Below are 56,345 nucleotides of genomic sequence, written 5' to 3'. Positions count from 1 at the left end.
GAACCGTCTCAGATCCCCGTACATGACCGACGTGCTGCCCGGGATGAACCTCGTGGCCCTGGGGGGCGGCCTGGTGCTCGTCGGACTCACCGTCGCCGAGTGGACGGCGCAACGGGTGCGGACACGGGCGTCGCCATCAGCATGAACAACGCGTCCCTGCAGATCGGCAGCGCCATCGGTCTGGCCGCTCCGGTCTCGGTGGGCACCAGCCACGCCACCTCGCTGTGGCATGCGGGCATCGATGCTACGACCGCCATCGCGGCCCGTTACGTCCTCAGCTTCGCCGTCGCTGCCGGTGTGAGGGCCTTCGGCGCCGGCTCGGGTTCATCGGCATCCACCCGACCGACCGCTGCCACCATCCGGACGGTGCGCAAGACGTCACGGCAACGCGCGGCCTGACACGTCACCGACCCAGGTGAGCCCGCGGCGGGAAACCGGTCACGGGCTCGATGCGGGGCCTTCGGTTCGGGCGGATCGATCCGCGGAGAGCAGTGCGCCGGACCGGGAATCCCGCGGCTCGTCCAGATACGGTCGGAGGCACGGCCGTCGGATGTCGGCCCCGATGAGCCTGACGGCCGCGCCGCGTCGGCGGCGGAGTCAGCGGAAGGCCGACACCACGAGATCCCGCTGCTCATCGGCATGACGCCGGGCGGAGCCCACTGCGGGAGCCGGGGCCTCCGGCCGGCTGACGCACCCGACGGGCCGATCGGTCAGCCGATGGACGCGCGGCGACAGGAAAGACCAGGCGCCTTGGTTCTCCGGCTCCTCCTGCACCCACCGCACCTCAACCCCGGCGGGGAAGCGCGAGAGCTCCGTGCGGAGTTCCTCAGCGGGGAACGGGTGGAGACGCTCCAGGCGGACGACAGCGGTATCCGCCTGGCCGGAGGTCCGCCGGTGGGCGTCCAGGTCGTAGAAGACCTTCCCCGAGCACACGAGCACGCGCCGGACCCCGGCGGCGTCCACCGTCTCGTCGGGGACGACCGCGCGGAAGGAGCCCGTCGTGAACTCCGCCAGGGTGGAGGTGGCCGCCTTCGACCGCAGCATCGACTTCGGAGTGAAGACGATCAGTGGCCGTCTGCGCTCGTCGAGGGCTTGCTGCCTGAGCAGATGGAAGTAGTTGCTGGGCAGTGTGGGCACAGCGACGGTCATGTTGTCCTGCGCGCACAGCTGGAGGAATCGTTCGATCCTGCCGGAGGAGTGGTCCGGTCCCTGACCCTCCAAGCCGTGCGGCAGCAGGAGTGTCACCCCGGAGCGCTGCCCCCATTTCTGTTCCGCCGACGAGATGTACTCGTCGACGACCGTCTGGGCGCCGTCGGCGAAGTCGCCGAACTGGGCCTCCCACAGCACGAGTGCTTCGGGGCGCGCCAGGGAGTAGCCGTACTCGAAGGCAAGCGCGGCCAGTTCGGACAGCATCGAGTCGTAGGGCGTGAAGTCCGCGGTCTGCCGGCCGAGAGACCTCAGCGGTGTGTGCTCCGTGCCGGTGCGCCGGTCGGTGAGCACGGCATGCCGTTGGCCGAACGTGCCGCGGCGGGAATCCTGCCCGGTCAGCCGCACCGGAACACCGTCCAGCAACAGGGAGCCGATGGCCAGAGTCTCCGCGGCGGCCCAGTCGATCGTCCCCGCGTCCGGCATCGCGGCACGCCTTTGGAGCTGGGGCAGAACGCGCGGGTGCGCGGTGAAGCCCTGCGGCAGCGCGGTCTGCGAGGCGATGACGTAGCGGGCGGTCGCCTCCGTGATCGCGGTCACCACCTCGGGGACGACTTCGTCCTCGGCGACCTGATGGTCAACGGGGTGCACGGAGGCGGGCGCCGGCGTCCGGGTTTCGGCGAAGGCGCGCTCGAGGTGTCCCCGGAAGTCCTGGAGGGCACCCTTCACCTGCCGCTCGTCGATGTCCCCGCGCCGAACCAGCGACTCGGCGTACAGCGTGCGCACCGAAGGCGTGGCGTCGATGCGGTCGTACATCGCGGGCTGCGTGATGGACGGGTCGTCGACCTCGCTGTGTCCGTGGCGCCGGTAGCAGATCAGGTCCACCACGACGTCCTTGTGGAAGGCCTGGCGGTAGTCGAAGGCCAGGCGTGCGACCCGGGCGACGGCTTCGGGGTCGTCTCCGTTGACGTGGAGGATCGGGGCCTGGACCGCCCGAGCCACGTCAGTGGCATAGGCACTCGAGCGCGCGTTGGCGGCCGAGGTCGTGAAGCCCAGCTGGTTGTTGATGACCAGATGGACCGTTCCACCGGTGCGGTAGCCGGGCAGCTGCGACATGTTCAGCGTCTCGGAGACCACACCCTGACCGGCGAACGCGGCATCGCCGTGGATGGCGATCGCCAGGACGTCGGCCGCTTCGTCACCGTCTGTGGCCTTGTCCTGCTTGCCGCGGACGACTCCCTGGGCGACCGGTCCGACGATCTCCAGATGCGAGGGGTTCGCCACTACGGAGACCGAGATCGTGCCGCCGTTCAGAGCACGGTAGGTGCCCTCGGCACCCAGGTGGTATTTCACGTCGCCGGATCCCTGCACCGAGCGAACGTCCACCACGTCCTCGAACTCGTGGAAAATGTCCGTGTAGGACTTACCGACGATGTTGGCCAGCACATTGAGCCGGCCCCGGTGCGCCATTCCGATGACGGCTTCCTTCATTCCCTGCCCGATGGAACGAAGCAACAAGGCGTCGAGGAGTACGATCGCCGACTCGGCGCCTTCGAGTGAATACCTTTTCTGACCCACGTACTTGGTCTGCAGGAACGTCTCGAAAGCCTCAGCCGCCCCCAGCCTGTACAGAATCTGCAACTGTTCGGCCCGGTCACGCCGGGACTCAGGCGATTCGATGCGCTGCTGGATCCAGCATCGTTCGCCGAAGGACTGGATGTGCATGTATTCAGTGCCGACAGTCCTGCAGTACGATTCCCGCAGGACGTGGAGAACGTCCCGGAGTTTCATGGTGACCCGTCCGGCGAATCCGTCGACGACGAACTCCCTTTCCAGATCAGCCTCCCGCAGTCCGAACGCCGTGATGTCGAGTTCGGGGTGCGTGGCCGTCGGGCCGGTGAGCGGGTCGGTGTCGGCGACCAGATGTCCGCGTACGCGGTACGCGTGGATGAGCGCGGCGACCCGGACGGCCTTGACCGCCGCCTCCTCCGCGTCTTCGTGCGCCGTCACGGTCGTACCGGTCGACTGCGCCGGTACGGTTGCCGACGAGGTGAAGAATTGTCTCCATGCCTCGTCGACCGAGTCGGGGTTGTTCAGGTACCGCTCGTACTGTTCGTCCACGAGCCATTCGTTGAGGCCGAATGCGAGCCCATGAAGCACCGGTTCCCCGGTGCGTGATCGCGATGCCACGAGGTGGATCGCCTTCTTCCCTGATCTGGAAAAACCGATGGTCGACACGGCCGGGCCGCCTGGTCGTCCCTCATGGGACCCACGGTTCTCACCTCACGTCGGTGGGAGGCGAGTCAGCCCGTTCGTGTCACACCCGCGAGGCTAGGACATCGCCGGAGCGGAAAGGACTCCCGGATTGGACACAACGGCCTCACATCGGGACATGGCATCAGTGCGGCGGCCTTCAGCTGACACGCTGCGATGTGCGGGGCCGCTGACATCTCATAAAAGCAGGCAGGACGACATACATGACACCCACCGACCCTCTCGACTACTGGAATCCAGAACTCGTCGTCATCCCGTGCGGCAGCCGCAAACTGAACCGACCCGCACGCGCGGCGGACATGTACATCGGCTCGTATCACCGTGCGTGTCGAAAGACCGCCGACGCACTGCGACCCGACCGGATTCTCGTCCTCTCCGCGCACTACGGCCTCCTCGACCTCGACGACATCATCGAGCCGTACGACACACCCCATGGCGCGACCGGCGCCGTGACGGCGGAAGTCCTCCTGGAGCAGGCGGCCCGGCACGACAGCCTGCTCCTCGACCCCGTCGTCGCCCTCGGCGGCGCACGCCACGTCAGCCTTGTCCGATCCCTCTGGCCCCACGTCCGCACACCGCTGGCCGGAACCCGAGGCATGGGTGAACAGATGGCACGACTCGCGGCTCTGCGCGGGGAGGCCGATCTGTTCGTGGAAATGGTCGGAGACTGAGCGAACCGGAACGCACGGCGTTGAGTCGGTGTCCCGAACCGGCGTCAGTGCCGGCGCACCTACCTGACGGCGTCGCCCGCCGGGTCGCGCGCCCCGGCCGCCGCACAGCCGTCACCGCAGGTGGTGAGGGTGTCGCCGAGCACGGTTGCCACACCGGGCCGCGGATCCCGGTCGCCCTCGGGCCGCCGGCGTACGTGCCTGGCGGCGTGCCGCAGGGAATGTACGGCCACCACCACCCAGGCCGGGACGAGCAGCGCGTAGAGAATGACGGCCGCCCAGGTGAACAGGGTCGAGCCGGTCTGCGCCGCGAGAGCACTGGTGGCGGTCACGCAGGCGCCGACCGGGAAGATGAAGGACCACCACGTCGGCGCGAAGGGCAACCCGTGCCGGATCGTCCGTGCGGTCAGCCCTGCGGCGAGCGCCAGCCACAGCATGGCGAAGCCCCACATCACCAAGCCGCCCAGCAGCGCGAACACGGCGCTGCCACGCGGGTACGGCGCGGGCAGCGCACTGGGGGCAGCCACGGCCAGCGCCCCGAGCGCCGTGATCGGCTGGCTCAGGGCTCCGAGGCCGATCCACACCGTCGGCACGACCGTTCCGGTGGGCGCGTCGTGGTGCACCAGACGGCCGTAGATCATGGACAGCACCAGCAGAGACGCGATGAGTCCGAGGCCGAGCATCGCGTAGCAGCTCAGCAGCAGCGCGAGGCGTACCTGTCCGGCCGGTGCGTAGGGAACCAGGAGCGCACCCGTCGCGGCGGAGACCATCGGCGGTACCACCGGCATCAACCAGCCGCCGAACGCCGCGTCGGGCGCGAACCGGTGCCTGGTCACCATCAGGTAGGGCACGGCGCAGGCCGTGACCAGGCCGAGGGCGGTGCCGGCGGACCACAGCACCCAGTCCACGTACAGAGCCGTCTGGAGCCCGATCACTCGTCGGCCGAGCAGCAGGGCCCCGGCGCCCACCGTGAGCAGCGCCATCGGCGGTGCGCCGAAGAACTGGACCGTTACGGGATCAGCGGCGTGCAACCGCGCCGCCCTCTGCCGGAAATAGCCGACAGCCAGCAGCACCAACAGCACAGCGGCGGCCAGCCAGACCACCGTCGCGGCGTTCCGCAGCCATGGCCAACCCCGCGGCAGGGTGACCGCCGCGTCGGCGACGATGCCGGTGCCCATGACGGCCGCGAACCAACTGGGGCCGAGCAGTGGACGTGTCGGCCTCGTTGTCGTCGGCGACGGAGGACGAGCGAACGCAGAGAAGATCATGAATCGAACCCTAGGGCGGGTTTGAGGCGGATCCCCAGCAGATGTCCCGATGTGAGGGCCGCTTGGCACACAGTGGAGGGGGCCCGGTGCGGGCGTGTGACTCTCGTCGTCTCGCGGCGTCCGTACGCGGACCACGGATCCACGGCTCATCGACTCACGGTGCGAGGCACACCGCAGGGGTGGTGGTAGGTCCACCCCTGATTCCGGTGATCAGGCCCAGGGACTGCGGGCGCCGGGACCGGCAGGCTTCAGTTGTCGGCGGGAACGAGCACGAACACGCGGCCGCCGGCTCCGAATCCGCCACACCGAGAGCTCGGGGGATCCTCATGTCCGAAACCGTCGCCCGGCGCCTGACCGGCCTTACCGCCGTCATCGCCGCGGTCGCCCTCATCGTCCAGGTACCGCTTTACTTCCTCTACTCCGGTCCGCCGCCGGACGCCAACGTCCTGTCCCGGCTCCTCATCGGAATCGTCGCGCTCGCCTCCTTGATCGTCTTCGTGACGGGCTTCCGGGAGCTGGTCAAGCGGGTCAGCCCGGCGCATGAATGGGTCGGCTCGATCGCCTTCGCCACGGGCCTCGTGTACGCCACGATCACCCTCGTATCCATGGGTCTCGAGGCGGGCGCGGTCATCGCCGTCGACCATCCGATCGACCCGACCATCGACGTGAGCGGGACCTACATCCTGTACGGCTCCATCTCCCGGCTCATGCTGGCGCTCTTCCTGACCGCGCTCGGCCACGCCGTGATCCGCACCCACCTGCTGCCGCGCTGGACCGGCCGCTCGGCCTACGTCCTGGCCGGCCTCAGCCTGGCCTTCGTGCCGTCACTGTTCTTCGGCAACGACCCCTCCTTCTTCTACGCGGCGAACGGCTGGGGCACGACCGCCCTGATGGGCGCCATCCTCAGCTACTGGCTGCTGGCCCTGGGCATCTGCACGTACCGCAGCGCGGCACGCGTCGTCACCCCGGCGGCAGACGCGGCGGCACTGGGTCACTGAGCGAACAGCGGGCATGCGTCTCCGCCGACGGCCGGACACACCCGGCCGTCGGCGGCTGACCGCCAACCCATCGGGCGGCTGCGGACTCCGGACCGCCCCGCAACCGGTACGAAAGGCAGTCGGCCGCGCGGAGGAGTACAAACGAGAGATGAAGAAAAACACGGAGACACCGCATGGGATGGACGAGTGGGCCGATCGCGTTCAGGGCCTCTCCGGAGCCCCGGACAGCCAGGCCGCCAAACAGATGGTCAGCGACATCTACCGAAGCGCCCAGGACGAGCTGGACGCCCAGCGGGCGCAGGCGGAGTTCGAACGCGAGGAATGATTCCGGGACCAGCCGCGCGCTGGATCCGTGGCTTTGCCGCGCTCGGGGCAACGCCGGACAGCGCTGCCGCCTCCGGGCGTCGCGCAGGGCCCGGCTCGTCACGTCCGCGCGGGCAGCCTCGTAGCGCACCCGACCTGCGCTCTTCGGCCCTCGCCCCACGCCCCTCGTCCCTCGCCTGTCGCCTGTCGCCTGTCGCCTGTCGCCCGAAGATCCACCGCCGACACCGCAATACCGCACCCCTCCCCCTGTGCCAGGACCACCCGGAGATGCTCATGACTGCAGCCGTGGACCCGGATCGCTCGACCTGGGATGTGATCGTCCTCGGTGCCGCCGCGGCGGGCGAGAACGCCGCACAGTACGCGAGCCAGTTCTCGGGGCTTTCCTCGGTGCTCGTCGAGGACCAGCTCGTGGGCGGCGAGTGCTCGTACTGGGCGTGCATGCCCAGCAAAGCCCTTCTGCGTCCCGTGGAGGTGGTCGAGGCGGCCGCCCACCTGCCCGGAGTGTCGGCGCGGCTCGATCCAGCCGGTGCACTTCAACAGCGCGACCGTGTGATCAACGACCTGGACGACACCTCACAGGTGACGTGGGCGCTGAAGACCGGGATCGACGTGGTGCACGGCTACGGGAGGCTCGCCGGCGAACGGACGATCGAGGTCCGCCTCCCCGACGGCGGGACGCGGACCCTGAGGGCCGAACACGCCGTGGTCGTCGACACCGGTTCCTGCCCCGCCCGACCGGACATCCCCGGTCTGCGGGCTGCTCTGCCCTGGGACTCCCGGGACGCGACGAACATGAAGGAGGTGCCGCGGCGCGCGGTCGTCCTGGGCGGCGGCGTGGTCGCCTGTGAGGCGGCCACCTGGCTTCGCGGTCTGGGGGCCGAGGTGAGTGTCGTCCACCGTGGCGAGCAGCTTCTGCCCCGCCACGAACCCTTCGTGGGAAGCCTCGTCGGCCAGGACCTCCGGGAAGCGGGCGTCCGGGTGTGTCCGGGGCGCACCATCTCCCGGGTCGAGCGCACCGACCCCCGCGACACGGGCACGGGCAGGGTCCACGGCGGTGAGGTGAGCGCGACCCTCGACGACGGCACGCTCATCGTGGCCGACGAGATTCTCGTGGCGGCCGGACGTACGCCCAACACCGACGACATCGGCCTGGAGACCGTCGGCGTGTCCCCCGGCGGATACCTCGACGTCGACGACCACCAGGCGGTACGCGGGGTTCCCGGTGACTGGCTCTACGCGATCGGCGACGTGTGCGGGCGCGCACTGCTGACCCACATGGGCAAGTACCAGGCCCGCATCGTCGGGGAAGTCATCGCGGCACGCCACGCGGGCCTCATCGACCTGCCGTCGGCGGCGGCCGGACACGCCTGCGTGCCCCAGGTCGTCTTCACCACCACCGAGGTCAGCAGCGCCGGCCTCACCGAACAGCAGGCACGTGAGCAGGGCCTTGACCCGGAGGTCGTCGAATACGACCTCGCCGCGCTCGCCGGAACCTATGTCCTGCGTCCCGACTACCGCGGCCGCGCCAAGCTGGTCGTCGACCCCGCCCGGGACCTGGTGGTGGGAGCGACCTTCGCCGGTCCGGGCACCGCGGAACTCGTGCACGCGGCGACCACGGCGATCGTGGGACGCATCCCGTTGTCCACCCTCTGGCACGTCGTGCCCAGTTACCCCACCGTCAGCGAGGTGTGGCTGCGCCTGCTGGAGACGCTGCGCGCACAGCGCCACGCGGCCCGCACCGCCTAGCGCACCGCGGGTACCTGAGCCGACCTCCGAACACGCGGGCCGTTCACGCGCCGCGACCGCCGTATGCCCAGCCGACCAGAACGACCCGCGGGGAGCCCCGCACATCACCGAGCCACGCCGGTTGACGCGGTGTCACTACTGGACGCGCGCGGATCAGGTCGAACCGGCCGGCACCGTGCATCTCCGCGCGGACCTGAGCGACGACCTCGCGCCGCCGGGCGGGGCCAGGGACAAACGCGGTCAGGCCGCCGCAGCGGTGACCGTCCCGACCAGGACGTCCTCGACGCGGCGCACCAACAGGGCCTGCACCTGGCCGATATCTCGGGCCGCACCGAGGCACAGGGCAAGGCAAGGATCCACGGCACCCGGCCGGGCGGGCGTACCCCGGAGGGATCCGGCATCGCCACGTCGGCGTGAGTTGCCATCGCGACTTGGCGTACTAGCGTAGCCCGGGGGTGTCCACCCGACAGGAGATGCGCACATGGCGACACTGATCGCGGTGAATGTGGGAATGCCACAGGACGTGCCCTGGAAGGGCCGCACCACGCACACGGGCATCTGGAAGCGGCCGGCCACCGGACCGCTCATGGTCCGGCGGCTCAACATCGAAGGCGACGGACAGGGTGATCTCAACGGGCACGGCGGCCCCAACCGCGCCGTCCTCGTGTACCAGCTGGACTCCTATCGACACTGGCAGCAGCACCTCCAGCGCGACGACTTCACGTACGGCCAGTTCGGCGAGAACTTCACGGTCGACGGTCTGCCGGACGACGAGGTCTGCATCGGCGACCAATACCGCATCGGCACCGCGGTGTTCGAGGTGACGCAGCCTCGCGTCACCTGCTACCGCGTGGGTCTGCGGATGAACGAACCCCGGATGCCCGCCCTGCTCGTCGCCCACGCACGTCCCGGCTTCTACCTGAAGGTCCTCACCGAGGGAACCGTCGAGGCGGGGAACGAGATCTTCAAGATCGCCGCCGGCCCGGAGAGCATGACGGTGGCGGAGATCGACGCGCTCCTCTACAAACCGCACCACCCCCGTCCGCAGCTCGAGCGGGCCCTGCGCATCCCCGGCCTGAGCCCAGGCTGGAAGACCTCCATGCAGTCGCTCCTCGACGGCTACGACAGCACCGGCAAGACCACGGGCAACACCGGCCTCACTGCCGCCGCCGGCAGCGCGCCCCCGGTCTGGCCGGGCTTCCGGACACTCGCCGTCACCGACGTCGTCCCGGAGAGCACCAGCATCTTCTCCCTCCGCCTCGACAGCCCCGACGGCCTTCCGCTCCCTCCGGCTCAGCCGGGCCAGTTCGTCACCGTTCGTATGCGACCGGACCCGCTCGGCCCTCCCGTGATCCGCAGCTACTCACTGTCCGGAAAGCCCGGCGATGCCTACTACCGGATCAGCGTCAAACAGGAACCCCACGGCGTCGGCAGCGGCTACCTGCGTCAGCACGTGGCCGTACACGACACCCTGGAAGTGGCGGCGCCGCGAGGCACCTTCGTCCTGGGCGACTCCCCGGCCCCGCTCGTGCTGATCTCGGCAGGCGTCGGCGCCACCCCCGTACTGGCCATGCTCCACAGCCTGGCCGACAAACACGACCCGCGCCCGGTGTGGTGGATCCACGGAGCGCGCGACGGAACCGAGCATCCCTTCGCCGACGAGGTCCGCACCCTGCTGGCACGACTGCCCGCAAGCCACCGGCACGTCACCTACAGCAGGCCACGCGCCGAGGACCGCCTCGGTGAGGACTACCAGAGCGCCGGCCGGCTCTCCCGCGAGGTACTCGCCGGTCTGGGCCTGCCGCCGGAGGCGGACGCCTACATCTGCGGACCCGTGGCGTTCATGGACGACATGAGCAAGGCGCTGGTGGACTGCGGTACGGACCCCTCGCGCATCCATACGGAGACCTTCGGCTCGGTGTCCGCCATCACCCCCGGCATCGTGCCCACCGACGCTCCGGCACCCCACCTTCCGACCACACCCCCGGGACCAGGAACCGGCCCCACCGTCTCCTTCGCCCGCAGCAGCCTCACCGTCTCCTGGGACCCTGGTTACGACACTCTCCTGGAGTTGGCCGAAGCCTGCGACGTACCCGTCCAGTGGTCCTGCCGCAGCGGCGTGTGCCATACCTGTGAGACCGCCCTCGTGTCCGGCCAGGTCGACTACTCCCCCGAGCCCATCGACGCCCCGGCCGACGGCAACATCCTCATCTGCTGCTCCCAGCCACCCGTCGACGTGATCCTCGACCTGTGACCGGGGCGGCCCTTCGCCGACGTGCCTCCTCATCCGTTTCCGGAACGGCCCTCTTGGAGCGGCGCCATGCCGAACGCGAACTCCGCTGCGACCGGATAGAGAGCCGGGGGCTGCACCGTCGCGCACCTCGGCGACGCGGCCGTCGCGGCACTGACGCCGCTGTACCAGGAGTCGCAGCCGGTGGCCTGGAACGTGTCCTTCGCGGTGACGGACGCCGACGCCGCCGCGCGGAAGGCGACCGATGGAACTGCTGACGCGGGCCCCGAGCGGGCCGAGGCCTTCTACACCACAGTGTCAGTGGGGACCTGGACGGCGCCGACTTCGGCGGCATGGTGACCATGGACGACAAGTTCCCGCCCGACGTGCCGCCGCACCGCACTGGGGCGACGAGGAAGCGGAAGCGACTGCTCCGACCTTACGCGCCGACCAACTCGGCGAGTCAGCCCCGCCGGCGGCGCAACCGGCCCGGCAAATCGGGGCAGTTCATCGGGGCGGATCGACACTCCGTCCCCCGACTCGGTCGGATGGTTCACCCTCGGACAGCGGTTCAGTAGGCCAGGTCCGCCTTGGATATGCGGCCGTGGACGCCTTTGACCATGTCGACCACCTGGGACACGTGGAAGTCGGCGGCCGCGCTGAGGTAGGCGAGGCCGACGGGGCCGGGGATGTCGAACCGGTCCGTGAGAAGCGTGAGCGCGTCGCGTACGGCGTTGCGCAGGGCCTCGTCGAGGTCGTGGTCGAGGCCCAGCACGATGTGCTCGGTGGGCGTCTCCGCGAAGGGGGCGCGCAGGCGGGCCGCCAGCGAGCGGGTGGCCGGGTCGCTGTGGACGGTGAGGCGGAGGGTGGCGCGCAGCGGGGCCTCGAAGGCGGTGAGGGCGACCTCGCCGTCGCCCTGGGAGAAGTGCGGGTCGCCGACGTAGAAGAGCGCCTCGGGGATCTGGACGGGGAGGAAGAGCCGGGTGCCGGTGCCGAGGTGGCGGACGTCGATGTTCCCGCCGTGCGGGCCCGGCGGTACGGAGTGGACAGGGGCTTCGGTGGCCGGTGCGACGCCCATGATGCCGAGGAAGGGGCGCAGGGGGAAGGTGAGTTGGCGGCCGTCGCCGACCGGGATCCGGCCCCGGCCGTCGTCTCCCACGGTCGCCACGATGCTGGCCGGCTCGCCCGGAGGTGTCTGCGGGTACTCACCGGGAAGCGCCCCCTTGCCGTGCCGGTTGCTGATCACCCCGTAGGAGGCGCGGCGGCGCAGGGTCAGTACCTCGACCTCCAGGACGTCGCCGGGCCGTGCGCCGTGCAGCGCCACGGGTCCGGTGACGACGTGCGGGCCGTGTATCTCCGGCAGGTGTTCGCGTGCGGAGGCGGCCAGTTCCACGGCGTCGTGCAGGAGGCCGTTCGCGGCGATGCCGGCCGCGCCGAAGAAGGCGGCCGGGTCGCGGCCCTGGTCCTCGAGGATGCCCTCGTGGCTGGTGGTGTCGAAGGTGACGGTCTCGCCCGAGCGGACGGTCAGCGCCGGTTTGGCGGTCGCGTTGGGGAGCAGGCCCCAGTGCACCCGGGAGGGGTCGGCGGGCAGGTAGTGCTCCCCGTCCAGGGGGCCGAGTCCGGGTTGGAGGAGGTTCACTTCAGGGCCTCTCGCAGGGCCTCGGAGGCGAGGGTGAATCCGAAGCACTGGCGGACGTTGTAGAGCGTGGCGTCCATGCAGTACGCGGGCGAGGTGGTGGCCACCGCGTCCTCCACCATGAGGACGTCGTAGCCGAGGTGCGCGGCGTCCATGAGGGTGGCCAGGACGCACTGGTCGGCATTGACGCCGGCGAACAGCAGGGTGTCGACCCGCAGGTTGCGCAGCACACTGTCCAACTCGGTGTCCTGGAAGCCGCTCATGCGGTACTTGGCGACCTGGATGTCTCCTTCCGCTGTCTCCAGCCCGTCGACGAGCTCGGCAGAGGGGCTGCCGTGCTCCAGCACCCGGCCCGCCCCGCCGGGCAGGGGGGCGCCGATGCCGCCGCCGGTGCCGTCCGGGTCGTAGACGTGCAGGACGCCGGGGGGAAGGTTGGCCCGGTCGGGGCGGTTGCCCCAGTTGAGCCAGACGACCGGGACGCCGGCGGCTCGCAGTGGGGGCAGCAGTCCGGCTATGACCGGGATCGGGGCACGGGCGGGGGTCACGTCCACGCCGATGGAGGCGAGCCAGCCGTCGGGTGAGCAGAAGTCGTTCTGCATGTCGACGACGATCAGCGCGGTGGCGGCGAGGTCGGCGACCACGGTCTGCGGAAGGGCCTCGACGGTGACCGGACGCGGGTCTCGGTGCGGTCGGGCCAGGGTGACGGATCTGCCGTCGGCCCGCCAGGTGTTGCGGGGGTTGGGCCCGATCAGACCGTGGGGCTCAGGCATGTGCGGGACTCCTCGATTCGGTCGTGCGGGCGGCGAGGTCCAGTAGCGCCCGGTCCGTGCCCCGGGCGCCCAGCGCGCACAGTCCGACGGGCAGTGAGCGCACCCGCAGCAGGGGCGCGACGACCGCCGGGAGCCCTGCCAGCGAGGCGAGGCAGGTCAGGCGGAGGGTGGCGGCTCGTACGGCCTCCACCTCCTCGGGCGGCGCGTCGGCGTGGAGGGCGGGACCGCTCGTGGCGGGCAGCAGCAGGGCGCTCCCGGGCGGTGGTACGGCGTCCAGCGCCTTCCGCGCGTCGGCCAGGACCTGCTCGCCGGCCGCCCGTTCGGCCGCGCTCACCCGGCGTCCGTTCTCGAAGCGCGCCGCGACGTCCGGGGCGAGGGCGCCCGGGTGGCGGGTGATCCAGGCGCCGTGCTGCTCCCAGGCCTCGGCGGCCTGGACCGTACGGAAGGCGGCCAACCACTCGGGCAGGTGCTCGGCGGCTCCGGTGGCCGTGCGCACCAGGGGCAGCCCGGTGCGCAGGGAGAGCGCGCGGCAGGCGGCCTCGAAGGAGGCGCGCACCTCGGGCTCGGCGTGCGACGCCAGTTCCTCGTCCACGATGAGCTCGGCGACCGGCACGGGGGCGTCGTCCGGGGGTAGCAGCACCTCGGCCGCCGTCCGCAGCAGGGCGGGGTCGCGGGCCAGGAGGCCGGCGGTGTCGAAGGAGGGGGCCAGCGCCAGCACGCCCCCGGTGGGGGTGGCTCCATGGGTGGGGCGCCAGCCGTACAGGCCGCAGTAGGAGGCGGGTACCCGGATCGAGCCGGCGGTGTCGGTGGCCAGTCCCAGGTCCGCCCAGCCGCGGGCCACGGCGGCGGCCGGGCCGCTGCTGGAGCCGCCGGTGATCCGGCCGGGGGCGGCGGGGTTGACGGGGGTGCCGTAGTGCGCGTTGGTCCCGGCGAGGCTGAAGGCCAGCTCGTCGGTCTGGGCGAGGCCCGTGAGCTCGGCGCCCGCGTCGAGCAACCGCCGTACGGCGTCCGCGTGTGCGGGCTCCGGGCGGGCCTCGGCCAGCCAGGCGGGGTTGCCCGCGCCGACGCGCTGCCCGGCCACTGCGAACAGATCCTTCACCGCGGTGCGGATGTGCGCCAGCGGGCCCTGTCCGGTGGACGCCACCAGCGGCCCACCGTCCTCGTGGCGACCCGCCACGCGCCACACCGCCGGATCGGGGCGGTCGTCCGGCGTCGGCGCGGCTACGGCGCTCACGTGCGCGGCGGCGATCCGCCACCCGGCGTCGGTGTGCTGCCACACCTGGGTCTGCAGTCCGCGCGTCCCGTCCTGGCGCCGGGTCTCGGCGGTCACGACCGCGACCCCGGTCGCCGGCCAGACCACGTGCACCCGTTCGACGACCCGCGCCGGAGCCCCGCCCCGTCCGCGCCGGAAGTCGGCGATGGCCCTGTGGCCCACCAGCACGGTGTCGCCCTCGGCGCGCAGGGTGCCCGGTGCGTCGAGAAACCAGTGGTCCAGGCTGGTCAGGTCGTTGGTGGCCAGTGCCTGTTCGTACGCCCAGAAGGCGGCGAGAAGTTCTGCATCCGGGGAGTCGGTCACGACGTTCCCGCCCGCAGTACGGCCAGGTCCTTCTCGTCGAGCGTGGCGAGCGGCCCGCGTTCGATGAGGTCGGCGAAGCCCTCGTCGGGGGACATGACGGTGAGGGTGTAGAGGCGTTGGGTGGCGGATGTGTTGACGATGCGGTGCTTGGACCCGGCGGGCAGGACGAGGACGTCGCCGGGGGCGAGGTCGCGTTCGTGCTCGTCGCTGGCGGCGCGACCGTGACCGGCGAGCACGACGAACGTCTCGACCGCCTCGGGGTGCCAGTTGAGGGGCTGGGCGCCGCCCGGTTCCCAGACCTCGAAGACGACGGTGGTCGGCGAGCCGTCCCGGGGGCCGGTGAGCACGGCGAGCTTGACGGTGTCGCCCGCTGTGATCTGGTGGGCGGTGATGTCACGCAGCGGAGTGTGCAGCGGGGGGTTGGCCATGGCGGGCTCCCTCAGGAGGTCAAGGGGTGGTCGGGCAGGAAGCGCGCGCATTCGCGCAACGCGGCGGCGGCCGCGGCGATCGACGCGTCGATCAGTTTGCGGCCGAGTTCGGGCGTGGCTCCCGTGGGATCGCCGATGAGGCCGTTGCCGGTGGCGAAGTCGTCGCTGGTCCAGCCGAAGGAGACCGGCTTGCCGAAGCCGATGTGCTCGTAGGAGTTGAGGTGTTCGGGGACGCTGCGGCGGGCGTGGGTCATGTCCACCAGGTCCGGGTGGAGGTGGAGCATGGCGGCGGTTTCCTTGAGTCCGCCGTGCACGCCCATGCCGTACTCCGTGGCCGGGGACGTGCCGCCCTGGTCGGCGGGGAGGGAGGCGTGCAGCAGGAAGGTGCGCAGGCCGTGCCGGGTGCGCAGTTCGCGCAGGGCGACGCCGAGCAGGGCGCTGTTGCCGCCGTGCGCGTTGAGGAAGGCGAGCCGGCGTACGGGGCCTGCGGCCAGGGAGCGGCCGAGATCGTCGAGGACGGACAGCAGGGTGCGGGCGCTGAGCCACAGCGTGCCCGGCGACCAGGCGTGTTCGTCGGACTTGGTGTACGCGAGCCCCGGCAGCAGCGTGATGTCGCAGCTCTCCCCGGCGAGGCGGGCGGCGCCTTCGGCGACGGCTTCGGCCATGTAGTAGTCGGTGGCGACGGGCAGATGGGGCCCGTGCTGCTCGATCGCGCCGACGGGCAGCACGGCGACGGTGTCCTCGCCGAACCGTTCGATCTCCGGGCCGCGGAGGTCGATGAACCGGGTGAAGGTCACGAGGTCTCCTCGGATGCGGCGGGGATCTTGCCGGGGTTGAGCAGGCCGAGCGGATCGGCGGTGCGGGCAGCCTCCCGGACCAGCTCCAGGCGGCGATCGACGTGCCAGTTGTGCGGGCTGTGCACACCGACGCCCAGGGCCTGCAGTGCGGCGATGCCGTCGTACACGGTCTGCTCGTCCTGGTAGCGGGCCATGAGCATGCCGACCGTGCCGGAGCGCATGCCCTCCAGGTGGAGCAGGGTGTCCGGGAAGACCTTCCTGATCTCGGTGGTGTCGCCGAGCAGGACGTCGCCGCCGATCTCCAGGTGGAACCAGCCGTCCTCGGCCTTCATCAGGTGGTAGGTCGGGTGGTTGAAGGACAGCGAGCTGATCAGCGCGGGTCCGTCCGGTGCGGGCCGTACGTCGAGGACGCGGCCGCCGGACGCCTCGACGATGGCGCGTGCCTGGTCGACGGCCTCCTCCTCGACGATCGCGCGCAGGCTCAGGGCCGTGGGGTCCAGTGCCGGGTCCGGTCGGTAGACCCTGACGAGGCCGGCCTCGTCCAGCGAGGCCAGGCGCGGTGCCGGTTCCATCCGTACGAGGGCCGAGAGGGCGGCGGTGGCGGACGCCCAGTCGGCGAAGGCGGCGAACAGCCCCGTCCAGGTGCGGGCCCGCTGGAGCCGTACGGTCGCGCTGGCGATGAAGCCCGTGGTGCCGTAGGCGTGGATGTACGGCAGCGCGTCCGACTCCCGCACGGTGAAGGGCTCGGCGTCCGCCGTGCAGGGCACGACCGTCAGCTCCTGGACGAATCCGTCACTGTTGGTCCTGTGCACGAGCGAGCCGGTGCCGCCGCTGCCGCCGGACAGGAAGCCGCCGAGGGTGGTGCCGAATGTGGACGGGAACATCCACAGCTCCTGGCCCAGCGTGCGGGCGTGAGCTTCGAGGTCGGACATCTTCGCCCCGGCCTCGGCACGGATCCAGCCGTCTCCGGCGTCGAGGACCCGGCCACAGCCGGTGAGGTCGAGCACGGCACCGTCGTACAGCGGGATCGCCTGGCCGTAGTTGCCGGTGCCCTTGCCGCGCGGGGTGAGGGGAACGCGGTGACGGTGGGCCAGGGCCAGGATGCCCGGGAGCTGCTCGTGGGATGTGGGGCGCAGGACGGCCTCGGCGTGCCCGGCGGGGAGTTTCGCGGACAGGATGGGCGACATGTGCGCCCAGTCGCAGGAGGCCTTCTCCCGTGCGGACGGATCGCGGATCACCCCGTCGGAGCCGAGGATTTCGGCGGCCTCGGTGCAGAATTCCTCGATGCCGGGCGTCGGCTGACGCTCCGTCACCTTCGTCGCCGGTCCGTCGTCGACGAGTTCGGTGAGTGCGGTCAGGTTTCCGGTCGTCATCGCTTCAGTCCGATCGAGGTGTCGATGAACTCGTCGGTCGCCACGTCCTTGGCGGTCAGGTCCGGCTTGACCTTGGCGCCGCTCTGCTCGACGAGTGGGGTGAAGGTCTTCAGGGCGGAAGCGACGCGCTTCATGTCGAAGCTCCCGATACTGCCGTCGGACTCGTTGCCGAGGATGCCGAGCTTGACCATCTGCTTCGCGGCGAAAGTGCCGGTGCCTTCGGAGTAGACCCATCCGGTGTTGTACTGCTGCACCAGGTCGCTGATGACCTTGACCGTCGCCGACGGCTCGGCCGCGAAGTCGACGGCCGACTGCTGCAGAACGGGGACGAGCTTCTTCAGGCAGGGGCTGAGCGACTTCACCTCACCGCTGCGCACCGACAGGGCTTCCGGATAGACGTTGAAGCCGACGTCCGCGAGCAGTTGGTACTTGATCGGCTTCTTCCAGGCCGACACCTCGTGCTGGTAGATGTACGGCTCGGCGGTGGCGAAGCCCTGCTGGGCGATGCCCGGGTTGGACACGAAGCGGGCGGGTGCGCCGTCGTAACTCCCGTCCAGCTGGCTCTTCTTGATGAGGCCCTTCGCGACCAGCATCGAGGCGTAGGTGCTGCCGTCCACATAGACGATCTTCGCGTTCGACTTTCCGATGTCCGCGATCGTCTTCCAGTCGGGGTGGGTGGCGGGGTCCCACATCAGGACCTGCGGGCTCTTCTTCATCAGCGCCGCCACGGCCGTGACGGGCTGCTTGGCGGACGCCGTGATCGCCACGTCGGTGGTGACCGTGCCCAGGGTGATGCTCTTGTCGACGTACATCTGCGAGGGGACGCTCTGGTAGCCGATGGCGGAGCCGCCCGCCCGGATCTGGATGTCGACGCCGGTGTCCTTGCCGTCGACCACCAGCGGACCGGTGACCCGCTTCTTCGCGGTGTCGACCGTGTAGCCGGGGCCCACCAGGCGGTAGAGGGGGCCGTGTTCGGCCTCGGGCTCCCAGTCGACCTGGACGACGATCGTCTTGGGGCAGACGCCGGCCAGGCGCTGGGCGGCGGGGGCTGCCGGGAGTTTGTCCGCGGAGCCGGTCGAGGCGGTGGAACCACCGCCGCACGCGGTGATCGATACCAGGGTGATTACGGAGGAAACGCCCGCGATGGCGGCGCGTCTGGCGGATGAAGGCATGACTGACTCCCTGAGGGACCAGAGGGAAGGTGAAGGGAAGGCCGGGGGTGAAGGGAAGGCGGGAAGGCGCCGGGTTACGGCCGGTCGGCCGAGGCGTGCCAGGAGCCGACGGCGAGCCGCGCGACGAGGGTGAAGACGGCGAAGACCGCGACTCCGAAGAACGACGCGAGGATGATCGCGGCGAACAGATCCTCGGACTGCAGCCGGGAGCGGTAGACGTCGAGCAGGGTGCCGATGCCGGGCTCGCCCTGCTTGAAGAACATGTCGCCGACGATCGCGCCGATCACGGACAGGCCGGAGGAGGTGCGCAGCCCGGTGAAGACCGAGGGCAGGGCGGCAGGCAGTTCGAGCTTGCGCAGCCGGGCCCAGCGGCTCGCCCGCTGGAGGGTGAACAGGTCGTGGTGGGTACGGTCCACCGACTGGATGCCGAACAGTGTGTTGGCGATCATCGGGAAGAGGGCGATCAGGACGCAGACGACCACCCGGCTGGTGAAACCGAACCCGAACCAGAGGCCGATCAGCGGCACGATCGCGAGGATCGGCACGGTCTGCAGGATCACCGCGTACGGGTACAGGGAACGTTCCAGCCAGCGGGCCCTGCTCATCAGCACCGCCATCGTCACACCCAGCGCGGACGCGATGAGCAGGCCGACGAGCGCCACCTGGGCGGTGAGCCACAGTGCCTGGAGCATCGGCTGCAGATGGGTCCAGTCGAGGAACGACACGGTGAGGACCTGCTGCGGGGGCGGGACGAGGAAGCGCCTGGCGGGGCTGAGCAGCAGGTAGCTGACGGCGTACCAGATACCGACGGCCGCGCCGAGCGACCCGAGCGGCGTGAGCACCGCGACGGTCCGGGCCCGGCGTCGGCGTACGGGGGCCGGGGGCGTGGCCTGCGTGGAGTCCGTTGCCGGCCGGACGTCCTCGGACTGAGCGGGGACGGTGACGTGGGCGCTCACTGGAAGCCTCCTCGAAGCGCCGCCGAGACCTCGCCGGCGATACGGCCGAAATCGGGGTCGTAGCGCAGCTCGGCCGGACGGGGATGGGCGAAGGGCACCTCGAAGGAGGCGGTGATCCGGCCGGGGCGGGCCGACATCACGACGACCCGGCCGGCCAGGAAGACGGCCTCGGTCACCGAGTGGGTGATGAATAGAGCGGAAAAGCCGGTCTCCGCGTAGATGCGTTGGAGTTCCTCCTGCATGCGCAGACGCGTCATCTCGTCGAGGGCGCCGAACGGTTCGTCGAACAGGAACAGCGACGGACGGGTCATGAGAGCGCGGGCCAGGGACACGCGCATCCGCATGCCGCCGGACAGTTGCCCCGGCAACTGCTTCTCGAAGCCCTCCAGACCCACCAGGCGCAGGGCGTCCAGCGCCCGATCCCGCCGTTCGGCCTTCGGGGTTCCGGTGAGTTCGGCGGGGAGTTCGACGTTGGCGAGGACGGTGCGCCAGGGCAGCAGGGTCGGGTCCTGGAAGACGTAGCCGACCGCGTCGGTGGGGGCGTGGACGGTACCGCCGGTCGCGGTGTCCAGGCCTGAGGCGAGGCGGAGCAGGGTGGACTTGCCGCAGCCCGAGGGTCCGACGACGGCGACGAACTCGCCCGGGGCGATGGAGAGTTCGACTCCGGTGAGGGCGGTGGTCCCGTTGTCGAAGTGCTTGTCGACGCCCTCGAAGCGCAGCGTCGCTTCGAGTGTCGCTTCGGCGGTGGTCGGCACGTCAGCTCCCTTCAGTGCCACAGTCAGGAATGTTGATAGTATGAACATTGGTTGTTTCCGGCCAATGTCGTGGCCGTATCCGTTCGCCGAGAGCTGCCGGGCGGCAGACTCGGAGGATCTTCAGAAGATTTCGCGGACCACCGACGTACGGCTGACCAGCCGCCCGCCGGCGAAGACCAGCCGCTCGGGACAGGACGCGCCGAGAACCTCCGACACGGTCTGCGCGCGCACGGCCAGCAGATCGGCGACAGCGCCCTCGTACGGTCCTGCCGCGGGCAGCCCGAGGACCGCCCGAGCTCCCCCGGTGACCGCGCGCAGCGCCTCGTCCGGGGTGAGATGACCGGCCGTGACCAGCAGGGACGCCGTCTCGAGCGGATCCGCCCGGCCCACGGGGTTGAAGGGGTCCCGGATGTTGTCGCCGCCGGCCGCGACCGTCACGCCCGCGTCCAGCAGGGCGCGTAGGGCGGTGAGGCCACGCGGGGTGGACGACGGTCGGTCGCGGCCCTGGAGGTAGAGGTTCGTCAGCGGGAGGGTCACCACGCCGATGCCCGCAGCCGCGACTTCCTTGGCCGTGCGAGCCACTTCGGCCGGCTCCACCACGCCCAGGCTGACGCAGTGACTCGCGGTGACGCCGGAAACGAAGCCGCGCTCCAGCACCGCACGGGTGAGCAGGCGCAGATCCCCCGCCCCCGGGTCGAGGCTCTCGTCGGCGTGCAGGTCGACCCCGACCTGGTGCTCGGAGGCGATGCGCAGAGTGCGCTCCACGGACGCGGCCGGATCGGCGGACAGGTGGGGGCAGTCGCCCAGCAGGTCCGCGCCGAGGTCGAGCGCCTCGTGCAGCAGCTCGTCGGGGGCGTCGACGTGCAGGACGGCGATCTGGAGCCGTACCCGCCCGCGGAGCTGTCTGCGCAGGCGGAGCAGGGCGCGCAGACCGCGCAGTGGATCACCGCCGTAGCCGCCGTCGTCCCTCAGGAGATCCACGTGGGTCCTGACCGCCGTCACGCCGTTCGCAGACAGCTCGTCGACCGCCCGCCTGGCGCGCTGGAACACGTCCTCCTCGGTGACCCGCGCGGCGTACGCACGCCAGGCGGTGACGGCCGAGAGCAGGTCCCCGGGCAGTGCGCCCGCCAGGTCCCAGGTCAAGGCCTTGTCCAGGTGGGCGTGCGGTTCCGCCGGGGCGGGCAGGAGCAGGTATCCGGTCAGGTCGAGTTCGTCGGGGCCGGAAGGAAGCAGACCGGGCGGGGCGACCCGTGCGACAAGGCCGCTGTCCGTACTGACCAGGACGTCGCGGACACCCTCATCGGGCAGGCGGGCGCCGCGCAGCAGCAGCGGTGACATGTTCAGTGCTCCGTTCCGTGCGGCGCGGTGAGCACCGCGAAACCGTCGAAGTCATGACGGCGTACCGGGACGCCGAACATGTCGGTGGAGGCGTACGGGCGGGTGCGTCCGTCCCGTACGGCCGCGAACGCATCGGCGACCCGGCCCACGAAGTCCGCCGACTCCCGGTGCCGCAGGTTGTGGCCGAGCAGCGCGGTGGCGACGGGCAGCTCGGCCAGGCGGCGCGTCGAGTCGGCGAAGGCGGTCACGTCGGCGCCCGGCACATGGGCGAAGAAGGTACCGCTGATCAGCGTGTCCCCGGCCAGCAGCAGCCCGGTCTCCGGCTCCCACAGGCAGACGCCGTCCGGGGAGTGCCCAGGGGTGTGGAGCACCTCGAGGCGACGACCGCCCAGGTCGAGGACGTCTCCTTCGCGCAGCAGCCGGGTCGGACGTACGGCCTCGATCCGCCAGTCGGCCAGTTCGGGCACCGGCCGCACCTCGACGCGGGAGTCGGTGAGGAAGAACCCGCCGACGTCCAGGACACGGAACTCCTCGTACCGCTTCCGCAGGCCGTGCGCGATGTGCGCGTACGCCTCCAGCCACTCGCGTGGAGCCGGATCGCTGTGCAGTGCGGCGCCGGTGGCGTGTACGGCGATGTCCTCGGCGTATCCGGCCACGGAGGCGTTGCCGCCGCGGTGGTCGAAGTGGTGGTGGGAGTTGACGACGAGCAGCGGCAGCCGGGTCAGCCGTCGTACCTGCTCGCCGATGTCGCCGACCCCCATGCCGGTGTCGTAGAGCAGGGCCAGCTCATCGCCGACCACGAGGTAGCTGTTGACGTGGCCGGGCTCGGCGATCACGAACGCGGCCGGGCCGGTCTCGGCGACTTGGAACCAGTCGGACCCGCTCATGCCGCACCGAGTGCGTGATAGCGGCGGTCGTGGTGCACGAGTGCCGTCGGTCCGCCGGTGCCGGGCACGACGTGCTCGACGGCCGCGACGATCAGCTGGTGATCCCCGGCCGGGAGGTCGCGTACGACGCGGCAGAGGACCGCGTACGAACTGTGCGCGAGCAGCAGGGGTAGTCCGCCCCGCTCCTCGGCCGACCACTCCAGCTCCGCGAACCGGTCCGCGGAGCGGTCGGCGAAGCGCCGGGAGACGTGCTCGCCGCCGGCGTGCAGGATGTTCAGCGCGAACCTGCGGCCGTCGAGCAGTGAGGTCAGCGTGCGGCCGCGGCGGCCCACTCCGATGGCCACCAGCTGCGGTTCGCGGCTGACGCTCATCACGGCGGTGCTGGTGAAGCCGACCGGGCGCCCGTCGGCTGTCAGGGCGGTGACGACACAGACTCCTCCGGCGAGGGCGGCCATGGCGTCGAGGAAGCCGGAGTCCGGCGGGGAGTCGACGGGACGGTCGGAGGTGGCCGCGGCCATGAGAGCTCCCTAGGGGCTGGACGGGACGGGAAAGCGCGTACGCCGCGTGCGACGCGTTGGACTTGACGACATCTAGAATGTTCGTGCCATCAACATTGAGCGTAGGGCCCTGGTGTTTCACCGGCGTAAAACCTCTCCCCAGGCCGCCGGGGCCCCGACGGCCCGCCGACCACGACCCTTTAGGATTCCTGCCATGCCGGCCCAACCCGCCCACAGCACATCGCCCGCCGCCGGGGACGCGGACGCGCCGTTGCGCGCCGAACTCGGCAGCGCGATCCGCCAGTTGCGCAAGGAGCGGGGGCTGACCCTTGTCCAACTCGCCGAGCGCGCCGCGCTCTCCCACCCGTTCCTCAGCCAACTGGAGCGGGGACTGACCAGGCCGAGCATGCCGTCCCTACACCGCATCGCCCGCGCCCTCGGCACCACACAGCAGGCACTCATGGCCGCGGCGGTGGTGCCGCAACCCGGCGCCTCGGCCGGCTCGGCCCACCTGGTGCGCTCGGGCGAGGGCCTGCCCGTGGACAACCCCGGCGGCACGGCGCGCATGCTCGGCGCTCCTGCCTTCTCCGTCCACCCCGTGGAGTACACCGGGACCCGGGAGCGGTTCGAGGACTACTACGACCACCCCGGCGACGAGTTCGTCTACGTCGTCGCCGGTGAGATCGAGATCGACCTGCACACCGCGGACGGGCCCCGTCTCCACGTGCTCGGTCCGGGCGACAGCATCTGCTACCCGGGAGGAACCCCCCACCGCTGGCGCGCCGTCGGTGACGGTTCGCGGGTGCGGCTCCTCACCGTCCAGAACGCGACGGGCGAAGCGGACAGGCACTCCTGACGCTGACACGAGCAGACCTGTTCGCAGGGCTGTCCGGCTGCTGCGCAAGGTGAAGCCGCCCGTGGCCGCAGGCGCCGGCGAGCACCTCGGCCCGGATCACGCCAACCGTCTCCGCTCCACCGCGACCGCCGCCCCGGGCCAACTCGGTCAGAGCCTGCGCCATCACGGCGGGGGCATGGCTCGGACGCCGGCGTTCCTCGAACTCAGGTGATCATTCCCGGTCGCGAGGACGACGGAGCCCGCGACGGGTCGCACCCGCTTGGAGATCGACCGATGCCCGTGGACCGGGCGAAGCCGTGCCGCAGAGCCGCCGGAGCACCGGGAGGACAGTCCGCGTCGCGTGGCGCGGGTCAGCGGCGGGATGGCAACGCCGTCGACCACAGGCCGAGCAGAGCATGGCGCATGAACAGGGCAGGAGCACAGGGCTCATCGATGAATCGCGCGTCCTGGTCCAGGACCACACCCGAATGAGCCGAGTTCAGCATCACCTTCTGATTCGTGGGTCGTTCGACGCGTATCGTCCAGACATGGACACCACCCTTTCACCGCGCGTTCTCGTCATCGGACTTGATCCGCATCGGGTGCCCGGGCCGTGGGATCCGGAGCCGGCAGCCAAGGCGATCGAGGCGGGACTGACCAAGTTCGTCGAACACGGCGTGGGCGTGGAGACCTGCCTCATCGGTCTTGATGGAAGTGACGACGTGGAAGCGGTCGTCGGGGACGCACTGCGGGCCCACCCGTGGGAGTGCGTCACCGTCGGCGGTGGCCTGCGGCACTCGGACGACGAGGTCGAACTCCTCGAGCAGGTCATCAACCTGATTCGTCGGTACGCACCCGATGCGGCCATCGCGTTCAACAGCACTCCGGACACCACCTATGAGGCCGCTGCCCGCTGGATCGGGTGACTGGTGAACCAGGCGGCTTGAATCAGTTCGGGTCCCGGGTGTCCGAAGATGGCGTCCTCCAGGCGGCCGGTAAGGGCCAGGCGTGGGCTAGACGTTCTCGATGTGCTCCCTCATGCCCTTCACCACGGGGCGGATGAGAGCGACGACCGGCTCCAGCACGTCCTGTCCGTCGGCGGCGTTCGCGGCGGCGAGGCCGACCCACCACGCGGCGCCACCCGACCGCTCAGCCGAGGCGTCGGGAGGCCCGCTGGAGCAGCGCTCGCAGCAGGGCCGTCTCCTCCGCACCGAGTGCGGACACGATGCCCTCCTGCTCCTGTTCGACCGCCGCCGTCCAGCGGGTCAGCGCCTCACTGCCCCGCTCGGACGCGAAGACCAGCACGCGCCGCCGGTCCTGGTCGTCGACCCGGCGCAGGACGAGGTTCAGGGAGACCATGCGGTCGACGACCTTGGTCAGGGTGGGCGCGGACAGCAGCGCGAACTCGGCGATCTCGGTCATGGCACGGCCTTCGCCGTCGCCCAGGAACGACAGCACCCGCCACTCCTCGAGCGTGCCGCCCTCGGCCTTCAGCGCCTCACCGAGCCGTAGGACGACGCTGCGCTCGACGAGGGTGAGCGCTCGCGCGAGGTCGAGATCGGCTACGGCCGCCGGGGTGGTCGTGGTCATCGCCCTGCCAGAGTCGTCGTATCTACGGGTGAAGTGATTCCACGATACAGTCCTTTCCTTATCGCTGTGAAATATTCCCGTAGCAAGCAATGGCTAGGGTGAGCGCCTATGATCGAGAAGGCGTCTGTCCGGCTCGGCGCCCCGGCGAGCCGGGCCCGTGACGCACTGGATGTCGCCCTGGTGATACCGCTCCAGGGCCCGGCCGGCATCTTCGGCCCCTCCTGCGAGTGCTGCGCCCAGCTCGCGGCCGAAGAGGTCAACGCCGCATCGGGCGTGCTGGGCAGGGAGGTGCGCCTGGTGCTCGTCGACGGCGGGGCGCCGCCCGAGCAGGTGGCCACAGAGGTCGACGCACTGATCTCCGGAGGTGTCGTCGACGCGGTGGCCGGCTGGCACATCTCCGCCGTCCGCGAGGTCGTCGCCCCGCGTATCGACGGCCGGGTGCCCTACGTCTACACCGCGCTGTACGAGGGCGGCGAGCGCTCCCCGGGTGTGTTCCTCACCGGTGAGACCCCGAACCGCCAACTGCGGCCCGCGCTGCGGTGGTTCGCCAGCGAACTGGACATCCGCCGCTGGACGATCGTCGGCGACGACTACGTCTGGCCCCGCTCGTCGGCCCGCGCCGCGCACCGCTATCTGCGCGAACTGGGTGGCGAGGTCCGTGACGAGATGTATGTGCCGCTGGGCACCCAGGACTTCGGGCCCGTCCTCGCGCGAGTGGCGGCGAGCGGCTGCGAGGCCGTGCTGATGCTGCTGATCGGGCAGGACGCCGTCCTGTTCAACCGCGCCTTCACCGCGGCCGGGCTGGACCGCGACCTCATCCGGTTCAGTTCCCTCATCGAGGAGAACGTCCTGCTGGCCACCGGCCCGGAGAACACCCGGGGCCTGATGACCTCGGCCGGCTACTTCGAGGACCTGCCGACCGCGTCCGGACTGGACTTCGCCGCCGCCTACTTCCGCCGCTTCGGCCCGGGCGCACCAGTACTCAACAGCCTGGGCGAGTCGTGCTACGAGGGCGTGCGCATGCTCACCGAACTGCTGCGCCGGGCGGGCGACACCGATGTGCGGCGCATCCAGGCGACCGCCGAGGGGCTGGAGTACGAGAGCCCCCGCGGCACGGTCCAGATCCGCGACCGCCACCTCGAGCAGCGGGTTTTCCTCGCGGCGGCCGACGGCCTGCGGTGGGACGTGCTGCAGCAGCTTCCCTGACCCGCGGGGAGTTCTTTTTTACCTGTGCGCAACACGCCACCCCCTTGTCCAATTGCTTCGGATAGAAATACTTTTTTCTCGAAGCTTTTGGAGGTTGATCCCCATGGCCACGTATCAGTACCGCTGTGCGGGCTGCGGCCCCTTCGACGTGATCCGGCCGATCGGCCGGGCGCTCGCCGAGGAGCCGTGCGCGACCTGCGCAGGCCCGGCCCGCCGGGTCTTCACCGCCCCGATGCTCGCCCGCGCCTCCGCTCCCCTGGCCCGTGCCCTGCACGCCCAGGAGGCCAGCGCCCATGAGCCGCGGGTCGTCACCGACGTACCCCCGACCCGCCGCCGTCCGACCCCGTCGGCCGATCCCCGGCAGGCCGGGCTCCCCAAGCGCTGATCCCAACGCACCGCGAAGTACCGGATTACGGAGGCAGTCCATGCCCGAAGTCGTCTTCAGTGTCGACCAGGCCATGTCCATGCGTGACCAGAAAGTGCCCGGCCACAACCGCTGGCACCCCGACATCCCGCCCGCCGTCACCGTGAAACCCGGCTCGGAGTTCCGTATCGAGTGCCGGGACTGGACCGACAACCAGATCGGGAACAACGACTCCGCCAACGACGTCCGCGACGTCGACCTCACCCACGCGCACATGCTCAGCGGCCCCATCGCCGTGGAAGGCGCCGAACCCGGTGACCTGCTCGTCGTGGACATCCTCGACCTGGGCCCGGTGCCGCAGGCGGACGGCGAGGGCTCGGGCCAGGGCTGGGGCTACACCGGCGTCTTCGCCCGCGACAACGGCGGCGGATTCCTCACCGACCACTTCCCCGACTCCTACAAGGCCGTCTGGGACTTCCACGGCCAGCAGGCCACCTCGCGGCACATTCCCGGCGTCCGCTACACCGGGATCACCCACCCCGGCCTCTTCGGCACCGCGCCCTCAGCCGAACTGCTGGCCCGCTGGAACGCCCGCGAGCAGGCCCTCATCGACACCGACCCGCACCGGGTGCCGGCCCTCGCGCTCCCTCCGCTCACCGACAACGCGTTGGCCGGGACGGCGGCCGGCGAGACAGCTTCCCGTATCGCCGCGGAAGGCGCCCGCACGGTCCCGGCCCGGGAGAACGGCGGCAACCACGACATCAAGAACTTCACCCGCGGTTCCCGGGTCTTCTACCCCGTCCTCGTCCCCGGCGCCCTGCTCTCCGGCGGCGACCTGCACTTCAGCCAGGGCGACGGCGAGATCACCTTCTGCGGCGCCATCGAGATGGGCGGCTTCATCGACCTGCACGTCGACCTCATCAAGGGCGGCATGGAGAAGTACGGGGTAACGACCAACCCGATCTTCATGCCCGGCAACGTCGCCCCGCAGTACACCGAGTTCATCTCGTTCGTCGGCATATCCGTCGACCACGAGACCGACACCAACCACTACCTCGACGCGACGATGGCGTACCGCAACGCCTGCCTCAACGCCGTCGAGTACCTGAAGACCTTCGGCTACAGCGGCGAACAGGCCTACCTGCTGCTCGGCTCCGCCCCGATCGAGGGCCGCCTCAGCGGCGTCGTGGACATCCCGAACGCGTGCAGCACCCTCTACCTCCCCACGGCGATCTTCGACTTCGACATCCGGCCGACGGCCGAAGGGCCGCGGAAGGCCGACCGCGGCCAGTGCGCCGTCACTTCCTGAACGTCTCGAAAGGCAGCCCCATGAGCAGTGACCATCTCACCTTCCAGCTGGGCGACTTCACCACCCAGCACGGCGCCACCCTGCGCGGCGCGCACCTCGCCTACACCACGTACGGTGAACTCAACGCGGACAAGTCCAACGTGATCGTCTACCCCACGTGGTACTCCGGCCGCCACTGGGACAACGAATGGCTCATCGGCCCCGGCATGGCCCTCGACCCGGCCGAGTACTTCATCATCGTCCCGAACATGCTCGGCAACGGCCTGTCCACCTCGCCGAGCAACACCCCGCCACCGTACGACCGCGCGCGCTTCCCGCACATCACGGTGTACGACCAGATCGAGGCCCAGTACAAGCTCGTCACCGAGGAGTTCGGCATCGAGAGGATCGCTCTCGTGACCGGCTGGTCGATGGGCGCCGGGCAGACCTTCCAGTGGGCCGTCAGCCACCCGGAGATGGTCGAGCGGATCGCCCCCTTCTGCGGCTCCCCCCGCACCAGCGCCCACAACAAGGTCTTCCTGGAGGGCGTCAAGGCCGCGCTGACCGCCGACGCGGTCTTCAACGGCGGCTGGTACGACGCGGACAAGTGGCCGACCACCGGACTGCGGGCGCTCGCCCGCGTGTACGCGGGCTGGGGCTTCTCGCAGGCGTTCTACTGGGAGAAGGAGTACGAGAAGCTCGGCTACACCTCCCTCGAGGACTTCCTGATCGGCTTCTGGGAGGGCTTCTTCCTCGACGGCCGCGACCCCAACAACCTGCTCACCATGCTCTGGACCTGGCAGAACGGCGACGTCGGTCTCACCCCCGGCTTCGGTGGGGACACCGAGGCGGCGCTCGGCTCCATCAAGGCCACCACGCTCGACATGCCCGCCGAGAAGGACCTCTACTTCCCGCCGGAGGACGAGGCATGGGCCGTCAGCCACATACCCGGCGCGGAACTCCGCGTGATCCCCGGCATCTGGGGCCACTTCGCCGGCGGCGGCAGCAGCCCGAAGGACACCGAGTTCATCGACACGGGCATCAGGGAACTGCTCGCCAAGCCCGGCGGGTTGGCCTAGTCATGAAGGGCAGACTGCCACACGAGGTCAGCGCCTCGATCGTCGCCTTCGCCACGGTCCTCCTGCTCCTCAGCCCGCTCCACATGCCGACCTGGGCGATCTTCATCACCTGGGCCGGGACGTTCCTGCAGGGCGGTCCGAGCATCGCCAACGCCATCTCCATGATCACCGCCACCACGACGGGCGCGGGGTTCGCGGTGGCGGCCGTGTTGCTCAACCGGGAGACGGGCACCATGTTCGGCACCGGGGAGTTCGCCCAGACCCTGGCACTGGGTGTGGTGATCTTCTTCGTCAACGGCACCCTGCTGGCGACCGGCCGGCTGAAGCCGTTCGCTCTCATCCCGGGAATGTTCTTCGGCTTCGCGTCGACCTTCGCCACGTACTTCGGCGGATTCGGCTATGACGCGGGCAATCTGGGCGCCGCCTTCGTCAGCGCCGCCGCGATGTGCGCCCTCGGCCCGCTCTGCGCCGTCCTGGGACTGCGCCTGATGTTCGCACCGCCTCCCGCCCGCGAGCCGGAGCAGCACCTGACCGAGGAGGTGGCGCCATCGACCACTTAAGCGGCCGGATCCATCGCCGAGAGGCGATCCTCCTTCCCCAGTCCGCCTCTGACAGCCCCGGACGGCCCTCCCCCAAGCCGTCCGGGGCTGTTGCGTGCCGTCGAGTTTGCCGTCCGCACATCGAGGCACTGCGGTACCTGTGCGCCAGGGACCCTTCCGGCGGCGTCGTTCCAGCAGCCAGTGCGGGAAGTAACTGCCCTGGCGCAGCTTGGGGATGGCCAGTTCGACGGTCCCGGCCCTCGTGTCCCACTCTCGCGGGCGATAGCCGTTGCAGTGGTTGACGCGTTCGTCGCTGACCTGCCCGTATTCAGCGTTGCAGAGGGCATCGGCCTCCGCGGACATGAGCGCGTCGGCGAACGTCTTCACCATCGCGCGCAGCAGATCGGGACTCGCCGCGGCAAGGTTGTCCTCGGCGAGGGCGTGCAGGGGCAGACTGTCTGGTGCGGTCATCGTGCTGATCTCCTTCGAGGCTTCGACACTTCGAAGATCAGCCGGTGGCCGTTCATCTATGCGGGCACCATCCCGATGCCGGAGCAAACCCCCGGATCAGGTCGAACCCGTACACCATCTCCTTGGACGCAACCCAAGGGGCCGCCCGGGTTGCGCACACCTCGCTCAGATCATCGGCGAGGTCGGGTTGCCCTTGCGATGGTTCTCGACGGGTGCAGCCGTTTCCGAGGCGCCGTGCCACTCGCACAGCAGGACGGTGGCGTCGTCACTGAGGTGGCCGTCGTGATGCTCGAGCACGGCACGCACCAGACGGCGCAGGGTTTCCGGGGCCGGAAGACCGTCGGCCTGGTGGCGGAGGACGAAGTCGACGAAACGGTCACGCCCGAACTCACGCCCTTTCGCGTCACGAGCCTCGACGATGCCGTCGGTGTAGAGCAGCAGCTGGTCGCCGGGCTCCAGGTGCTCGCGGCACAAGATCGCGGGAAGGCCGAGGTTGGTGCCGAGCGGGTGGGTGGGGGTGCTGGTCAGGTGGGTGGTCCAGCGTCGGCCGCGGATCAGGACGGGCGAGTGGTGGCCGCAGTTGATCCAGGTCAGGACACCGGTGTTGAGGTCGAGGTCGGCCAGAAGCGCGGTGGCGTAGCGGGATTGGGCGAACTGCTCGATCAGTGTGGCTTCGATGGCGTCCCGGGCTTCGTTGATGCTGTTGCCCTGGCGTCGCTGGTTGCGGCAGGTGGCCATGGCGAGGTTCGCGGTCAGTCCGGCGGAGGTGTCGTGTCCCATGGCGTCGAAGACCGCAAGGTGAACGGTGTCGCCGCCCAGGGCGTAGTCGAAGGCGTCACCGGCGGTGGCATAGGCCGGTTCCATCGTCGCGGCGATGGTCACCCGCTTGTTCGCGAACGCCCGGGGTGGCATCAGAGTCCACTGCATCTCCGCGGACACCGTCATCGGACTGATACGCGTGAGGCGGGCGTAGGAGTCGCTGTGGTGACGCTTGGAGACCAGCAGCAGGCCCACGAGCGAAGCCAGGCCCTCCATCGCCGCCCGCGTGGGCTCGTCGGGTTCATCGTCGGTTTCGACTCGAAGGACACCGAGGCGTTCGGTGCCGTCCAGCACCGGCAACCAGTGCTGCAGTCGGCCGTCGACGGGCGTTGAGTACGACTGCGTATCGCGAAAGGCGCGGCCTGCCAGCGTGGCGTCGATTCGCATCTCCCGGCCGCCCGCTCCGGCGTCCAGGCCTCGCCCGGTGGCCTCCCGCAGCACCAGTTCCTGGATGTCCGCCACGTAGATACCTACCCGGCGCAACCCGGCCTCGTCGGCGTGGTGGGCCACCAGGGCCGGCAGCTCCTCAAATGCTGACAGGTGGCTGCCCCGCAGCAAGGCGTGGAGCATGCGGGCCGAGTCCTCGAGCGAAGTCATGCGGTCAACCTGACAGCCGGGGGCCTCCCGCAGCCGCCACCCCCACCGACCCGCCGCCCCGAGAGGCCTTGCGTCGGCCGACGAATCGAGAAACCCGAAACGGACATTCGCAACCACATGTAACCCCGCAGCAGACGTCCACACTCGAACACGCAGGCGGTTCACCGAGGAGGACGCAGTTCCCCGGTCCGGTCAGGGCTGCGGGTGGTGGACAGCGCGCAGCTCGTCGGTGTACCGGGCGAGGGTGTCGTCGGCCGTGGGGACGGGGCCGAACAGCTGCTCCTGGCGGCGGGTGTCGGCGACGTAGCGGCCGGTGTCGAACCAGCCGAACATCGCGGCCATGTCCTTGACCACCGGGTTGAACCGGCCGACGACGGCTCCTGCGGCGCGGACGACGACGGACGGGACGGCCCACACCTTGATCTTCCGTCCGGCCCGTTTGCCCATCAGGTCGGCCATCTCTCGCATGCTGACGGGGCGGTCCCAGCCGATGTCGATGCGCTCGCCGTTGGCGGCGTCGGCGTCGACGGCGGCCGCCAGGTAGGCCGCGAGGTCGGAGGTGCGGACGAAGGTCAGCGGGACGGTGGCCTTCGCCATCCAGATCAGGCGGCCCTTGTCGATCGGGTTGCCCGCCATGGTCGCGATCTGGTCGAGGAACGCCCCCGGGCGCAGTGCGACGAAGGGGACGCCGAGTTGTACGAGCTTGTCCTCGGCGAGCTTCTTGTGCCAGAAGTGCGGGACGTGCGGCGTCCGGTCGCTGGTGAGGATGCTGGTCAGGACGAACCGCCGGATGCCGGAGCGGTGAGCGGCCTCGGCGAGGTTGGCGTTGCCGACCGTGTCGATGTCGTGCGCGTTCTTGCCGCCGCGGGTGTAGCCGGCAGCGGTGGTGATGACGGCATCGGCTCCGGTCATGGCGGCGACGAGCGAGTCGAGGTCGAGCATGTCGCCGCGGGCGATCTCGACACCCCGCTTTTCGAGCCTGCTCGCGTCGGTGGTCGGCCGGACCAGGGCGCGGACGTTCTTACCGCGCCCCAGCAGTTCGTCGACGACCTTGCCGCCGAGGGAACCGGTCGCACCGACGACTAGTACGGGGAGGGTGGTGGTCATGGCGGTCTCACTTTCCATCAGGTCAGGAGTGGGGAATTGAAGGTGGCGCAGGCGTGGGCATCGTCGCCCCGGGTTGCTCAAGGGGCGGGCCTGTGAGGGATGGATCTGCGGGGCGGGTCACCGCCGGTCCGCAGGAGCTTGCGGGGCCGACGGTGAACCGGGCGGCGTCCTCGATGTGCGGTCGGCGGGCGGCGGGGAGGGGCTCGACATCCCCGTGAGAGGGGTGTTGCCCTTCCCCGGCCGAGTGCCGCCTGCCTGCCGGAAAGGATTCGCACTTTCGCCAGAACTGGGGTGCAGGCCGAGGGGAGTTACTTGGACTCTTCCTGGGGAACAGCAGGGCTGTTGATCGCGTCGGCTATGACGTAGGCGATACGGACGAAGGCCTCTGCCTCCTGCGCCGAGAGGTCCCGTGCGGAGGTCTCCTCCAGGGACCGCCACATGTCTGCCAGGGGCTGGCGCGTGGCACGGCCCTTGTCGGTGAGGTGGACCACCATGACGCGCCGGTCGTGTGCGGCCGGCTCGCGCACGAGGAGGCCGGCGTCCTGCATGCGGCGCAGGGACTTGGAGACGGTGGAGTGGTCCAGGCCGACGCTTTCGAGCAACTCGGACTGGGTCTGGCCGTCCCGGTCGAGGAGTTGCATCAGCAGCAGTTCCTGTCCGGGATGCAGCTCCATCTCGCGGAGCATCGCGCTGGCGCGGGCGCGGTGAGCGCGGGCGAGCTGGAAGATCGCGTAGCTCATCGGCCCCTCGCCGGCCGTGGAGGGGGTGCGGGGTGTGAGGGCGGCCATGGCTCGGTTCCTCAGACGGTGTGGGTGGGGTAGTCGGTGTAGCCGGCCGCTCCGCCGCCGTAGAAGGTCGCCGGGTCGGGGGTGTTCAGCGGCGCGCCGGCACGGAGCCGCTCGACCAGGTCGGGGTTGGCGAGCGCGAGGGCGCCGACGGAGACGAGGTCGGCCGTGCCGTGGTCGATGTCCTTGGCGCGGGTCGGCATGTCGGTGCCGGCCCGGTTGAGGATCAGCGTGGTCGGCCACAGCGCGCGCAGGGTCCCCAGCAGCGCGTCGTCGCCGGCGTGCATCACGTGGAGGTAGGCCAGGTCGAGGGGGCGCAGGGCCTCCAAGAGCGCCGGGTACAGCGCGGCGGTGTCGGACTCGGCGATGTCGTTGTAGGGGTTGCCCGGGGAGATACGGATACCGGTGCGGGCGGCGCCGATCTCGTCGGCCACCGCAGCGGCGACCTCGACGGCGAAGCGGATGCGGTTGTCGATGGAACCGCCGTAGCCATCGGTGCGCTGGTTGGTGTTGTCGGACAGGAACTGGTGCACCAGGTAGCCGTTGGCGCCGTGGATCTCCACACCGTCGGCGCCCGCCGCGACGGCGGCCGCTGCGGCGCGGCGGAAGTCGTCGACGGTCGCCGCGATCTCCTGCGTCGACAGTGCACGGGGTGCCGGCATCTCCTGCGGCCCGGAGGCGGTGAACATCACGCCCTGCGGCCGGATCGCCGAAGGGGCGACCGGCTGACGGCCGTGGGGGGTGTTGTCGGGGTGGGCGATACGTCCGGTGTGCATCAGCTGGATGACGACCCGGCCGTCGGCCGCGTGCACCGCGTCGGTGACCTTGCGCCATCCGGCGATCTGCTCGTCATTGTGGATGCCGGGGGTCAGGAGGTAGCCCTGGCCGTCGGCGGAGGGCTGGGTCCCTTCGGTGATGAGGAGCGCGTGCGAGGCCCGCTGGGCGTAGTACTCGGCGTTCAGTTCCGTGGGGACGCCCTCGGGCGTGGAGCGGTCACGGGTCATGGGGGCCATGACCAGGCGGTGCGGGAGGGACATGCCGCCGACGGTGGTCGGTGTCCAGAGGGAGTTCAACATGAGTGGTCCTTCGGTGCGGTGACGGCCTGGTGGTGATCAGGACGGCGAGGGGTGTGGTGAGTGCGGTGGGTGCGGTGGCGGGGTGGTCAGTCGACGACGAGGGCGAGCTTGCCCCGGCCGTGCCCGGCGTCGCTGACCTGCTGGGCCGTGGCGGCCTGGGTGAGCGGGTAGGCGGTGACGGTGGTGACGAGCTTGCCGTTCGCGGCGTCCTGGGCCAGCTCGGCCAGGCGGGCGGCCGAGCGTTCCTGGCCACCGCTGGAGAAGGTGATGCCGAGCTGGTGCGCGCGGAAGTCGGCGATGGTGACGATGCGCTCGGTGCCACCGCGCAGGGTGATGGAGTCCTCCAGGGCCCCCTTCCCGGCCAGGTCGAAGACCGCGTCCACGCCGTCGGGGGCAAGCGCCCGGACCCGCTCGACCAGGCCCTCGCCGTAGAGGGTCGCGGTGGCGCCGAGCGAGGTGAGGTAGTCCTGGTTGGCGGGGCCGGCGGTGGCGATGACCCGCGCTCCGCGGGCCGTGGCGAGCTGGACCGCCAGGGTGCCGACCGCTCCGGCCGCGCCGTGCATCAGTACGGTCTCCCCTGCGGTGACGCCCAGCAGGTCCAAGACCCGCTCGGCCGTCTCGCCCGCTACCGGCAAGGCGACCGCGTGCTGCCAGTCCAGGCCGGCGGGCTTGGGGGCCACGGTGGTGGCCAGCGCGTACTCGGCGTACGAGCCGGTGTCCGACCAGCCCACCACCTCATCACCCACCTGCACGTCCCGCACGCCCTCGCCCAGGGCGTCCACCACGCCGGCGAGCTCGGCACCGGGGACGGCGGGGAGCGATGTGGGGAACACGGCCTCCATTGCCCCGGAGCGGATCTTGCCGTCCAGCGCGTTCAGCCCGGCCGCCCTGACGCGGACGCGGATCTGCCCGGGACCGGGCTCCGGGACCTCGATGTCCGCCTCGTGCAGCACGTCGGTGCCTCCGAAACGGTCGAACAGGATGGCTTTCATGACGACTCCTCTCGTGTCGCCACCCATTTAGGTGGCTGGACACATAACTAAGGTAACAGCAATCGTGTGGCTAGCCAAGTATTCGCTTCCCCTCGGGCCGCGCACGATCGGCCATGGTTGAGAAACGGAAACGGAGAACGCCTCCGCTCAACTTGTCGAGAGCGCGGAGGCGTCCTCCGAGGTACCAAAAGCCAGGCAGGAACTACTGCCTGTCGAGGACTCCCGGGGTGTCGTGCAGGACCACGCTCCGCTGCAGCGGAACCCGCTCCGTGCGGAGCCTGTTCACCGGTGCCGCAGGGTCGGCCATGCCGAAGGAGATGCCGAACAGCAGCTTGAGCTCCGCGGGGACACCCAGGAACTCGCGGACTGTGTCGGCGTAGACGCCGAGTACGGTCTGCGGGATGCCGGCCAGCCCGCGGGCCGCCAGCGAGAGCAGGAAGTTCTGCGCGTACATGCCGATGTCGCCTGCCGTCCGGACCCCGTCGCCGAGTGCCGGCATGAACAGGAAGGCGGCATGGGGAGCGCCGTAGAACGCCAGGTTCTCTCGTACCGCCGCCCGCCTGCCGTCCCGGTCCCGGCGCTCGATGCCCCGGACCCGGTAGACATTCGCGCCCAGGGCCTGCGACCGCTCGAGGTAGAGGCCCTCGCCATAGCCGTCGGTGAAATCGGGGGAGGTCCGTCCCTCCTCCTCGGCCCGGAGCAGCTCCATGGCGAGGGCGTCCCGCGCCGCGCCCGAGACGACGTGAACCGTCCATGGCTGGGTGTTGCTGTTCGAGGGGGCCGTCTGTGCGTCTTCCAGTACGCCGCGGATGTCCGAAGGGGACAGGGCGGTGGGCAGGAACTGCCGGGGGGAGCGTCGGGAGCGTGCGATGTCGGTGAAGGGTGATGCGGTGCCGGGCAAGGAGTTCCTCCCATGGCGCGCAGTCACCGCCGCGGCGTCCGCGGTGAGGCGCGGTACGGCAGGCAGTACGACGAGGCAGCCGGCGTGAGGGCCGGTCCGGACGCATCCTTGCGGGCAGCGGCATGCCGAAGCTGCGGGCTGCAGCGCGGGGACCGCGCGCTCTTCGTGTTCGTCCTATGTGATCGTGGTGTGCCGACGCCGCCGCCCTCGTGCCGTTGCGTGCACGAGAGCCGCGTCGGGTGAGTCAGCGGTGGGCGGCGCGGTTCATCTCGACGACGTCGTCGACGGTGGGATCGGCACCGAGGGCGGCGAAGCGCTCCGGCATGCTGTCGCGGACGGCCCTGTCCTTGACCGGATCGGCCGCGGCCAGGGCGGCGGGGAGTTCGTCGAGGGTGAGTTCGGTGCAGTAGGCAGGACCCATCGGCTGCTGGCGCCAGGAGTCGGCCAGGACGCCCGCGTCGTACGGGTCGAAGCCCGTGTCGTCCACCAGGCTCATGGCCACTTTCCGCGCCTCTTCGGAGTCGCCCGCGACCGGGATGGCGATACGGCCGGGAGTTCCCGCCGGGACGCCCCGCGTGCGCTGGGTCTCGGCGAGCGCGGCGTTCCACGCCTTGATGACGGGACGGCCGAGCTGCTCGGCGGTGTACACGCTCTCCACCTGGCCGTTGTCCACCGCCTCGATCTGCCCGCTGAGGACGCCCGGGTAGTAGTTCGCGGTGTCGATGATCACCGTGTCGGCGGGGACTGAGGCGAACAGGCCGGCGAGCTTCCCCGCCGCCCCGAAGGGGATGGCCAGGATGATGACGTCCCGGCCCTGGACGGCGTCAGTGAGGTCGACCGCGCGGGCACCCGACTCCAACACCTCGGCCTTGACGGCCTCGGGACCGCGGGTGACGGCCACCTGGACGTCGTGACCGGCCGTGCTGAGCTTGACAGCGAGGTTCCCGCCGATGGCGCCGGCGCCTATGACGGTAATTTTCATGATTTGTCCTTCGCGAGGTTGTGCTGCCCCTGAGGGCAGCGCGATGGGATGGCTGTGTCGTGGCGCCGCTTGGCGTTGGGAGCGGAGCGGCGTGGGGTGGCGTGGGGCCTGGCGGTTACGCCTGGTTGTCCCGTTGGCGGTAACCGCTCGCGATCAGTGCGCGAAGTCGGTCGAGCGACTCCTCGTCGGGACCGTTGCCCTTGATCCAGGCAATGGAACAGGCCGCGAGGAACAGGTCGTACCCCCGTACCGACGCGCGCACGTGCCCCGCGCGTTGAGCTGCTCGCACGTACTCGTCGGTGGCGGTGATGAGGATGTCGCAGGGAATCGTGAGCGGGCTGTCCGGCTCCTGCGCCCGGGCCGCGGCCATGAGCGGTTCCGGAAGACCGCTGTAGGCGCTGAAGTACTCCTCCATTGCCCGCAGCCACTGGTCCAACGCCTCGGCGGGGTCGATGAGTTGCTCGATGTCCGCCTGGCGGGCCACCAGCTCCTCGGAGCGCGTCTGCAGCACCGCCGCCAGCAGCGCCTCCCGGGTGGGGAAGTGCCGGTACAGGGTGCCGGGTCCGACGCCCGCCTCCTTGGCCACCGACTCGAGGGAGGTGCCGACCCCGTGCTGCAGGAAGTGACGCTGCGCGGTCTCCAGGAGGGCGACGCGGTTGCGCTGAACGTCCGCGCGGGGCTTGCGTACCCGCTGTTCACCGGTGCTCATGCACCCTCCTGCCTGCCCTGATCCTGCGACCGCACCAAAACGGATGCTGCCTCCGTATGCATTCGAGAGTAAAGCGGAGGCGGCATCCGGTCAAACCGGCGGCCCGATCACGGAGAACGTCAGGGCGTGACCTGCTGCTGTCCTATGACGGAGAGCAGTTCGAGCTTGCTGTGGCTCTCCGTGCCGGGGCGGGTGGTCAGCACCACGAGGGTCTGGGCGCGGTTCTCGGTGAACAGGACCTGGGCGTCGACGTCGATGCGGCCGAGTTCGGGATGGAGGATGGTCTTGCAGTCGTCGTAGCGTTGGGCGACCTCCTGAAGTTCCCACATGCGGACGAACTCGGGGCTGCGTTCCTGCAGTTCGGCGAGGATCCGGGCGGCTCGGGGGGTGTCGCTGCCTGCCGTGAGCGCGGCACGCAGGCGTGCTGCCTGGGCGCGGCCGTGGCGTTCGTGGGTCTCCTCGGGAACCATCAGACGTTCGGCCGGGTCCATGAACCAGCGGTAGTAGCCGCTGCGGGCCAGACCGGTGTGGCGCATCTGGTCGCCGAGCAGTGCGACGGCCAGGGGGTTCATCGCGAGGGTCTCGAACAGGTCGGTCTGCACCATGGCCGGAGAGTCGTCCAGACGGTCCAGGACCCGCATCAGTGTCGGGCTGACATGTTCGGAGCGGTGGAAGCGGGCCGGGGCGTTGTGGCCGATGAGGACGAAGAGGTGGTCGCGTTCGTCCAGGGTCAGCCGCAGTGCCCGGGCGAGGGACGTGGTGATCTGGACGGAGGGCTGCGGAGCACGCTGCTGTTCCAGCCGGGCGTAGTAGTCGGTGGACATGCCGGCGAGCTGCGCGACCTCCTCGCGGCGCAGCCCCTGCGTACGCCTGCGCGGTCCTTCGACCAGGCCGACGTCGCGGGGGCGCAGCGTCTCACGCCGGTGGCGCAGGAATTCCGCGAGTTCCTTCTTGTCCATGCGCTCATCCTCGCCGCATCCCGGCCGGCTATCCAGAGACCGCCGATCCATGGCTGAGCCCTCCTCCCCCACCCGCGCGAAGCCGCCGGGCCGAGGACGAGGACGCTCACAGCGAGACGACCCGACGGTCATCAGACCTGTTGACCTGCCGCAGGCCGGTCAGCTGCTGGTGATCATGGTGAGGACGTCGTCGTAGGAGCCCTTGGCCACCGCATCGCGGATGAACCCGGCGCGCTCGACGACCAGCTCCTTCGCGTCGGGCTTCTCGCGCAGCAGATCGAACGTCTCGGTGAGGAAGTCGTCCAACGGCATGGCGTGGTCGCTGTCCTGCTGGCCCAGCAGGGTCGTGCGCACGCCGGGCGGGACCACCTCGATCACCTGAACGCCGGCGTCGGCGAGCTGGACGCGCAGGCTCTCGGAGAAGGAGTGCAGCGCGGCCTTGGTCGCGCTGTAGGTCGGGGTGATCGGGTACGGCACGAACGCCAGCGCGGAGGTGACGTTCATGACGACCGCGTCGTCCTTGCCCACCAGCAGGGGCAGGAAGGCGTACGTCATCCGGATCGTGCCGAGCAGGTTGACTGTGATGTGGTCCTCTGCGACCGGGAGTCCGGACGGGTCGAGGAGGTCCTCCCGCAGCATGATGCCGGCATTGTTGACCAGGATGTTCAGCTCAGGGTGGCTCGCCGCCACGGTCTCGCGGGCCCGGGCGATGGAGTCGGGGTCCGCGACATCGAGGACGAGGGCGTCGATGCCCGGGTGCTCGGCCGTGATCTCGTCGAGGAGTTCCTTGCGCCGGCCGGCGACGATCACCTTGTTGCCGGCCTCGTGCAGGCGCAGGGCCAGGCCGAGGCCGATGCCCGAGGTTCCGCCGGTGATCAGGATCGTGTTGCCGGTCATCTTCATGGGGGTCCTGCTCCTTCGGTACGGCGGGCCGGTGAGCGCCCGCAGCCTCGACCGTAGGAGGGCATGCGCAGGGGCGGGAGAGGAAGGTTTATCCATGGATCGGCGGTCTCTGCCTGGTGGAGTGGCGCTCACACCGGCGGTCCCACCACCCAGGTGCGCCCTCATGTGCTGCATGCCGCGGCTGTCCGCGAGGTTCGCCCCTCCCCCGGGCCTCACTTCGGCGCCGCGGCCTCGTCCCTCGGCGAGCGCACAGCGGTGGAAGGGGACTCGCCTGCGCCCTGCTCCGAACTGAGCCCGTCCAGCAGGAGGTCACCGAGCTCGGAGAAGGCGTCGCCGGCGGTCAGGCCGGTGCTCTCCAGGAGGGCCCCCGACTGGACCGCGTCGATGGTGACCGCCACGACCTGGGCTGCGAAGTGGCCGTTGAGCGCGCGGAAAACGCCGGTCCGCACGCCGTCCTCGATCAGTTCGTGGACCCGGCGCGCCGCGGCGGCGGAGTTGGTGCGGTAGATCTGCGCGGTCGGTTCGTAGCCGACCATGTCGTCGTAGAAGGCGTGGGAGTGCCGGCGCATGGCCGTGCCGACGCCGGTGAGGTAGACCCGGATGCGCTGCCTGGGGTCGGGCTCGGCCTGGACGGCCTGTTCGATCTCGGCTGTCGCGTCCCGGAAGAAGGCGCGGGTGACCGCCAGGACGAGTTGTTCCTTCGTGGAGGCGAGGCTGTACAGCGTCGCCTTGGAGCACCCCAGTCGCTGGGCGAGCTCATCCATGGTCACGGCGGTGAAGCCTTCGGTCAGGATGATCGCCTCGGCCTGGCGCAGCAGCTCGTCCCGCCGACGAGTGTCGACGACGCGCCTGCGCGCCGTTCGGCGGGGGCGTCGGTCACGCGAGTCAGTTGGGGCCGTCACCGCAGCAGTCTCCCATGGGCGTCCCCGCCCGGAGCGACGGGTGGTCGTCCGGGCCAGAGGAAACGACCCCTGCAAGTGGGTACTAGCGTACGGCCTGACGTACCCACAGCAGTGTCCTGCCGAGGCCTCTTCGCTTCAGCAAGGGCCAGAGTTCGTGCCAATGCACGCGGGCGGCTTCCGGATCCTGCCGCCAGTACTCGTCCATCCCGACTCCGAGCACCGAGGTGTTGGTCATCAGCAGACGGTTCGCTTTGACCGTGGGGATGCCCCGGCCGGCGAATCCCAGGACGAGGAGGCGTCCCCCGCCGTGCCGTAGCGCGCGAAGCGAGTCCGGGAAGCGGTCCCCGCCGACGGGGTCGACCACGAGGTCGACGCCTCGGCCGTCGGTGAGGAACCTGACCTCGTCGAGGAATCCGCCGACCCGTACGACCTCGTGTGCTCCCGCCGACCTGGCCAGTTCGGCCTACTCGTCGGTGGACACGACGGCGATGACGCGCGCGCCGTACGCCGCGGCCAGTTGCCTGGGCGGAAAGCACCCCGGTGAACCAGGGCGAAATGTGCGGTCAGGTAGTTGAGGGGCTGGGCCGCCCCACGGCGGGTGTCGACGTTGTCCGGGAGTGGAAAGGCCATCGACGCGTCGACAGCGGCCGTCTGGGCGAAGCCACCGGTGACCGGCAGCGCTGCCACGCGGTCACCGGCATGCAATCCGGCACCGTCCGTGCGGACCGTTCCGGACATCTCCCAGCCGGGGATGAACGGCAGTTCGGGACGCGTCTGGTACTCCCCGCGAGTCTGCAGGAGGGTCGGGGAAGACCACGCCCGCCCACTCGACGTCGATGAGGACCTGACCCTCTTGGGCCTCCGGCTCCGGAAGCTCTCGTACGACCAGGGCATCAGGTCCCTCGAACGCGGTGACGACTACACCCTGCATCAGTACCTTCCGGTCCAAAGGACCACCTCGAGACCACCATGTGCCTGCACGACGGCGAACCGGATCGGTCGCGTTCGCGGTTACCGGATGGAGGATCCGATCGAGATGCCGCCGTCCACGTCGAGAACGATGCCGGTGATGTAGCCGGCGGCTTCCCCGGCGAGGAAGGCCGCGGCTTCGGCGATGTCCTCGGGCCTGCCGGTGTGGCGCATCGGGACCTTGTTGGTGAGCTTGTCGCGTGCGGGGCCGTTCATGGAGGCGAGCATCGGTGTCTCGATGAGGCCGGGGGCGATCGCGTTGGCGGTGATGCCGTGGCGGGCGCCCTCGAGTGCGAGGGTACGGGTCATGCCGACGATGCCGGCCTTGGCGGCCACGTAGTTGGTCTGGCCGAAGTTCCCGCGCCAGGACATGGAGGAGAAGCTGATGATGCGTCCGTAGCCCTGGCGTTTCATGGGGGCGAACGCGGCGCGGGCGCAGTGGAAGCCGCCGGTGAGGCTGACGTCGAGGACCGCGTGCCAGTCGTCGTCGGTGATGTCCTCGACGCGGTTGTCGCGGATGATGCCGGCGTTGTTGACGAGCGCGTCGAGGCGGCCGAGATCGCCGGTGACAGCGGTGATCCAGGCGTTGACCTGGGCGGAGTCGGTCACGTCCACCACGTCGGTGCGGAGTGTCGCGTCGTGGGCGTCGGTGATGGTCTTGGCGGCGTCGCTGAGGGCCTGGTGGTTGACGTCGGCCAGCGCGACGGTGGCGCCCTCCGCGGCAAACCGGGTCGCCATCGCGAGGCCGAGGCCTTGGGCGGCGCCGGTGATGGCGACGACGCGTCCGTGGTAGCGGTTCACTGGGTGTCTGCTTTCGTCGTCCGGGGAGCAAGGAAGGCCCGCAGGGCGTCGGCGACCGAGCTGGCCTGCCAGTTGTCGGCGAAGACGGCCAGTTCCTCGCGCAGGGCCTGCTCGGGGGGCATGCCGTCGATGCGGTGCAGGAGCATCTTGAGGCGTTGCTGGGCGGGGCTGCTTTGGTCGGCCAGTTGCCGGCAGATGCGGGTGGCGGTGGCTTCCAGGTCGGCCTCGGGCACGATCGCCTGGATCCAGCCGGTGTGCGCGAAGGCGGTCGCGGGCAGCAGCTCGCCGGTGAGCAAGAGCCGGCGTGACAGTCCGCGTCCGACCGCACCGGGAAGCCGGACGCTGGACCCGCCGGCCGGTACCAGCCGCCGCATGACGTGACCGTCGCCGATGAGCGTGGTGTCGGCGGCCACTACGACATCGCAGGCCAGGGCGAGTTCGAGGCCCCCGGCGACAGCGTGACCGTGCAGGACGGCGACCCAGGGTTTCGGGCCGGCCGCGATGCGGCTGAAGCAGGCCGACACGTCGGACAGGAAGTCGACCGGGTTGTCACCCCGCTCGTGCAGCTCCAGGAACTGGTGGAAGTCCCCGCCGGCACAGAAGCTCGGCCCCCTGCCGGCCACGGCGATGACGGCGGTGCCGGGGTCGGCCTCGGCGCTGGTGATCTGCTTGTCCAGGGCTTCGATGAGGGTGATGTCGAGGGCGTTGCGCCGCTCCGGGCGGTTGAGCAGCAGCCACCTGACGGTGCCGCGTTGCTCGACGATGAGGGGGTCCGTGTCGGTCACTGTGTCTCTCGGCTGGAAAGTTCGGTGCGACGGCGGCTGCGCAGCAGGTAGCGCTGGGTCTTGCCGCTGGGTGTCTTGGGCAGGGCGTCGATGAAGTGGATCGTGCGCGGATAGGCGTGGGCGGCGTAGCGGGTCTTGACCAGCAGCTGAAGGTCGGCGGCCAGGTCCGGCGAGGCGTCGTGGCCGTCGCGCAGGACGACGTACGCCTCGATGACCTCGCCGCGGACGTCGTCGGGTGCGCCGATGACGCTGCACTCGGCGACGGCGGGGTGCTGGGCGAGGACGCTCTCGATCTCGAACGGCCCGATCCGGTAGCCGGCCATGATGATGACGTCGTCGTCGCGGGAGGAGAAGAAGAAGTCGCCGTCGGTGTCGATGCGCCCGGCGTCGCCCGTGAGGTACCAGCGGCCGTCGGCGGTGAACTTGGCGTCGGCCTGCCCTGGGATCTGGTAGCCGCTGAAAGTCATCAGCGGGCTTTCCGCGACGTCGATCGCGACCCTGCCGAGCACGCCTGGTTCCGCGGGCTCGTCCTTCTCGTCGGCCAGGACGGTCAGGCTCCAGCCGGGCACCGGCCGGCCCATCGATCCGGCCTTGAGCGGGCGGGCGAGTTCGGGATGGTGGTGGTTGGCCAACGGCATGCCGACCTCGGTCTGGCCGAAGTGATCGTGCACGGCCAGGCCGAGCGCGGCAGCGGCCCACTCGTTGACCTCGGGGGTCAGCGGCTCGCCCGCGCTGGACGCCCGCTGCAGGTGCAGTCCCTGTGGCACCGGCACCGGTGAGGAGCGCAGTCCCCGGTACACGGTCGGGGCGGCGGTGAAGTCGGTGACCTGGTGGTCGGCCAGGGTGCGCCAGGTTGTCTCCGGGGAGAACCCGCCGGACAGCAGCAGGCTGGGGATCCCGGCGGCCATCGGAGCGACGATGGCGGAGTACAGGCCGTACGCCCAGCCGGGGTCGGCGGCGCACCAGTAGCTGCTGTCCCGGGTGACACCGAGACCGTACTCCAGGTAGACCTGCCATCCGGCGATGTAGGAGACGGGGTGGATGACCCCCTTGGGCTTGCCGGTGGTGCCGGAGGTGAACATGTGCACCAGCGGTCCGTCCCCGCTGGTGGTGACGGCGGGCACCGGATCCGGTGACGCGGCCGCTGTGAGGTCGGACAGCGACGCGTCGCCGTGCTGCGCGCCGCTTCCGGTGACGACGACACGGCGCTGGGGGTCGTCCGGCATGTCGGGGCCGGGGTCGAGTTTGTGGCGCTGGTCCGGGTCGACCACCACCACGTGCGCACCCGCGCCTTCCAGACGCAGGGCGATGGCCTGGGGCGCGAACGCGGTGAACAGCGGGACGTAGACGGCGCCGAGCCGCCAGATCGCGAGGATGACGGTGACGAGGTCGGTGCTCTTGCCCATGAGGGTCGCGACTCTGTCCCCCGGGCCGACACCGAGGTCTTTCAGCGCCCGAGCACAGCGGTGGGAGTCCGCCGCCAGCTCTCCGAAGGACAGAACGGAAGGTTCACCGGTGGCGTCGACGACGGTGAACGCGACTCGGTCGGCGGGGTGTTGGTCGCACAGCAGCCAGGCCACATCCAGGGAGGGCGCCGTGAAGGTCGCGGTCAGTTCGGCGACCCGGTCGGCGGCGCTCACTGCTGGTCCTTGCGGTCGATGACGGGCAGGACCAGGCGGCTGGGGTGGTTCGGTCCGTGGTGGATGTGGTTGACCGCGGGGATCATCTGCTCCTCGCTCTCCCGGGCGATGACGCCGCCGGTGTTGGTGTTGCGGTCGTAGCGGGGGAAGTTGCTGCTGGAGACGTCCACGCGGATGCGGTGACCGGGAAGGAACACGTTCGAGGTGGCGGTCATGTCGACGGTGATCTCGTAGACCGTGCCGGGCTCCATCAGTTCTTCCGTGGCGAGGCTTTTGCGGTAGCGGGCGCGCAGGATCCCGTCGCACAGGTTGATCGCCCTGCCGTCGGGGAAGACGTCGACGAGCTTGGCGGTGAAGTCGGTGTCCACCGCCGAGGAGGACACGAACAGGGTGAGGCTGACCGGACCGGTGACCTCGACGGGCTCCTCGAGCACGGGGCCGGTGAAGCACAGGACGTCCTCGCGGCCGGCGACGGTCCGCTGGTCGACCGGGCCGCCGAACCCCGGCGTCATCGGCAGGCACGCCCCGCCGGCTGTGGGAACCGGGCGGCGCGGGTCGTAGAGATAGGTGTCGTGCCCGGCGCCGGTCGGCGGCTCGGTCGTCAACACGCCGTCCCCGCTTGCGGTGTTGGCGTGGCCGTCGCTCGTCAGGTGGAAGTCGGTCCACTGCGTGTCGGGCAGCGGCCATTCCTGCTCGTCGCGCCACTGGTCGATGCCCATGACGAAGATCTTCACGGGTGCCACGTCGTCCAGGGCGGTGGTGTCGCCGCGGAGCCAGTGGTCGAAGAACTTCACATGCAGAGCGGTCAGGCCCATCATCTGGGCACTGGCCAGCGGGCCGAAGGAGCGGTCGGGATAGACGCCGCTCGCGGACATGTGATCCCACGGACCGACGATCAGCCGTTGCCCCTCGCGCGCCGGCGCACTGCCTGCCTGTCGGCGGGCGGCGGTGTAGGTGCGCAGGGTCTGCCCGATGTAGAGGTCGTACCAGCCGCCGATGTTGAGCGCCGGGGCCGTGACGTTCTTGAGCTCGGGTGTGAGCTCCATGGCGTCCCAGTACCCGTCGTGGGACGGGTGGGCCATCCAGTCGTCCCACCACTTGCCGTACGCCGCCAGGACCGGGACCTCGGCCGTCGGCAGCACCTCGTTGAGAGCCTCGGGGAACAGCGCTGCCTGACCGAGCTGCTGCAACTGGGACAGGGTGTCCTCGCCTGCCGCCAGGGACCGCTGCGCGTCGGCCGTGTACATCATGGCGTTCCACATCGTGACCAGGCTCAGTGACAGCGCTCCGCCCGCGGAGTACCAGGGCGCCTCGTAGTTGTCGATCGAGGTGAACGTCGGCGCGATCGCTTTGAGGGCGGGGGCGCCGGTCACGGCGGTCTCCCACTGGACCATCCCGAGGTAGGACGGACCGTACATGCCCACCGTGCCGTCCGACCACGGCTGGTCCGCGATCCAGGCGACGGTGTCCTCGCCGTCGTTCCGGTCGGCCATATGGGGAACGAAGTCGCCCTCCGAGCGGTGGGTGCCCCGACAGTCCTGCACGACCACCGCGTAGCCGGCCTGCACCAGAGCCAGGAGGTCGGGGATGGCCGACTGGCCGAAGCCCATCACGTCCTTGCCGTACGGCATGCGCACGAGCAGCGTCGGGGCGGCCCCGTCGGCCGGATGCCACACGTTGGCAGCGAGGGCTACGCCGTCACGCATCGGAACCTGGACATCTATGTCGTACAGGTGCTGCATCGGTGCTCCTCTTTGAGCCGGCGCGTCGCCTCCGGATGTGGGTACGTTAAGAGGTACTTCCGTACCCTGTCAATTACCGACGGGCGCCATCACCGGGAGCCCTGGGATCTCAGGGCTCCCGGTATGAGCGGCTGTGCGGGGCGTCAGCGTGCGAACTTGGCGATGGCCGCAGGGGTGACGGGGGTGAAGAAGTTGACGAGGTTGCCGTCGGGGTCACGCAACAGCAGCGAGCGGTTGCCCCAGGGCATCGTGGTGGGCCCGTTGACGAAGTCGGTGACGAAGTCGGTCAGGTTCTGGTGAGCGCGGTCCACGTCGTCGACGAGGAATTCCGTGATCACGCTGTGGTTGTCCGCCGGGCGGGCAGAGCCTGGAGCGAACAGGGGGACGGTGCTGGTCCCGGCGATCGCGAGGGTGGCGCCGGCGGTGTTGAGCTCGGCGAAGTCATCGGTGGCCCACGTCGCCCGCACCCCGGTGGCTCGTTCGTAGAAGTCGACGAGGCGCGCTACGTCGCCGGTGATGATGCGGATCGAGACGAACTCCATGGGGATCTCCTTGGCTGTGCTGAAGGCGGGCACTGCGCAGGCTAGGAGAGATAGTGGACAGAATCGGTCCTGTATTCGCATTAGGGTTGGCACATGCCCCGACCCACTGCCCGCGTGCTGACACTCCTGGAGCTGCTGCAGTCGGGCGGCACCCGGACGGTGGCCGAACTGGCAGACCGGCTCGGTGTCGAAGGGCGCACCGTGCGGCGGTATGTGGACCACCTGATCGACCTGGATGTGCCCGTGGAATCGGTACGTGGCCGCTACGGCGGGTACCGGCTCGCTCCCGGGTACCGTCTGCCGCCGCTCATGTTCAGCGACGACGAGGCGCTGGCCGTACTGCTCGGTCTCGTCGCCGGACGCCGGGCAGGGCTGACGACGACGCAGCACACGGCGAACGAGACGGCATCGGCGAAGATCCGGCGGGTACTGCCCAAACACCTCGCCCGTCGGCTCGACACACTCCTGGAATCCCTCGCCTTCACCGAGCAGCCCGGAGAGTTCGATACGCCGGACTCCGGGATCCTGCTCACCATCGCCGACGCGGTGCGCCACCACCGGCCGGTCTCGCTCCGCTACACCGGCCGCGACGGACGGCGCAGCGAACGCACGCTGCACGCTTACGGGATCGTCGCGCATGCGGGCCGGTGGTACGTCACGGGCGAGGACGCCGAGATCGGCGAGGACCGGACCTTCCGGCTCGATCGCATCGCGGACGCGCGGGCCCTGCCCGGCTCATTCGAGGTGCCCGTGGGTCCCGGTCCGGCACAGCGCGTGTTGTCCGCGCTCGCCACGGCCGAGTACCGGCACGAGGTGACCTTGCGTATCCACGGGACGGTTGAGCAGATCCGGGCCCACCTGCCCGCCAGCGTCGCGAGCCTGGAGGAGCACCGGCCCGCGGCAGGCCAGGACCGGACGACCGAGCGCTGGCTGCGCGTCGAACTGCGGGCGGAGCGGCTCGACTGGTTGCCTCCGGTACTCGCCTCACTCGACCTGCCGTTCGTCATCGAGCGCCCCGATGAACTGCGCGACCTCGTCACCGCGCTCGCCGATCGCCTCGCGTCCTGTGCCCGCCGAGCCTGACCGAAGTGGCCGGGCAGCGGACGGCAGGGCGGGCGCGGCGCCGTCGGCCGGCGGTGTCGGCCTGTACGACAGGCCGACACCGACGTAAGCGCCACGACTCAGTCCGGCAGCCCCCACGGCTTCGCGTCGCCGACGGCCGGCACGTCCCGCGGACGCAGGTCCGGGTCGGTGCCGTGCGGCAGGACGACGGCCGTTTCGTCCCGGCCGAGCGGGATCTCGATGCGACCGGGCCCCGTCTCCCGGTACCGCAGCCGCCGCCCGCGTTCGTCCCGTACGTCGATGGCACCGTCGATGCCGTGGTCCAGAACGAGCGGCGCGCCCACCTCACTGTGGACGCGCACCCAGCGGGTCCGGCCACCCGATCGGTCGGCGTCGACGAGGAACGCGCCCTGGGTACGCAGGCCTTGGACCGACACGTCGGGCCAGCGCCCCGATACCGAGGGGAGGACCCGTACGACGCCGCCGTGGCTCTGCACGACCATGTCGAGGACGGACTGGGCCGCCGTCAGCGGGCTCTCGACGGCCAGGTTGCCGCCCTCCACGTACATGGTGTTCGGGGTCATCCACGCGTTCTTGATGACGTTGCCGTCGGTGAAGTAGGTGAGGAAGTCGAGGGCGTCCTCGGGCCGTTCTGTCAGGGAGGCCATCGAGGACGCGGCGGCGTAGCTGTAACCGGCCCACAGGCTGCGGTCCTTGACCCAGTGGTCGAAGGTCGTCCGGATGGTGTCCCGGTCGGAGGGGCGGTCCCAGTCCAGCTCGTGCAGCGGGAAGAGCCACAGCATGTGCGAGAAGTGCCGGTGCGACTCGGTGAGGGGTTTGCCGGCGCCGATGTTGATGCCGGTCTCGTCACGCGGGTAGGCCACCAGGCGCTGCAGGATCTCACGCCAGCGTCCGGCGCGCGGATGGTCCGTGCGGAGAATGCGCAGGCAGTCGAGGAGGGTGGCGCAGCCCCAGCGGATCAGGGAGAGGTCGTAGGTGCAGTCGGTGGCGTCCGCCCACTCGGGCGACCGGGTGAGCGGCAGGTGCAGCTTGCCGTCGCTGCCCTCGTACAGGAAGTGGTCGTAGAAGTTCACCGCCTTCACGAGGATCGGGTAGAGGACGTCACGCACGATCGACACGTCCATGCTGTGGCGGTAGCTGAGCCAGACGTTGTGCATGGCCCAGATGAGGTTGCCGTTGTTGTCGGTCTTCGTGGCGGTGCCGGGGATGCCGACCGTCTTGGCGCCGGGGCGCAGCATCCAGTCCGAGGGGTGGGCCAGGGCGTAGGTCGCGCCGTCCTGGTACTCCGGCGGGACGGACTGCGGCAGGTACTTCTCGAAGCTCTTGAAGGTGGAGGTGACGGAGTCGAGTTCGGGGTGATCGGATCCCTGGATCAGCCACGTGGCGATCTGCACGTTGAGGTTCCACCAGACGGCGCTCCAACTGCCGCCCGTCTCCGGGTACCACGGCCCCCACTCCGACATCGAGGGACCGCCGGCCCGGGTGGCGCAGGCGGCCTTGTAGAGCTGGATCCAGTAGAAGTCCTGAATGCGTTTGTCCGGGACCGAGACCAGGCTGCGCCGGTAGAAGCGGTGCCACCAGGCGCGGTGGACGCGCACCAGCCCGTCCGGGTTCGCGGAGAACGTGCGCCCTACCTCGGCGACCGCCCGCTGCGTCGTGCGCGAGAGGTCCTCGGGGAAGCCGTAGACGATGTGCGCGGCCAGCAACCTGCCACTGCCGACGCGCCGTTCGCGCCAGGCGGTCGTCCATCCGCCGCCCGCGACCAGCGGCTGCTCGACGTAGTGGGTGGTGCCGGCGGATCCGGTGCGGGGGTCCGGGTTGCCCGTGTAGTCCGCGGGTTTGTCCTTCTCGCGGGGCGAGATGGCGGGCAGCCACGTGAACGACCAGGCCGCGGTCTCCTCGCCGGCACTGGGTCGGGTGGAGATCAGCAGCGCGGTACGGGCGTTGTGCACCAGCATCGAGAAGCGGACGCTGCCGCGGGTGGTGGTGACGGTGCCGCGCAGCTCGGCGTCCCAGAGGTCAAGGGTCCAGTCGACGCCGGTCACCTCACCGGCGAGCGTGAGGTCGAAATGCCCAATGGGCAGACGGGAGAAGCCGTACGGGGCACGCCACTGAGGTCGCTGGTCCTGCACCTGACTGTGACTGACCATGACCTTCACGGAGTTGGCCGTCGCGCCTCGGTAGACCTGCACCCCGAGCAGGCCGTTGCCGAGGAAGGGGCCGTCCTTCCAGTCGCCGGGCAGCCGCCGCCAGCGCAGGGCGGCCGCTCTCGCCATGCGTTCGTACACGTCCTCCGCGCCTTCGGACGACCCTGGCGCCGCCCAGGCGGTGCCGGACCCTGCTGTCCAGCCTGCGGCGGCCACCGCGGCTGCGGTGCCGATCACACCTCTTCGAGAGATCCCGTTCCCTGTTGGCGCGGTCACCTGGCTGCCTCCCATTTCTGGTCGTGGATACGGATTCGGCGGGGCCGGGCAGCGGGGTTCCGTGTCCCGCTGCTCGGCCGGTCGTCGGGGGTCAGGGCCTGATCGTGAGCCAGTCGAGCGCGGCGACCCGACTCGTGCCCTTCGCCACGACGTAGAGGTCGTGCGTACCGGTGACCGCACGCTTCAGGGTCACGGACTGCTCCTGCCAGTCACCCGTGCCCGTGACGGGCACCGATGCGGCCAGCGGGCCGTCCGGCGCGTCCAGGCGCAGTTGGAGCGAACAGCCCTTCGTGCAGGTGGAGTTGAGTCGTGCGGTGAGGTGCTTCCCGTCGACGTTGGCCTTGCGGAAGGCCACCCAGTCACCGGAGCCGAGGACTCCGGTGGCCGCCGTGCCGCGTCCCACCCCGTGCACGGTCGTGGCCTTTTCGGCCTGGAGCGTCGAGGTGGCGTCGGGCCCGTCGCCGTACAGCCGGATGTCGTTGACGACCCAGGGCGCAGGTCCGCTCGCGGTGAGCGTGATCCGCACATAGCGGGCGGTGGTCTGCTTGGGGAACACCGCGTCCTGGGTGAAGGAGCGGCCGGAGACCCGGGCGAGCGGCTCGCCCCAGTGCCTGCCGTCGCTGCTGACGGCGACCGTGAAGCCGTACGGCTGCTGGCCGCCGGTGTCGCGGCCCGCGTCGAGGGAGAGCCGGTTGAACGTCTTGCTCTCGCCGAGGTCGACGGTGAGGGACTGGCCGGCGGTCTGCGGGGCGGCGCCCGTCCAGCGGGTGTTGATGTCGCCGTCCACGGTGACGGCGGCGTTGCTTCCGTCGCTGGCGGTGGCGCTCCAGTTGCCGTGCCGTACCCGCTGCTGGCAGCCGGGCAGGTCGCAGCCGGTCGACCAGATGGGTGCGCCGTACTCGTAGGCGCCCTGGTCTGGGGCTGCGCCCAGGGTGTCGGTGGTGATGCCGTCGACCACCTCGCCCGCGTCGATGGCGGGTGAGCCGGGCGTCAGCCACAGCTCGCCGTTGACGGCGTTCGTGTAGCCGGGGGTGGCGCTGATCAGGTTGGAGCGGACGATCGGCAGCGGGTTGCCGGTCTGCGTCGCGGTGACCGGCTTGGGGCCGATGATGTTGCTGAAGTACGAGCCGGATGCGTCCGTCGCGCCGCCGAGGGCGGACGAGGCGGTACCGATGCCCACGCCGTAGCTGGAGTTGTGGTCCTCGTTGGCGATGCTGGGGCCGGTGTGGCCGTTGAAGTAGACGCCCCGGGCGCCGGTGTTCCAGGCCACGTTGTGGTGGAGGCGGAAGTGGCCGGAGTAGTTGTCGACGTAGAAGCCGTTCTGCCCGCTGGAGTCGTGCGCGGTGTTGTGGTCGATGGAGCTTCCGGTGCCGTTCAGGTAGCAGCACACGTAGAAGGGTGAACCGTCGCGGGAGGTGCGCATCGCCTCGGAGATGTCGTTGTAGGCGATGCGGTTGTCGTGGTATTCGGTGCCGTTGATCTGGTAGGCGGTGTCGATGGCCGCCCGTCCGGTGCGCCGGATCGTGTTGTGGGTCACCGTGTGGCCATTGCCGTTGATCTCGATGCCGGGGGTGTAGCTGCCCATCCAGCCGACGTCGTGGATGTAGTTGTTGGTGACGGTGTTGCCGTTGCCGCGCACCAGGACGCCGTCACCGGCCGACTGGGCGATCTCGCTGTTCTTCAGGGTGTTGCCGGTGCCGAGGATCTGCACGCCGGAGTCCAGGATGCGGGAGGCGACGATGTGCCCCTCGGCCGGCTCGATCGCGAGGTCGCTGTCCGGCGGCATGGGCAGGGTGGAGTACTCGGAGATGTACGTGGCGTGCAGTCGGTCGACCACGACTCCCGTACTGGACTTGCCCGTTCGCAGCGAGGTGCCCCACAGGTCCAGGCCGCGCACGGTGACATACGAGCTGTCGCTCAGGTCGACGCCCCACAGCCGGTGCTTGGCGGTCACCGTGTGTCCGGCGATGCCGCCCTTCGGGGGGACCATGAAGAGCCGGTGCGCGGTCTTGTCGTAGAACCACTCCCCCGGCTGGTCCAGGGCGGCCTTCGACCCGACGAGGTAGTAGTTGCGGTAGGGCTGGTTGCCCATGCAGAGCGGGGTGCAGCGGTAGTTGCCGCCCTTGAAGTCCAGCTTGCCGGGTGCAGAGGCCGTGGCCGTGCCGGTCTGCTGCGCCCACGGATTGGAGCCCGCCCACAGGTGCACCGTGGCGCCGGTCCAGTTCGCGTCGGGCAGGTCGGTGTCGTCGATGTGCTGGTCGGTGGAGGTGGTGTCGGCCTCGGCCCAGGTCGCGTTCAGCGGATCGGCGCCGGAGTTTGGCCAACGGCCTTCCGCCGCACGGGCGTTGTCCAGGAACACCGCGTTGAAGTCGGGGTCGGGCGGCAGGTCGGTGTCGGCGGCGATCAGCCCGCCGCCCGCGTCCTTCCAGCCGGTCACCTTCTCGGTCCCGTCGACGGTCACGGGGCCGTCGCCGTACGCGGCGATCGTCACCGGGGCACCCTCGGTGCCGGAGGGAGGGGTGAGCTGTTCGCGGTAGGTGCCCTTGTGGATCAGGCAGGTGTCGCCGGGGCGAACGAGGTCGAGGCAGGCACCGATGGTGCGCAGCGGGCTTGCCTGCGTGCCGAGGGCATGGTCATTGCCCCGGGGGGCGACGTGGTACGTATGGCCGGACTGCGCTGCCTGCGCCTGCACCGGGGAGGCCAGCAGCGCGGCCGCGGCGGCCAGTACGGACAGATGTCTGAGTCTCAAGTCCCGTCTCCAGTCGTCGGATGTGCGGTGGTCGTCGGGTGTGCGGTGGTCGTCGGATGGGTGAGAAGTGGAGGTTCTCGCCACGCCGTCTCGGCCTCGCTTCCGGCCGGGGCACCGAGCACGGCACACCTCAGCCAGTGCTCGCCGGGAGGGAGTCGGCCCACGAGGGCGGGCAGGGCGGTGCGTCGTGCGAGGACGTTCGTGCCGGGCAGACAGTCGACGACCACGCCCTCGCGCCGGCCGTCGAGGTCTCGCAGACCGGTGAGTCCCGCGGGGGCCGACACCCGTGCGCGTCCCGGCCCGGCCACGCGGTCCGTGCCCGCGTCCCGGTCGACGGCGAAGCCGCCCTCGGCGGTGTACAGGGCGCGAGCGGTGCGTACGCGGTGGGTGCGCACGTGCCAGGGCGCGGCTGCCGTCAGCCAGGTGGTGATCTCCACGTCGGGCCACGGATGCCAGGTGCTGAGGACCGTGTCGCCGCTGACGAAGTGCGCGGCCGGCTCCTCCCGCACCCGGTAATGCGCCCCGCCGTCGTCGCTCAGCGCCAGCATCGAGTCGTACGCGCCCTGTTCGAGCCCGAGCGTGCCGTTCGGCAGGCTGAAGCCGAAGCGGGTCGAGTACGCGAACTTGGCGTACTTCTCGGCGCCATGGCGTACCCACGAGTGGTGCTGGCGCCCGGCGAGAAGGGTGACGTCGCCGTGTGTGCGCATCAGCACCGCCCCGGCGTGCGGCTGGGCACTGACGTCAGGCAGGGCGGCGGGTGCCGGTTCCTCCTTCGCGGTCCAGAACGCGTGCTGTTCGGGCAGCGCGAGCGGCAGATACGCCTTGAGCGACCAGTAGGGCGAGCCCGGCGCGTTGTACTGCTCGGCCAGCGCGGGCTGCGGATAGCCGTACCCGACGGACAGCAGCCCGTCCGGCCCGGTCACCGGCCGCCCCTGCCACCAGCGCAGATGCCGCAGCAGATACCCCTTCACCTCGCCCCATGGCAGTACGTCGACGCCCGCGAACGGCAGCGCGCCCCAGAAGGCGGCCTGCGCCCAGCGGTAGGTGAGGCTGCGGCCGTACGGGACGGCCGCGCCGTCGTCGGCGAACCAGTGCCGGAAGTCGCCGGTGAACCGGGCCGCCCGCTCCTTGAAGCGGTCGCCGCCGGTCAGCGTGTCGTGGAGCAGGCCGTAGAAGTGCATGGCCCACGGGACGTAGTAGTCGCGGCGTTCGGTGGGGCCGTCCGCGTACCAGCCGTCGCCGAGCCAGAAACTCTCCAGGCGGTCGAGGCGCGCGGTGATCAGCGACCGGTCGTAGGGCACTCCCACCCGGTCGAGGCCGAGGCTGATCAGCACCGGGAAGAAGAGCCAGTTGTTGTCGGTGGTCTCCCGGGGCAGTGCGCTGAGCAGCCAGCGGGCGAGCCGGTCGCGTTCGGGGCCTGTCAGCGGGTCCCACCACTGCTCGGGGGCGAGGGCGAGCGCGAAACCGATGGCGGCCATCTCGACGATGCGCTGGTCGTGGTCGACGGGCTCGCCCCAGTACTCGGGGTGCGCGGGATCGCTGCCGTGGGCGAGTCCTCGGACCCACAACTCGGCGTGCGGTACGGCCTGTCCGCCCGCCGCGAGGGGCGCCAGCCCCCACAACGGCCGGGCGAACGCCTCCAGTTCGGCGGCCGTGTCGTCGTGGATCGCGGTGTTCACGCCGAGCCGTACGCGCGCGCGGCCCGCGCTGAAGCGGGACACCAGAGGGTCCATCAAGTCGTTGAGTTGGGAGGCCAGTTGGGTGCGTGCGTCGTCGTCCATCAGCCCTTCTCCGCCCCGGCCAGCAGCCCGGTGCGCAGGAAGCGCTGGGCGAGGACGAAACCGATCAGCAGCGGCGCGCAGGCCACGAGTCCGGCCAGGGCCGCCTCCGGCTGGTGGATGTCGAGGTCGGCGAAGCCGCTGGAGTTGTTGACCGCGCCGGTGGACTGCAGCAGGGACATCAGGCCGAGCTGGAGGGTGAAGGTGCGGTCGTCGGAGAGCATCACGAACGGCAGGAAGAAGTCGGTCCAGCAGCGGACGAAGCCGAAGAAGGCGATCAGCGCGATGGCGGGGCGGGCCAGCGGCACCGCGACGGACCAGAACAGCCGCAGCTCGCTCGCCCCGTCGACGCGTCCGGCGTCCAGCAGGCTGTCGGGCAGGTTCGCCTGGAAGTGCAGAAAGGCGAGGTACACGCCGAAGGGGTAGAAGGACAGCGGCAGGATCACCGACCAGACCGTGCCGGTGAGATGGACCGCCGACATCTCCAGGTACAGCGGGAGCACCAGCGCGGCCGGGGGAAGGATCATCGTCACGATCGACAGGGTGAGCAGGGCCCGGCGGCCGGCGAAGTCGTGCTTGGCGAGGGCGTAGCCCGCGGGTACGCACAGCAGCAGTGAGATGGCCACGCTGGCCGCCGCGTAGATGATCGAGTTGCCGATCCACAGGGTGATCTGGCCGTCGTTGTACGACGTCAGGTGTGACCAGGCGTGGCCCACGTTGCCCAGCGAGCCGAAGCCGAGGGGTGAGCCGGTGGTCAGGTCGTCGGCCGTGCGGGTGGGGGCGAGCAGCAGCCAGAGCAGGGGCAGTCCGAAGAAGACGGCCGCGCCGAGCAGGAACAGGGCGCGGGCGCCGCGCGACAGAGCGGTCATCACTCACTCACCGGGAGTCGG

52 protein-coding genes and 3 pseudogenes (1 of these 55 only partly in view) are annotated in these 56,345 nt (G+C 70.2%); 16 read left to right on the top strand and 39 right to left on the bottom strand.

Annotated elements, in window-relative coordinates; translation table 11 throughout:
- Positions 1–99: 99 nt before the first annotated feature.
- Complete coding sequence (locus BFN33_RS13065) at positions 100–399, top strand: hypothetical protein (RefSeq protein WP_069760114.1); 300 nt, start codon at positions 100–102, stop codon at positions 397–399.
- 198 nt (positions 400–597) lie between these two features.
- Here BFN33_RS13065 and BFN33_RS13060 read toward each other — a convergent pair whose 3' ends face one another.
- Positions 598–3,306 carry a multifunctional oxoglutarate decarboxylase/oxoglutarate dehydrogenase thiamine pyrophosphate-binding subunit/dihydrolipoyllysine-residue succinyltransferase subunit gene (locus BFN33_RS13060; RefSeq protein ID WP_256122750.1) on the bottom strand — a complete coding sequence of 903 codons (2,709 nt, stop codon included), beginning with the start codon at positions 3,304–3,306 and terminating at the stop codon, positions 598–600.
- 317 nt (positions 3,307–3,623) lie between these two features.
- Here BFN33_RS13060 and BFN33_RS13055 point away from each other — a divergent pair, with 317 nt between their 5' ends.
- Positions 3,624–4,091 (top strand): DUF6884 domain-containing protein, encoded by a 468-nt coding sequence (locus tag BFN33_RS13055; RefSeq protein ID WP_069760112.1) that lies wholly within the window; start codon positions 3,624–3,626, stop codon positions 4,089–4,091.
- A gap of 59 nt (positions 4,092–4,150) precedes the next feature.
- On the opposite strand, the gene BFN33_RS13050 is transcribed toward BFN33_RS13055, so the two are convergent.
- Positions 4,151–5,356 carry a TDT family transporter gene (locus BFN33_RS13050; protein ID WP_079140797.1) on the bottom strand — a complete coding sequence of 402 codons (1,206 nt, stop codon included), beginning with the start codon at positions 5,354–5,356 and terminating at the stop codon, positions 4,151–4,153.
- Between the two features lie 326 nt (positions 5,357–5,682).
- On the opposite strand from BFN33_RS13050, the gene BFN33_RS13045 reads away from it, so the two are divergent.
- The 5 genes and pseudogenes from BFN33_RS13045 to BFN33_RS49705 all read left to right on the top strand — a co-directional run.
- Complete coding sequence (locus BFN33_RS13045; protein ID WP_069760111.1) at positions 5,683–6,354, top strand: hypothetical protein; 672 nt, start codon at positions 5,683–5,685, stop codon at positions 6,352–6,354.
- 148 nt (positions 6,355–6,502) lie between these two features.
- Complete coding sequence (locus BFN33_RS53140; protein ID WP_176742373.1) at positions 6,503–6,679, top strand: hypothetical protein; 177 nt, start codon at positions 6,503–6,505, stop codon at positions 6,677–6,679.
- Between the two features lie 272 nt (positions 6,680–6,951).
- Positions 6,952–8,424, top strand: a complete 1,473-nt coding sequence (locus BFN33_RS13040) for an NAD(P)/FAD-dependent oxidoreductase (RefSeq protein ID WP_069760274.1) — start codon at positions 6,952–6,954, stop codon at positions 8,422–8,424.
- 481 nt (positions 8,425–8,905) lie between these two features.
- Positions 8,906–10,678: an MOSC and FAD-binding oxidoreductase domain-containing protein gene (locus BFN33_RS13035; protein ID WP_069760110.1), complete on the top strand. Its 1,773-nt coding sequence runs from the start codon at positions 8,906–8,908 to the stop codon at positions 10,676–10,678.
- A gap of 102 nt (positions 10,679–10,780) precedes the next feature.
- Positions 10,781–11,052 (top strand): annotated as a pseudogene (locus BFN33_RS49705) (VOC family protein); the annotation flags it as partial.
- Between the two features lie 173 nt (positions 11,053–11,225).
- On the opposite strand, the gene BFN33_RS13030 reads toward BFN33_RS49705, so the two are convergent.
- From BFN33_RS13030 to BFN33_RS12975, 12 genes are all read right to left on the bottom strand, one after another.
- Positions 11,226–12,293: an acetamidase/formamidase family protein gene (locus BFN33_RS13030; RefSeq protein ID WP_069760109.1), complete on the bottom strand. Its 1,068-nt coding sequence runs from the start codon at positions 12,291–12,293 to the stop codon at positions 11,226–11,228.
- Positions 12,290–13,060: a cysteine hydrolase family protein gene (locus tag BFN33_RS13025; protein ID WP_069760108.1), complete on the bottom strand. Its 771-nt coding sequence runs from the start codon at positions 13,058–13,060 to the stop codon at positions 12,290–12,292. Before BFN33_RS13025 ends, BFN33_RS13030 begins: the two co-directional genes overlap by 4 nt.
- Positions 13,053–14,636, bottom strand: coding sequence for an amidase (locus tag BFN33_RS13020; RefSeq protein ID WP_079140796.1), 1,584 nt, complete (start codon positions 14,634–14,636; stop codon positions 13,053–13,055). Before BFN33_RS13020 ends, BFN33_RS13025 begins: the two co-directional genes overlap by 8 nt.
- Positions 14,633–15,064 carry a cupin domain-containing protein gene (locus BFN33_RS13015; RefSeq protein ID WP_069760107.1) on the bottom strand — a complete coding sequence of 144 codons (432 nt, stop codon included), beginning with the start codon at positions 15,062–15,064 and terminating at the stop codon, positions 14,633–14,635. Before BFN33_RS13015 ends, BFN33_RS13020 begins: the two co-directional genes overlap by 4 nt.
- Positions 15,065–15,075: 11 nt before the next feature.
- Positions 15,076–15,861 (bottom strand): creatininase family protein, encoded by a 786-nt coding sequence (locus tag BFN33_RS13010; RefSeq protein WP_069760106.1) that lies wholly within the window; start codon positions 15,859–15,861, stop codon positions 15,076–15,078.
- A complete protein-coding gene (locus tag BFN33_RS13005; RefSeq protein ID WP_079140795.1) occupies positions 15,858–17,234 on the bottom strand; it encodes an FAD-binding oxidoreductase in 1,377 nt (458 codons plus the stop codon). The genes BFN33_RS13010 and BFN33_RS13005 overlap by 4 nt, the downstream gene beginning before the upstream one ends.
- Positions 17,231–18,406, bottom strand: coding sequence for a nitrate ABC transporter substrate-binding protein (locus BFN33_RS13000; protein ID WP_069760105.1), 1,176 nt, complete (start codon positions 18,404–18,406; stop codon positions 17,231–17,233). Before BFN33_RS13000 ends, BFN33_RS13005 begins: the two co-directional genes overlap by 4 nt.
- Positions 18,407–18,480: 74 nt before the next feature.
- Complete coding sequence (locus tag BFN33_RS12995) at positions 18,481–19,362, bottom strand: ABC transporter permease (RefSeq protein ID WP_079140794.1); 882 nt, start codon at positions 19,360–19,362, stop codon at positions 18,481–18,483.
- A complete protein-coding gene (locus tag BFN33_RS12990) occupies positions 19,359–20,117 on the bottom strand; it encodes an ABC transporter ATP-binding protein (protein ID WP_256122738.1) in 759 nt (252 codons plus the stop codon). The genes BFN33_RS12995 and BFN33_RS12990 overlap by 4 nt, the downstream gene beginning before the upstream one ends.
- 120 nt (positions 20,118–20,237) lie before the next feature.
- Entirely contained in the window at positions 20,238–21,455 is a 1,218-nt protein-coding gene (locus BFN33_RS12985; RefSeq protein ID WP_069760103.1) for an amidohydrolase family protein, read from the bottom strand.
- 2 nt (positions 21,456–21,457) lie between these two features.
- On the bottom strand, positions 21,458–22,342 hold the full coding sequence (locus tag BFN33_RS12980; RefSeq protein WP_069760102.1) for an MBL fold metallo-hydrolase: 885 nt from the start codon (positions 22,340–22,342) through the stop codon (positions 21,458–21,460).
- The gene (locus BFN33_RS12975) at positions 22,339–22,860 is read right to left on the bottom strand and encodes a flavin reductase family protein (RefSeq protein ID WP_079140793.1); all 522 of its coding nucleotides are present in this window, start codon (positions 22,858–22,860) and stop codon (positions 22,339–22,341) included. The genes BFN33_RS12980 and BFN33_RS12975 overlap by 4 nt, the downstream gene beginning before the upstream one ends.
- Positions 22,861–23,053: 193 nt before the next feature.
- Between BFN33_RS12975 and BFN33_RS12970 the strand changes: the two genes are divergently transcribed.
- From BFN33_RS12970 to BFN33_RS12965, 3 genes are all read left to right on the top strand, one after another.
- Entirely contained in the window at positions 23,054–23,695 is a 642-nt protein-coding gene (locus BFN33_RS12970) for a helix-turn-helix domain-containing protein (RefSeq protein ID WP_069760101.1), read from the top strand.
- A gap of 61 nt (positions 23,696–23,756) precedes the next feature.
- Positions 23,757–23,906, top strand: a complete 150-nt coding sequence (locus BFN33_RS53135; RefSeq protein ID WP_176742372.1) for a hypothetical protein — start codon at positions 23,757–23,759, stop codon at positions 23,904–23,906.
- A gap of 316 nt (positions 23,907–24,222) precedes the next feature.
- Positions 24,223–24,600, top strand: a complete 378-nt coding sequence (locus BFN33_RS12965) for a hypothetical protein (protein ID WP_069760100.1) — start codon at positions 24,223–24,225, stop codon at positions 24,598–24,600.
- 223 nt (positions 24,601–24,823) lie between these two features.
- Here the strand turns inward: BFN33_RS12965 and BFN33_RS12960 are convergent, their stop codons facing one another.
- A complete protein-coding gene (locus BFN33_RS12960) occupies positions 24,824–25,264 on the bottom strand; it encodes a MarR family winged helix-turn-helix transcriptional regulator (RefSeq protein WP_069760099.1) in 441 nt (146 codons plus the stop codon).
- A 108-nt stretch (positions 25,265–25,372) separates the two neighbouring features.
- Here BFN33_RS12960 and BFN33_RS12955 point away from each other — a divergent pair, with 108 nt between their 5' ends.
- The 5 genes from BFN33_RS12955 to BFN33_RS12935 all read left to right on the top strand — a co-directional run bounded on the left by BFN33_RS12955 (position 25,373) and on the right by BFN33_RS12935 (position 29,761).
- Entirely contained in the window at positions 25,373–26,470 is a 1,098-nt protein-coding gene (locus BFN33_RS12955; RefSeq protein ID WP_057611835.1) for a substrate-binding domain-containing protein, read from the top strand.
- Between the two features lie 103 nt (positions 26,471–26,573).
- The gene (locus BFN33_RS12950; RefSeq protein WP_069760098.1) at positions 26,574–26,855 is read left to right on the top strand and encodes an FmdB family zinc ribbon protein; all 282 of its coding nucleotides are present in this window, start codon (positions 26,574–26,576) and stop codon (positions 26,853–26,855) included.
- 40 nt (positions 26,856–26,895) lie between these two features.
- Positions 26,896–28,143: a formamidase gene (fmdA, locus tag BFN33_RS12945; RefSeq protein ID WP_069760097.1), complete on the top strand. Its 1,248-nt coding sequence runs from the start codon at positions 26,896–26,898 to the stop codon at positions 28,141–28,143.
- Between the two features lie 20 nt (positions 28,144–28,163).
- Positions 28,164–29,201: an alpha/beta fold hydrolase gene (locus BFN33_RS12940; protein WP_069760096.1), complete on the top strand. Its 1,038-nt coding sequence runs from the start codon at positions 28,164–28,166 to the stop codon at positions 29,199–29,201.
- Between the two features lie 2 nt (positions 29,202–29,203).
- A complete protein-coding gene (locus BFN33_RS12935; protein WP_069760095.1) occupies positions 29,204–29,761 on the top strand; it encodes a DUF1097 domain-containing protein in 558 nt (185 codons plus the stop codon).
- A gap of 156 nt (positions 29,762–29,917) precedes the next feature.
- Here BFN33_RS12935 and BFN33_RS49700 read toward each other — a convergent pair.
- From BFN33_RS49700 to BFN33_RS12850, 19 genes and pseudogenes are all read right to left on the bottom strand, one after another.
- Positions 29,918–30,211: pseudogene (locus BFN33_RS49700) on the bottom strand (transposase); the annotation flags it as partial.
- Between the two features lie 165 nt (positions 30,212–30,376).
- Positions 30,377–31,627, bottom strand: a complete 1,251-nt coding sequence (locus BFN33_RS12930) for a PP2C family protein-serine/threonine phosphatase (protein ID WP_069760094.1) — start codon at positions 31,625–31,627, stop codon at positions 30,377–30,379.
- 192 nt (positions 31,628–31,819) lie between these two features.
- Positions 31,820–32,734: an SDR family oxidoreductase gene (locus BFN33_RS12925; protein ID WP_069760093.1), complete on the bottom strand. Its 915-nt coding sequence runs from the start codon at positions 32,732–32,734 to the stop codon at positions 31,820–31,822.
- A gap of 308 nt (positions 32,735–33,042) precedes the next feature.
- Positions 33,043–33,522, bottom strand: coding sequence for a MarR family winged helix-turn-helix transcriptional regulator (locus BFN33_RS12920; protein ID WP_069760092.1), 480 nt, complete (start codon positions 33,520–33,522; stop codon positions 33,043–33,045).
- An 11-nt stretch (positions 33,523–33,533) separates the two neighbouring features.
- Positions 33,534–34,595: an alkene reductase gene (locus tag BFN33_RS12915; RefSeq protein WP_069760091.1), complete on the bottom strand. Its 1,062-nt coding sequence runs from the start codon at positions 34,593–34,595 to the stop codon at positions 33,534–33,536.
- 86 nt (positions 34,596–34,681) lie between these two features.
- Positions 34,682–35,587, bottom strand: coding sequence for an NADP-dependent oxidoreductase (locus BFN33_RS12910; RefSeq protein ID WP_069760090.1), 906 nt, complete (start codon positions 35,585–35,587; stop codon positions 34,682–34,684).
- A gap of 202 nt (positions 35,588–35,789) precedes the next feature.
- A complete protein-coding gene (locus BFN33_RS12905; RefSeq protein WP_069760089.1) occupies positions 35,790–36,488 on the bottom strand; it encodes a nitroreductase in 699 nt (232 codons plus the stop codon).
- A gap of 244 nt (positions 36,489–36,732) precedes the next feature.
- A complete protein-coding gene (locus BFN33_RS12900) occupies positions 36,733–37,470 on the bottom strand; it encodes an NADPH-dependent F420 reductase (protein WP_069760088.1) in 738 nt (245 codons plus the stop codon).
- 115 nt (positions 37,471–37,585) lie between these two features.
- Positions 37,586–38,179, bottom strand: a complete 594-nt coding sequence (locus BFN33_RS12895) for a TetR/AcrR family transcriptional regulator (RefSeq protein WP_069760087.1) — start codon at positions 38,177–38,179, stop codon at positions 37,586–37,588.
- Positions 38,180–38,298: 119 nt separating this feature from the next.
- Complete coding sequence (locus tag BFN33_RS12890; protein WP_069760086.1) at positions 38,299–39,138, bottom strand: helix-turn-helix transcriptional regulator; 840 nt, start codon at positions 39,136–39,138, stop codon at positions 38,299–38,301.
- A gap of 159 nt (positions 39,139–39,297) precedes the next feature.
- Entirely contained in the window at positions 39,298–40,041 is a 744-nt protein-coding gene (locus BFN33_RS12885; protein ID WP_069760085.1) for an SDR family oxidoreductase, read from the bottom strand.
- Positions 40,042–40,253: 212 nt separating this feature from the next.
- On the bottom strand, positions 40,254–40,943 hold the full coding sequence (locus BFN33_RS12880) for a TetR/AcrR family transcriptional regulator (protein WP_069760084.1): 690 nt from the start codon (positions 40,941–40,943) through the stop codon (positions 40,254–40,256).
- An 82-nt stretch (positions 40,944–41,025) separates the two neighbouring features.
- Positions 41,026–41,400 carry a zinc-binding dehydrogenase gene (locus BFN33_RS53675; protein ID WP_218108984.1) on the bottom strand — a complete coding sequence of 125 codons (375 nt, stop codon included), beginning with the start codon at positions 41,398–41,400 and terminating at the stop codon, positions 41,026–41,028.
- A gap of 164 nt (positions 41,401–41,564) precedes the next feature.
- A pseudogene (locus tag BFN33_RS55465) lies at positions 41,565–41,837 on the bottom strand (alcohol dehydrogenase catalytic domain-containing protein); the annotation flags it as partial.
- A gap of 117 nt (positions 41,838–41,954) precedes the next feature.
- Positions 41,955–42,713: an SDR family NAD(P)-dependent oxidoreductase gene (locus BFN33_RS12870; RefSeq protein WP_069760082.1), complete on the bottom strand. Its 759-nt coding sequence runs from the start codon at positions 42,711–42,713 to the stop codon at positions 41,955–41,957.
- Positions 42,710–43,498, bottom strand: coding sequence for an enoyl-CoA hydratase/isomerase family protein (locus BFN33_RS12865; RefSeq protein WP_069760081.1), 789 nt, complete (start codon positions 43,496–43,498; stop codon positions 42,710–42,712). The genes BFN33_RS12870 and BFN33_RS12865 overlap by 4 nt, the downstream gene beginning before the upstream one ends.
- Positions 43,495–45,138: an AMP-binding protein gene (locus BFN33_RS12860; protein ID WP_069760080.1), complete on the bottom strand. Its 1,644-nt coding sequence runs from the start codon at positions 45,136–45,138 to the stop codon at positions 43,495–43,497. The genes BFN33_RS12865 and BFN33_RS12860 overlap by 4 nt, the downstream gene beginning before the upstream one ends.
- The gene (locus tag BFN33_RS12855) at positions 45,135–46,880 is read right to left on the bottom strand and encodes a CocE/NonD family hydrolase (protein ID WP_069760079.1); all 1,746 of its coding nucleotides are present in this window, start codon (positions 46,878–46,880) and stop codon (positions 45,135–45,137) included. Before BFN33_RS12855 ends, BFN33_RS12860 begins: the two co-directional genes overlap by 4 nt.
- A 143-nt stretch (positions 46,881–47,023) precedes the next feature.
- Positions 47,024–47,422 carry a VOC family protein gene (locus tag BFN33_RS12850; protein WP_069760078.1) on the bottom strand — a complete coding sequence of 133 codons (399 nt, stop codon included), beginning with the start codon at positions 47,420–47,422 and terminating at the stop codon, positions 47,024–47,026.
- A 93-nt stretch (positions 47,423–47,515) separates the two neighbouring features.
- Here BFN33_RS12850 and BFN33_RS12845 point away from each other — a divergent pair, with 93 nt between their 5' ends.
- On the top strand, positions 47,516–48,505 hold the full coding sequence (locus tag BFN33_RS12845; RefSeq protein ID WP_069760077.1) for a YafY family protein: 990 nt from the start codon (positions 47,516–47,518) through the stop codon (positions 48,503–48,505).
- 98 nt (positions 48,506–48,603) lie between these two features.
- Here the strand turns inward: BFN33_RS12845 and BFN33_RS12840 are convergent, their stop codons facing one another.
- From BFN33_RS12840 to BFN33_RS12820, 5 genes are all read right to left on the bottom strand, one after another.
- The gene (locus tag BFN33_RS12840) at positions 48,604–50,889 is read right to left on the bottom strand and encodes a glycoside hydrolase family 95-like protein (RefSeq protein ID WP_370743277.1); all 2,286 of its coding nucleotides are present in this window, start codon (positions 50,887–50,889) and stop codon (positions 48,604–48,606) included.
- 130 nt (positions 50,890–51,019) lie between these two features.
- The gene (locus BFN33_RS12835; protein WP_069760075.1) at positions 51,020–53,677 is read right to left on the bottom strand and encodes a discoidin domain-containing protein; all 2,658 of its coding nucleotides are present in this window, start codon (positions 53,675–53,677) and stop codon (positions 51,020–51,022) included.
- Complete coding sequence (locus BFN33_RS12830; protein WP_079140792.1) at positions 53,674–55,458, bottom strand: DUF2264 domain-containing protein; 1,785 nt, start codon at positions 55,456–55,458, stop codon at positions 53,674–53,676. The genes BFN33_RS12835 and BFN33_RS12830 overlap by 4 nt, the downstream gene beginning before the upstream one ends.
- The gene (locus BFN33_RS12825) at positions 55,458–56,324 is read right to left on the bottom strand and encodes a carbohydrate ABC transporter permease (RefSeq protein ID WP_069760074.1); all 867 of its coding nucleotides are present in this window, start codon (positions 56,322–56,324) and stop codon (positions 55,458–55,460) included. The genes BFN33_RS12830 and BFN33_RS12825 overlap by 1 nt, the downstream gene beginning before the upstream one ends.
- Before the next feature lie 7 nt (positions 56,325–56,331).
- Positions 56,332–56,345, bottom strand: the end of a protein-coding gene (locus BFN33_RS12820) for a carbohydrate ABC transporter permease (RefSeq protein WP_069760073.1). It continues 931 nt past the right edge of the window; only the last 14 of its 945 coding nucleotides appear in the window; its start codon lies beyond the right edge, outside the window — the gene reads right to left on this strand; its stop codon occupies positions 56,332–56,334.

Source organism: Streptomyces sp. LUP47B (assembly GCF_001746295.1).
GTDB lineage: Bacteria > Actinomycetota > Actinomycetes > Streptomycetales > Streptomycetaceae > Streptomyces.
The sequence above is the reverse complement of the archived record's forward strand: the minus strand, read 5'-3'. Positions and strand labels throughout refer to the sequence as shown.

Bases quoted from the DNA above. Each gene is read 5' to 3' on its own strand.
- BFN33_RS12985 (WP_069760103.1), bottom strand. From the start codon at position 21,455: ATGTCACCGCTGCTGCTGCGCGGCGCCCGCCTGCCCGATGAGGGTGTC.
- BFN33_RS12925 (WP_069760093.1), bottom strand. From the start codon at position 32,734: ATGACCACCACCCTCCCCGTACTAGTCGTCGGTGCGACCGGTTCCCTC.
- BFN33_RS12885 (WP_069760085.1), bottom strand. From the start codon at position 40,041: ATGAAGATGACCGGCAACACGATCCTGATCACCGGCGGAACCTCGGGC.
- BFN33_RS12845 (WP_069760077.1), top strand. From the start codon at position 47,516: ATGCCCCGACCCACTGCCCGCGTGCTGACACTCCTGGAGCTGCTGCAG.
- BFN33_RS12975 (WP_079140793.1), bottom strand. From the start codon at position 22,860: ATGGCCGCGGCCACCTCCGACCGTCCCGTCGACTCCCCGCCGGACTCC.
- BFN33_RS12970 (WP_069760101.1), top strand. From the start codon at position 23,054: ATGCCGGCCCAACCCGCCCACAGCACATCGCCCGCCGCCGGGGACGCG.
- BFN33_RS12895 (WP_069760087.1), bottom strand. From the start codon at position 38,179: ATGAGCACCGGTGAACAGCGGGTACGCAAGCCCCGCGCGGACGTTCAG.
- BFN33_RS12910 (WP_069760090.1), bottom strand. From the start codon at position 35,587: ATGAAAGCCATCCTGTTCGACCGTTTCGGAGGCACCGACGTGCTGCAC.
- BFN33_RS53140 (WP_176742373.1), top strand. From the start codon at position 6,503: ATGAAGAAAAACACGGAGACACCGCATGGGATGGACGAGTGGGCCGAT.
- BFN33_RS12920 (WP_069760092.1), bottom strand. From the start codon at position 33,522: ATGGCCGCCCTCACACCCCGCACCCCCTCCACGGCCGGCGAGGGGCCG.
- BFN33_RS13035 (WP_069760110.1), top strand. From the start codon at position 8,906: ATGGCGACACTGATCGCGGTGAATGTGGGAATGCCACAGGACGTGCCC.
- BFN33_RS13055 (WP_069760112.1), top strand. From the start codon at position 3,624: ATGACACCCACCGACCCTCTCGACTACTGGAATCCAGAACTCGTCGTC.
- BFN33_RS13045 (WP_069760111.1), top strand. From the start codon at position 5,683: ATGTCCGAAACCGTCGCCCGGCGCCTGACCGGCCTTACCGCCGTCATC.
- BFN33_RS13040 (WP_069760274.1), top strand. From the start codon at position 6,952: ATGACTGCAGCCGTGGACCCGGATCGCTCGACCTGGGATGTGATCGTC.
- BFN33_RS12890 (WP_069760086.1), bottom strand. From the start codon at position 39,138: ATGGACAAGAAGGAACTCGCGGAATTCCTGCGCCACCGGCGTGAGACG.
- BFN33_RS12955 (WP_057611835.1), top strand. From the start codon at position 25,373: ATGATCGAGAAGGCGTCTGTCCGGCTCGGCGCCCCGGCGAGCCGGGCC.
- BFN33_RS12825 (WP_069760074.1), bottom strand. From the start codon at position 56,324: ATGACCGCTCTGTCGCGCGGCGCCCGCGCCCTGTTCCTGCTCGGCGCG.
- BFN33_RS12830 (WP_079140792.1), bottom strand. From the start codon at position 55,458: ATGGACGACGACGCACGCACCCAACTGGCCTCCCAACTCAACGACTTG.
- BFN33_RS12935 (WP_069760095.1), top strand. From the start codon at position 29,204: ATGAAGGGCAGACTGCCACACGAGGTCAGCGCCTCGATCGTCGCCTTC.
- BFN33_RS12930 (WP_069760094.1), bottom strand. From the start codon at position 31,627: ATGACTTCGCTCGAGGACTCGGCCCGCATGCTCCACGCCTTGCTGCGG.
- BFN33_RS12960 (WP_069760099.1), bottom strand. From the start codon at position 25,264: ATGACCACGACCACCCCGGCGGCCGTAGCCGATCTCGACCTCGCGCGA.
- BFN33_RS12900 (WP_069760088.1), bottom strand. From the start codon at position 37,470: ATGAAAATTACCGTCATAGGCGCCGGCGCCATCGGCGGGAACCTCGCT.
- BFN33_RS12950 (WP_069760098.1), top strand. From the start codon at position 26,574: ATGGCCACGTATCAGTACCGCTGTGCGGGCTGCGGCCCCTTCGACGTG.
- BFN33_RS12850 (WP_069760078.1), bottom strand. From the start codon at position 47,422: ATGGAGTTCGTCTCGATCCGCATCATCACCGGCGACGTAGCGCGCCTC.
- BFN33_RS13000 (WP_069760105.1), bottom strand. From the start codon at position 18,406: ATGCCTTCATCCGCCAGACGCGCCGCCATCGCGGGCGTTTCCTCCGTA.
- fmdA (WP_069760097.1), top strand. From the start codon at position 26,896: ATGCCCGAAGTCGTCTTCAGTGTCGACCAGGCCATGTCCATGCGTGAC.
- BFN33_RS13025 (WP_069760108.1), bottom strand. From the start codon at position 13,060: ATGCCTGAGCCCCACGGTCTGATCGGGCCCAACCCCCGCAACACCTGG.
- BFN33_RS12855 (WP_069760079.1), bottom strand. From the start codon at position 46,880: ATGCAGCACCTGTACGACATAGATGTCCAGGTTCCGATGCGTGACGGC.
- BFN33_RS12980 (WP_069760102.1), bottom strand. From the start codon at position 22,342: ATGAGCGGGTCCGACTGGTTCCAAGTCGCCGAGACCGGCCCGGCCGCG.
- BFN33_RS12915 (WP_069760091.1), bottom strand. From the start codon at position 34,595: ATGTTGAACTCCCTCTGGACACCGACCACCGTCGGCGGCATGTCCCTC.
- BFN33_RS12965 (WP_069760100.1), top strand. From the start codon at position 24,223: ATGGACACCACCCTTTCACCGCGCGTTCTCGTCATCGGACTTGATCCG.
- BFN33_RS13005 (WP_079140795.1), bottom strand. From the start codon at position 17,234: ATGACGACCGGAAACCTGACCGCACTCACCGAACTCGTCGACGACGGA.
- BFN33_RS13015 (WP_069760107.1), bottom strand. From the start codon at position 15,064: ATGGCCAACCCCCCGCTGCACACTCCGCTGCGTGACATCACCGCCCAC.
- BFN33_RS12940 (WP_069760096.1), top strand. From the start codon at position 28,164: ATGAGCAGTGACCATCTCACCTTCCAGCTGGGCGACTTCACCACCCAG.
- BFN33_RS13050 (WP_079140797.1), bottom strand. From the start codon at position 5,356: ATGATCTTCTCTGCGTTCGCTCGTCCTCCGTCGCCGACGACAACGAGG.